This is a genomic window from Mesorhizobium sp. P3_A8, assembly GCF_056402995.1.
Map to the genome: position 1 here is coordinate 55,898 of NZ_JBFUGI010000015.1, position 57,252 is coordinate 113,149.

51 protein-coding genes and 1 pseudogene (2 of these 52 only partly in view) are annotated in these 57,252 nt (G+C 62.3%); 33 read left to right on the forward strand and 19 right to left on the reverse strand.

Annotated elements, in window-relative coordinates:
• Together AC1DX4_RS29335 and AC1DX4_RS29340 are read left to right on the forward strand one after the other, a co-directional pair.
• Nucleotides 1–83 carry the final stretch of an amidohydrolase family protein gene (locus AC1DX4_RS29335; RefSeq protein WP_477223631.1) on the forward strand. It extends 742 nt beyond the left edge of the window, so 83 of the gene's 825 nt are visible here — the last part of the coding sequence; its start codon lies off the left edge, out of view; it ends in the stop codon at nt 81–83.
• Nucleotides 83–1,279: a glycosyltransferase family 4 protein gene (locus tag AC1DX4_RS29340; protein ID WP_477223632.1), complete on the forward strand. Its 1,197-nt coding sequence runs from the start codon at nt 83–85 to the stop codon at nt 1,277–1,279. The genes AC1DX4_RS29335 and AC1DX4_RS29340 overlap by 1 nt, the downstream gene beginning before the upstream one ends.
• 27 nt (nt 1,280–1,306) lie before the next feature.
• On the opposite strand, the gene AC1DX4_RS29345 is transcribed toward AC1DX4_RS29340, so the two are convergent.
• From AC1DX4_RS29345 to AC1DX4_RS29355, 3 genes are all read right to left on the reverse strand, one after another.
• Nucleotides 1,307–1,975 (reverse strand): methyltransferase domain-containing protein, encoded by a 669-nt coding sequence (locus AC1DX4_RS29345; protein ID WP_477223633.1) that lies wholly within the window; start codon nt 1,973–1,975, stop codon nt 1,307–1,309.
• Nucleotides 1,976–4,206: 2,231 nt separating this feature from the next.
• Complete coding sequence (locus tag AC1DX4_RS29350; protein ID WP_477223634.1) at nt 4,207–4,515, reverse strand: hypothetical protein; 309 nt, start codon at nt 4,513–4,515, stop codon at nt 4,207–4,209.
• A gap of 65 nt (nt 4,516–4,580) precedes the next feature.
• Nucleotides 4,581–4,814 (reverse strand): hypothetical protein, encoded by a 234-nt coding sequence (locus AC1DX4_RS29355; RefSeq protein WP_477223635.1) that lies wholly within the window; start codon nt 4,812–4,814, stop codon nt 4,581–4,583.
• A gap of 1,022 nt (nt 4,815–5,836) precedes the next feature.
• Here AC1DX4_RS29355 and AC1DX4_RS29360 point away from each other — a divergent pair.
• On the forward strand, nt 5,837–7,066 hold the full coding sequence (locus AC1DX4_RS29360; protein ID WP_477223636.1) for an OmpA family protein: 1,230 nt from the start codon (nt 5,837–5,839) through the stop codon (nt 7,064–7,066).
• Nucleotides 7,067–7,476: 410 nt separating this feature from the next.
• On the opposite strand, the pseudogene AC1DX4_RS29365 reads toward AC1DX4_RS29360, so the two are convergent.
• Nucleotides 7,477–7,701: pseudogene (locus tag AC1DX4_RS29365) on the reverse strand (glycine zipper domain-containing protein).
• A 416-nt stretch (nt 7,702–8,117) separates the two neighbouring features.
• Here AC1DX4_RS29365 and AC1DX4_RS29370 point away from each other — a divergent pair.
• The 8 genes from AC1DX4_RS29370 (at nt 8,118) to AC1DX4_RS29405 (ending at nt 13,432) form a co-directional block, all read left to right on the forward strand.
• Nucleotides 8,118–8,990, forward strand: a complete 873-nt coding sequence (locus AC1DX4_RS29370; protein ID WP_477223637.1) for a PRC-barrel domain-containing protein — start codon at nt 8,118–8,120, stop codon at nt 8,988–8,990.
• Between the two features lie 1,013 nt (nt 8,991–10,003).
• Entirely contained in the window at nt 10,004–10,498 is a 495-nt protein-coding gene (locus AC1DX4_RS29375) for a YidB family protein (RefSeq protein WP_477223638.1), read from the forward strand.
• A 1-nt stretch (nt 10,499) separates the two neighbouring features.
• Complete coding sequence (locus tag AC1DX4_RS29380; protein WP_477223639.1) at nt 10,500–10,937, forward strand: DUF4112 domain-containing protein; 438 nt, start codon at nt 10,500–10,502, stop codon at nt 10,935–10,937.
• 87 nt (nt 10,938–11,024) lie between these two features.
• Nucleotides 11,025–11,276 carry a GlsB/YeaQ/YmgE family stress response membrane protein gene (locus AC1DX4_RS29385; protein ID WP_023784928.1) on the forward strand — a complete coding sequence of 84 codons (252 nt, stop codon included), beginning with the start codon at nt 11,025–11,027 and terminating at the stop codon, nt 11,274–11,276.
• 202 nt (nt 11,277–11,478) lie between these two features.
• On the forward strand, nt 11,479–12,087 hold the full coding sequence (locus AC1DX4_RS29390) for a BA14K family protein (RefSeq protein WP_477223640.1): 609 nt from the start codon (nt 11,479–11,481) through the stop codon (nt 12,085–12,087).
• Nucleotides 12,088–12,500: 413 nt separating this feature from the next.
• Complete coding sequence (locus tag AC1DX4_RS29395; RefSeq protein WP_477223641.1) at nt 12,501–12,749, forward strand: hypothetical protein; 249 nt, start codon at nt 12,501–12,503, stop codon at nt 12,747–12,749.
• 185 nt (nt 12,750–12,934) lie between these two features.
• The gene (locus tag AC1DX4_RS29400; protein WP_477223642.1) at nt 12,935–13,258 is read left to right on the forward strand and encodes a DUF2934 domain-containing protein; all 324 of its coding nucleotides are present in this window, start codon (nt 12,935–12,937) and stop codon (nt 13,256–13,258) included.
• A gap of 24 nt (nt 13,259–13,282) precedes the next feature.
• Entirely contained in the window at nt 13,283–13,432 is a 150-nt protein-coding gene (locus AC1DX4_RS29405; RefSeq protein WP_013894378.1) for a hypothetical protein, read from the forward strand.
• A 74-nt stretch (nt 13,433–13,506) separates the two neighbouring features.
• Here AC1DX4_RS29405 and AC1DX4_RS29410 read toward each other — a convergent pair whose 3' ends face one another.
• On the reverse strand, nt 13,507–14,460 hold the full coding sequence (locus AC1DX4_RS29410; protein ID WP_477223643.1) for a DMT family transporter: 954 nt from the start codon (nt 14,458–14,460) through the stop codon (nt 13,507–13,509).
• A gap of 225 nt (nt 14,461–14,685) precedes the next feature.
• Here AC1DX4_RS29410 and AC1DX4_RS29415 point away from each other — a divergent pair, with 225 nt between their 5' ends.
• A complete protein-coding gene (locus AC1DX4_RS29415) occupies nt 14,686–15,408 on the forward strand; it encodes a phytochelatin synthase family protein (RefSeq protein ID WP_477223644.1) in 723 nt (240 codons plus the stop codon).
• A gap of 25 nt (nt 15,409–15,433) precedes the next feature.
• Here the strand turns inward: AC1DX4_RS29415 and AC1DX4_RS29420 are convergent, their stop codons facing one another.
• The 4 genes from AC1DX4_RS29420 to AC1DX4_RS29435 form a co-directional block, all read right to left on the reverse strand.
• A complete protein-coding gene (locus tag AC1DX4_RS29420; protein ID WP_477223645.1) occupies nt 15,434–16,099 on the reverse strand; it encodes a hypothetical protein in 666 nt (221 codons plus the stop codon).
• A complete protein-coding gene (locus tag AC1DX4_RS29425) occupies nt 16,080–16,493 on the reverse strand; it encodes a phage holin family protein (RefSeq protein ID WP_477223646.1) in 414 nt (137 codons plus the stop codon). The genes AC1DX4_RS29420 and AC1DX4_RS29425 overlap by 20 nt, the downstream gene beginning before the upstream one ends.
• A gap of 14 nt (nt 16,494–16,507) precedes the next feature.
• Nucleotides 16,508–17,032, reverse strand: a complete 525-nt coding sequence (locus tag AC1DX4_RS29430; protein ID WP_477223647.1) for a hypothetical protein — start codon at nt 17,030–17,032, stop codon at nt 16,508–16,510.
• A 266-nt stretch (nt 17,033–17,298) separates the two neighbouring features.
• Nucleotides 17,299–17,739 carry a VOC family protein gene (locus AC1DX4_RS29435; protein WP_477223648.1) on the reverse strand — a complete coding sequence of 147 codons (441 nt, stop codon included), beginning with the start codon at nt 17,737–17,739 and terminating at the stop codon, nt 17,299–17,301.
• A gap of 175 nt (nt 17,740–17,914) precedes the next feature.
• Between AC1DX4_RS29435 and AC1DX4_RS29440 the strand changes: the two genes are divergently transcribed.
• Nucleotides 17,915–18,082, forward strand: a complete 168-nt coding sequence (locus AC1DX4_RS29440) for a hypothetical protein (RefSeq protein WP_477223649.1) — start codon at nt 17,915–17,917, stop codon at nt 18,080–18,082.
• Nucleotides 18,083–18,243: 161 nt separating this feature from the next.
• Complete coding sequence (locus AC1DX4_RS29445; protein ID WP_477223650.1) at nt 18,244–22,341, forward strand: NACHT domain-containing protein; 4,098 nt, start codon at nt 18,244–18,246, stop codon at nt 22,339–22,341.
• A gap of 26 nt (nt 22,342–22,367) precedes the next feature.
• On the opposite strand, the gene AC1DX4_RS29450 is transcribed toward AC1DX4_RS29445, so the two are convergent.
• Nucleotides 22,368–22,760 (reverse strand): hypothetical protein, encoded by a 393-nt coding sequence (locus tag AC1DX4_RS29450; RefSeq protein WP_477223651.1) that lies wholly within the window; start codon nt 22,758–22,760, stop codon nt 22,368–22,370.
• A 644-nt stretch (nt 22,761–23,404) separates the two neighbouring features.
• Between AC1DX4_RS29450 and minC the strand changes: the two genes are divergently transcribed.
• The 4 genes from minC to AC1DX4_RS29470 all read left to right on the forward strand — a co-directional run bounded on the left by minC (nt 23,405) and on the right by AC1DX4_RS29470 (nt 27,228).
• Complete coding sequence (gene minC, locus AC1DX4_RS29455; RefSeq protein ID WP_477223652.1) at nt 23,405–24,235, forward strand: septum site-determining protein MinC; 831 nt, start codon at nt 23,405–23,407, stop codon at nt 24,233–24,235.
• 85 nt (nt 24,236–24,320) lie between these two features.
• On the forward strand, nt 24,321–25,136 hold the full coding sequence (gene minD / locus AC1DX4_RS29460) for a septum site-determining protein MinD (protein ID WP_477223653.1): 816 nt from the start codon (nt 24,321–24,323) through the stop codon (nt 25,134–25,136).
• Nucleotides 25,133–25,405, forward strand: a complete 273-nt coding sequence (gene minE, locus AC1DX4_RS29465; RefSeq protein ID WP_477223654.1) for a cell division topological specificity factor MinE — start codon at nt 25,133–25,135, stop codon at nt 25,403–25,405. The genes minD and minE overlap by 4 nt, the downstream gene beginning before the upstream one ends.
• 377 nt (nt 25,406–25,782) lie before the next feature.
• Nucleotides 25,783–27,228, forward strand: a complete 1,446-nt coding sequence (locus AC1DX4_RS29470; RefSeq protein WP_477223655.1) for a coiled-coil domain-containing protein — start codon at nt 25,783–25,785, stop codon at nt 27,226–27,228.
• A 275-nt stretch (nt 27,229–27,503) separates the two neighbouring features.
• On the opposite strand, the gene AC1DX4_RS29475 is transcribed toward AC1DX4_RS29470, so the two are convergent.
• The 6 genes from AC1DX4_RS29475 to AC1DX4_RS29500 all read right to left on the reverse strand — a co-directional run bounded on the left by AC1DX4_RS29475 (nt 27,504) and on the right by AC1DX4_RS29500 (nt 35,223).
• Entirely contained in the window at nt 27,504–29,288 is a 1,785-nt protein-coding gene (locus tag AC1DX4_RS29475) for an ABC transporter ATP-binding protein (protein WP_477223656.1), read from the reverse strand.
• The gene (locus AC1DX4_RS29480; protein WP_477223657.1) at nt 29,288–30,325 is read right to left on the reverse strand and encodes a glycosyltransferase family 2 protein; all 1,038 of its coding nucleotides are present in this window, start codon (nt 30,323–30,325) and stop codon (nt 29,288–29,290) included. The genes AC1DX4_RS29475 and AC1DX4_RS29480 overlap by 1 nt, the downstream gene beginning before the upstream one ends.
• Nucleotides 30,326–30,329: 4 nt before the next feature.
• Nucleotides 30,330–31,436 (reverse strand): glycosyltransferase family 2 protein, encoded by a 1,107-nt coding sequence (locus tag AC1DX4_RS29485; RefSeq protein ID WP_477223658.1) that lies wholly within the window; start codon nt 31,434–31,436, stop codon nt 30,330–30,332.
• Nucleotides 31,433–32,602, reverse strand: coding sequence for an acyltransferase family protein (locus AC1DX4_RS29490; protein ID WP_477223659.1), 1,170 nt, complete (start codon nt 32,600–32,602; stop codon nt 31,433–31,435). The genes AC1DX4_RS29485 and AC1DX4_RS29490 overlap by 4 nt, the downstream gene beginning before the upstream one ends.
• A gap of 657 nt (nt 32,603–33,259) precedes the next feature.
• Nucleotides 33,260–34,501: an ATP-binding protein gene (locus AC1DX4_RS29495; protein ID WP_477223660.1), complete on the reverse strand. Its 1,242-nt coding sequence runs from the start codon at nt 34,499–34,501 to the stop codon at nt 33,260–33,262.
• The gene (locus AC1DX4_RS29500) at nt 34,498–35,223 is read right to left on the reverse strand and encodes a response regulator (protein ID WP_477223661.1); all 726 of its coding nucleotides are present in this window, start codon (nt 35,221–35,223) and stop codon (nt 34,498–34,500) included. Before AC1DX4_RS29500 ends, AC1DX4_RS29495 begins: the two co-directional genes overlap by 4 nt.
• Before the next feature lie 224 nt (nt 35,224–35,447).
• On the opposite strand from AC1DX4_RS29500, the gene AC1DX4_RS29505 reads away from it, so the two are divergent.
• From AC1DX4_RS29505 to AC1DX4_RS29535, 7 genes are all read left to right on the forward strand, one after another.
• Nucleotides 35,448–36,149 (forward strand): hypothetical protein, encoded by a 702-nt coding sequence (locus tag AC1DX4_RS29505; RefSeq protein WP_477223662.1) that lies wholly within the window; start codon nt 35,448–35,450, stop codon nt 36,147–36,149.
• Nucleotides 36,150–36,275: 126 nt separating this feature from the next.
• Entirely contained in the window at nt 36,276–36,488 is a 213-nt protein-coding gene (locus tag AC1DX4_RS29510; protein ID WP_477223663.1) for a hypothetical protein, read from the forward strand.
• The gene (locus tag AC1DX4_RS29515) at nt 36,469–37,620 is read left to right on the forward strand and encodes an efflux RND transporter periplasmic adaptor subunit (RefSeq protein WP_477223664.1); all 1,152 of its coding nucleotides are present in this window, start codon (nt 36,469–36,471) and stop codon (nt 37,618–37,620) included. Before AC1DX4_RS29510 ends, AC1DX4_RS29515 begins: the two co-directional genes overlap by 20 nt.
• Nucleotides 37,617–40,772, forward strand: coding sequence for an efflux RND transporter permease subunit (locus AC1DX4_RS29520; protein ID WP_477223665.1), 3,156 nt, complete (start codon nt 37,617–37,619; stop codon nt 40,770–40,772). The genes AC1DX4_RS29515 and AC1DX4_RS29520 overlap by 4 nt, the downstream gene beginning before the upstream one ends.
• On the forward strand, nt 40,756–42,030 hold the full coding sequence (locus AC1DX4_RS29525) for an efflux RND transporter periplasmic adaptor subunit (protein WP_477223666.1): 1,275 nt from the start codon (nt 40,756–40,758) through the stop codon (nt 42,028–42,030). Before AC1DX4_RS29520 ends, AC1DX4_RS29525 begins: the two co-directional genes overlap by 17 nt.
• 3 nt (nt 42,031–42,033) lie before the next feature.
• Nucleotides 42,034–45,213, forward strand: coding sequence for an efflux RND transporter permease subunit (locus AC1DX4_RS29530; RefSeq protein ID WP_477223667.1), 3,180 nt, complete (start codon nt 42,034–42,036; stop codon nt 45,211–45,213).
• 10 nt (nt 45,214–45,223) lie between these two features.
• The gene (locus tag AC1DX4_RS29535) at nt 45,224–46,714 is read left to right on the forward strand and encodes an efflux transporter outer membrane subunit (protein WP_477223668.1); all 1,491 of its coding nucleotides are present in this window, start codon (nt 45,224–45,226) and stop codon (nt 46,712–46,714) included.
• 136 nt (nt 46,715–46,850) lie between these two features.
• On the opposite strand, the gene AC1DX4_RS29540 is transcribed toward AC1DX4_RS29535, so the two are convergent.
• Nucleotides 46,851–47,255, reverse strand: a complete 405-nt coding sequence (locus AC1DX4_RS29540) for a host attachment family protein (RefSeq protein ID WP_477223669.1) — start codon at nt 47,253–47,255, stop codon at nt 46,851–46,853.
• Between the two features lie 252 nt (nt 47,256–47,507).
• Here AC1DX4_RS29540 and AC1DX4_RS29545 point away from each other — a divergent pair, with 252 nt between their 5' ends.
• The 8 genes from AC1DX4_RS29545 (at nt 47,508) to AC1DX4_RS29580 (ending at nt 54,384) form a co-directional block, all read left to right on the forward strand.
• Nucleotides 47,508–48,593 (forward strand): sensor histidine kinase, encoded by a 1,086-nt coding sequence (locus AC1DX4_RS29545; protein ID WP_477223670.1) that lies wholly within the window; start codon nt 47,508–47,510, stop codon nt 48,591–48,593.
• A gap of 185 nt (nt 48,594–48,778) precedes the next feature.
• A complete protein-coding gene (locus AC1DX4_RS29550; RefSeq protein ID WP_477223671.1) occupies nt 48,779–49,660 on the forward strand; it encodes an EamA family transporter in 882 nt (293 codons plus the stop codon).
• 274 nt (nt 49,661–49,934) lie between these two features.
• Nucleotides 49,935–50,894 carry an AraC family transcriptional regulator gene (locus tag AC1DX4_RS29555; protein WP_477223672.1) on the forward strand — a complete coding sequence of 320 codons (960 nt, stop codon included), beginning with the start codon at nt 49,935–49,937 and terminating at the stop codon, nt 50,892–50,894.
• Nucleotides 50,895–51,096: 202 nt separating this feature from the next.
• Entirely contained in the window at nt 51,097–51,723 is a 627-nt protein-coding gene (locus AC1DX4_RS29560; protein WP_477223673.1) for an outer membrane protein, read from the forward strand.
• A complete protein-coding gene (locus AC1DX4_RS29565; protein WP_477223745.1) occupies nt 51,669–51,800 on the forward strand; it encodes an outer membrane protein in 132 nt (43 codons plus the stop codon). Before AC1DX4_RS29560 ends, AC1DX4_RS29565 begins: the two co-directional genes overlap by 55 nt.
• A 439-nt stretch (nt 51,801–52,239) precedes the next feature.
• The gene (locus AC1DX4_RS29570) at nt 52,240–53,181 is read left to right on the forward strand and encodes an SH3 domain-containing protein (protein ID WP_477223674.1); all 942 of its coding nucleotides are present in this window, start codon (nt 52,240–52,242) and stop codon (nt 53,179–53,181) included.
• Between the two features lie 10 nt (nt 53,182–53,191).
• Nucleotides 53,192–53,614, forward strand: coding sequence for a hypothetical protein (locus AC1DX4_RS29575; RefSeq protein WP_477223675.1), 423 nt, complete (start codon nt 53,192–53,194; stop codon nt 53,612–53,614).
• 17 nt (nt 53,615–53,631) lie between these two features.
• On the forward strand, nt 53,632–54,384 hold the full coding sequence (locus AC1DX4_RS29580; RefSeq protein WP_477223676.1) for a hypothetical protein: 753 nt from the start codon (nt 53,632–53,634) through the stop codon (nt 54,382–54,384).
• A gap of 66 nt (nt 54,385–54,450) precedes the next feature.
• Here AC1DX4_RS29580 and AC1DX4_RS29585 read toward each other — a convergent pair whose 3' ends face one another.
• A complete protein-coding gene (locus tag AC1DX4_RS29585) occupies nt 54,451–56,748 on the reverse strand; it encodes a xanthine dehydrogenase family protein molybdopterin-binding subunit (RefSeq protein WP_477223677.1) in 2,298 nt (765 codons plus the stop codon).
• A protein-coding gene (locus tag AC1DX4_RS29590; RefSeq protein WP_477223678.1) for an FAD binding domain-containing protein crosses the window boundary here: on the reverse strand, nt 56,745–57,252 show its 3' portion. The gene runs 476 nt beyond the window's last position; the window shows 508 of its 984 coding nt (coding positions 477–984); its start codon lies off the right edge, out of view; it ends in the stop codon at nt 56,745–56,747. The genes AC1DX4_RS29585 and AC1DX4_RS29590 overlap by 4 nt, the downstream gene beginning before the upstream one ends.

A 57,252-nucleotide genomic window follows, 5' to 3' on the forward strand; every position in this document is an offset into this window, starting at 1 on the left:
TCGCAGGCGATGACCGAAAGGCGATCATGTCGGGGACAGCAATGGATTGGCTGAGGCTCCACCGGTCGCAAGGAGGAAAGTGATGGCTCGGACTCCGCGTGTTCTGCCAAGTGGCCAGACCGATGAGCGCACCCATGTCCTAGAGGTCTTGGGCAACGCCATTGTCGGCGGCATGGAAAACTATGTGCGGAACCTGGCTGCGAACCTGCCATCGGAGGAGTTTAAAGTTTCGCTCTTGTGCCCTTTTGAGAGCCCGTATACCGCATTGTTACGGTCCGAAGGGAGAGATGTCTATATTGCGCCCTTGCGTGACGATCCGCCTTGGAAGACAATCGAACTGATCTGCACACTCGTCCGTGAAACCGGGGTCGATCTGCTCCACGCTCACCTGATGAACGCGCATACCGTGGCGGCAATGGCCGGCCGATTGAGCGGGACGCCGACCGTCGCCACGTTGCATGGCATGAGCCTGCATCCGCAGGAAATCAGCGTGACGCGCACAACCGGGAACTACACCATAGTGGTGTGCCGCGAAGCCTGGTCACAGGCACTTGCCGTGGGGTTGGCGCCTGAGCTTGTAAGCCTCGTTCCCAATGGGGTCGATATCGCAGTGTATCACCCGAAGTCGGCTGAGAGTTCGGAGTTCCGCCAAACGATCAACGTCGGCCCTGCCGATATGTTGGTGGGGTTCGTTGGTAGGCTGGCTTGGGAAAAAGGGCCTGACAAGTTCATCAAGGCAGCCGAATTTATATTGCAAAGGCGGCCTGAGGTGCACTTCGCAATGGTTGGCACCGGGTCAATGGAAAAGGATCTCACCGCCACGGTTCGGCGTGCGGGACTGGAGTCGCGCATCCATATCGTGGGGCTTGCGCGCGAACCATATCGGATTTATCCGGCGCTGGACTTGTTGTTGCATACGTCGCGCGCGGACGCGATGCCGCTCACTATCCTGGAGGCCATGGCATCTGGCGTGCCAGTCGTGGCGATCGGCGTCGGCGGCGTACCGGAAATCGTCGCGACGGGCGAGACGGGAATTCTTATAGGGACCACGGAGTGGCCCGGTATCGTGTCGGAATATCCCGGTGACTGGGAGGGCGTCGCGCTGGCGGCACTCTCGCTGTTATCCAATCCTGCCAGGTTAAAATCGATGGCTGGTGCGAGCGTGAGGCGGGCGCAAGCCAACTTCGATATCCGCCAGTCGGCGACCCTGACGAGTCATATTTTCCGGCAGTTGCTAGGATCGCGTGCCGACAAAGCGCGCCTTCACTCGGTTCCCTGAATTTAAGGAAGCACGACCACAGAAGGTTCAGAATTTGGTGGCCCTGATCCCGGTAATGACAGGGTATAGGGGATCAACAACGTCGAGGCTTGCGCGGTCGATCTCCTCGAAAGCGAGGCCCTGCAGAAAGGCTGTGGCGGCCAGAACATTGCCGAATTGCTGCACCTCCACTGCGGCGGAGCCAAACCTTTCCTCGAACAGGCGTCGTGCAGCACTCTGAGTCATGGCCCAGAACCACTTTTCTGGCCCGTCTTGAGCATCAATGGAGGTGATGCCTGGAACCGTCCCCAGCACAACGCCTCCTGGCGCCAAGGCGCGATGGATCGTGGCAAGTGCACCCCGCACGTCGTAGATCATGTGCAGCGTCTGGGTCACGATGATGCAGTCAAGGCGCCCGCCCTCCACGGCATTCTCGTTCTGAAGATCGATGCGCATTGTGGCGTTAGGATTGGCACTCTCCGGCGAATCGATAATGTCGGAAGACACAACCCGCTCCAGTCCGAAACGGAACGTGTAGGCATTGTCGCCAATTTCCGCGACACGCCCTTGAATATCCTGCGCATGGCGCCGCAGAAAACTCTCGATGTAGTATCGGTCAAGCGGCATGCCGCGATCGCCGCCGAATTTCCGGCTTATGGGCTCGACCTCGCCGAGGTCTCCAAAGACGACCGAACCAGGTGCCGGGACGGCTCTCATCTTGGATTCAACCCTGAGGACCTATGGAGCGGTGAAAATCTTGCTTGGGCCGTCATGACTTCGCTGTGAAGGCTTGGTTGGAGTGGATGCGTCATGATCGATGACCGCTCGTTCCACAGCAGATCGCTGGCACAAGGGAGTGGTTCTGGCTCAGCCATCAGCTTTCTTCCTCGCTGCGTTCGCATTTTGACCGCTGGGGGCAGTAGTCTTTGCGTCCTTTGAGTGAGCTGCCAACGCAGGGCCCGCCCCGGTCGCCTTACGCATGTCCCCGCTGCGCTTTTCTGGCTGCTCTTTTTTCCTCAAGAGCCCTGAAAAATACTTGCCGAAGAATCCCATCATTTCCTCCTCGATTAAGCGATTCAGCCAGGCCTAATACGAATTTGCCGCGAGATGATTTGTTCCCTCCGGGAGCAACGTCCCTACTATTTCCTCCTGTTTCGTGGTGACAGCCAAGGGATCACGGGGCACATACCAGTTCAGGCTTCTCGGTTCAGCGCAGGACCGTTACGTCATTTGATGTCGTCGTTTTTGACCTCGGCGGTGGAACGTCCTTACGAGATTGACGTTGGCGCTGATCTCTACTCGAGGTCATTTCGGTATGGTGATGTTCGCCGAGAGCCAGGCTCAGCAGATAGCCGAAAACGGATTGCTTTCGACCGAAGAGAAGATTGCGCAGTTGCGAGCATTGGAAGTACATCCGGACGCGTCAGGATCGAACCCTCGTTGGCTGATGAGGTCAGTCTGTAAGAAAGCTCGTCGATGCGAGCTTTTTGTCTTCGGGGCACTGCGGAAAGCATTTCGGCGGTCTGACCCGCCCGATATACGAAAGGGCCAGATTGGTGCATATAATGGTCGGATAACCCGCCTTCTCCAATAGAGGGCGAGTCGATTGACGTTAGTCGATTACCGCTACAGCAAGCCGGCCCGACTACGGTCTTGACGTTGGTCGCGATGCGGGCGAATTTTGTGAGCGTCGATCCACCCTCGCTATCGAGGACGCGCAATGCAGGGCAGGAGGTCCCAGGAGCGGACGGGCCAGTACCCTTTAGATGATCTCCCAACGAAGCACGGCCTGTCCGGGACAGTCTGCGACGGTCATTCTCAATCTTCATGCACCACCCCGGCCGCGCTGCAATGCTGCCTCCGTGGCTGTCAAAGAAGCGATCATGCAGCGCCAAGCTGGCCGGCTGACAAACCTTCTCATCGACTAGGGCACGATCTACAGGACGCGCGGAGGCCTCCCGCTATCGCATTGACCTCCGTGACTACGGCGCGCCTTCTTGAAGGTCCGACAATTTCACGCCCATACCTGCTGTGGGGACGAGAACGTGTCGCCGTGAATGTTTCTCGGTTTTGGCCATCGCGCAGTCAAAGCCTCTCTGTGTGCGGCTGGGCCGGGGCCGGACCCGGAAGGATCAGGGTGACACAGCCGCGTGTGCTCGAAATGGGGTGGAACGAAAGGCGTGACCGACGGGAGGGACGGTTGCCAGTAGGTGTTTTACTTTCGGCTGGGTGAAGTCATAGGGCTATTTTGCCCAGGTTTTTGAAGATTGTGAGGAGTGAGGCCGTTGAGGGTCTTCAGCACCCGCATGTTTGCTTCCAGCCTCGGCAATTGACTGAAGATCCCGCCTGTAAGCTCAGATTGCGGCGCAAATTCAACCATTTTCGCGCCCATGCCCTTCAGGCGGTCAATAGGGCCGCAAGGTCCGTCGCCCGCTGGCTCCCGGCCAGCGGGCGCCTTTGCACAATAGACCGCGCATTTGACCCGCCGAAACACGGGGCCTTACGAACTCGTTTGTGCACCAAAGGAGCATGCTGGGCGGAGATCGCGGTGAAGGCCGTCGAGGGCGAAGACGGGATATGCCGACGCGAACTCGGGATGTCATCCCACCCAACGGTACATTTACGCTCAAGGAGTGCCCCACTGTACGCAGCAGAGGTGCAACTCGGTGTCGTGCTGATCCATGGCTATCGCGACACCGTCGCCATCGCACCAACCTGAGTGAGCTAATTATCGCGCTGCCGGAAACGCGAAACGACGTGATGGGGACTGGAGCATAAACCCGCATTGAATCAAATCAAATCACGTTGCTCGACCAAAATGCGGTTGCCGATATCACCAAGGAACGTTACTTCGCCGGTAAGCCCGCCTCCCGCATAAGTGGCGAGGAAGCCGCGGGCGAAACTCGCAACTTAGGGCCACGGGACGCGATGCGCTAGAGACAGGACCTCTAACGCTTTGCCACCGTTTCACGCAGCGGCCCGTTGCGGGTCGGCGGCCGATATCTTGTGACCAACTTGACCGTGCTAATACCGACCGTGACGCGCCCCAGCACCTGCACTGTGACCCTTTCTAGATCCTCATCAACGTGAACAACTTCCCCTTCGAATCTCATCTTGTCGCCAGGCTTCGCTGCGGGATCGATGGTCGAGTAAGGGTGCAGAGCGGTCGGAATATGCAGCGCCACGCGATCCTTGATGCGCTCGCCAACCGTGGCGACAATCGCCACCTTGTCCCCGATGTTGATCTGCCGAGCCATCCATAGAATCCTGGAGCAGCATATCTATTCGTCAAGGGTTGCTAATATATGAGGCGTGAACTGACTTAACGCCCGGCGTCTCTGGCCGCCGCCGTGCCGCTGTCAGCTTTTGGAGCGTCGCGAAAATCGCCGTCGATATCAGACTGTGCCCAGCGTTCATGAAATCTGACCTGGCGACGGTCGCGCATGACTACCGACTTGTCGCAGGTCTGGAAGCGGTAGAAATGCCTCCGCTCGTCGGCTAGGTCGCTGTCGTGCTTCCGTTCAATTGGAGGCCCGATATTTGCAACGTCATTCATCGGCTGCGGGCCTTTGCCTCGCGCCAGAGTCTCACGCTCATTGGCCGCTCATTGGCATGCGCCGACGCGGGCCGATATTTATGGACGGTAAGCCGCGTGATCTCAGCGAGCTCGATCACGATCAGGCAGCGACGAGCTTCAAAGTCGCCTAGGCGCATTTGCAGACCACTGGCTCCCAGCCGCGCATGCCTAGGATGCGAGATTGCTGTTTATTATGCCAAGGATTAGTGCGGCAAGCGGGATTGCACCTGTAGGATTCAGATGGGCTTACCTGGATATTGTGAGGCGGCCGGGCCGGTATCGCTGACACCAGATAGAAATAGCAGCAATTAGTACCAATCAGAGGGAGTAGCGATTGATCCGCCTGTCGTGTCTGCTGGCAAGCGCGCCATTCGATCTTGACGGGGAACCAATGTGCCAGTGCCCAGTTTGGATAGCGACGGGACACGCCACGGAGAATGAATATGACACGCCGACCAATGATTTTGGCCAGCACCGCACTCGGGTTGCTCTTCTCAGCGCCGTTCGGGTCCCCGCTCGACAGTTCAGCACTCGGCGCGGCACGGTTCGTCGCATCCGCACCGCCGATTTTTATCAAGTTGAAATGTAAGGAGGGCGAGTCCGCCGAAGCCTGCGCGCTAAGGCAGCAGGCTCCGTCCGAAAACGCTGCTCCACCTCCAGCGACCGAAGCACAGCCTGCTTCTAAACCGCAGGAGCAGCCAAAACAGGCAGCCCCGGCGTCTGAGGCACCTCCCGTTCCAGCACCCACCGCACCGGCTGAACCGTCCGCGAAGCAACAGCCTGCTCAACCGGCCGAGCCGGCGCCGCAAGCCGAGCCTGCCCCCAATAAGGCTCCAGACGAACCGGCAGGCAAGCAAGCCCAGCCACCTGCGGATCAGGCGCCTTTGCCCAGCCCGGCTCCCCAGGCGCCTGCTGCGACCGCTAAGCCTGCCCCTGCGCAGGGCGAACAGCCGGCGGAACCTAAGAAAAAACCTGCCGCCGAGCAGCCTGCAAACCAACCCGTGACAAAAGCCCCACCTTCAACCGAGCAGCCCCCCGCCAGCGGAAAACCAGCCGTTGGTGAGCCGGCCGCGCCCGCCCAAAGCGAAAAGCCAGTCCAGGGCGAGGCGCCAGCCGATCCGAACGCTGCCCCCATCCTGGACAGCCAGAAGGACGCGAAGCGTCCGGGCAAGGATGGCAAGGTCGCCCCGCAGAGCGGCAGCGATGAGGTCACCGCGCCTGCGACCGCCCCCGCAGATGCCGCACCACCGCCTGCCGACGACAAGTCAGCGCAGCAGGAGATCAAGCCGGAGAAGATCGTTCCGGTGACGAACGAAAAGGGCACTCGCCGTGAAAAGGCGCCCGACACCCAAGCGCCGGAGCGTCCAAAAGGCGCCGATGTCCTCACGGAAATTGGCGGCCGGGTCATCATCCAGTTCAACCACCAGACGATCGTCGAGAGCAACGAAGCGCCGCGCATGAACCGTGGTGCCAAGGACGTGTATTACGAGGATCTGCCGGGCGGCCGCACCCGCGAGACGGTCGTTCGTGACAACGGCAACCAAATCGTCACCATCCGCAACCGCAATGGAGACGTCATCCAGCGCTCCCGCATCACGCCCGACGGGCGCGAGTATGTGTTGAGCTATGTCGACGAGCGGTATTACCAGGACGTGCAGGATTGGCGCGACCCTGGAGATGACTTGCCGCCGATGCGGCTAACCATCCCGCGCAAGCAATACATCCTGGAGTCGGATTTGGTAGAGGATCCTGGCGACTACTACACCTTCCTTGAGCAACCGCCCGTGGAAAAGGTCCAGCGCCTCTACTCGGTCGATGAGGTCAAACGCTCGGCGCGTGTGCGCGACATCGCCCGGCGCGTTGATCTCGACACGTTGAATTTCGACTCCGGCTCGGCGACTATCTCGGACAGCGAAGTCAAAAAGCTGCAAGGCGTTGCGGACGCAATGGAGCGGCTGCTGAAGCAGAACCCGGCGGAAACCTTCTTGATCGAGGGCCACACCGACGCCGTCGGTAGCGACAATGCAAACCTGGCCTTGTCCGACCAGCGAGCCGAGGCAGTTGCCGAGGCCCTCACCAATGCCTTTGGCATCGCGCCGGAGAACCTGACGACCCAAGGCTACGGTGAACGCTATCTCAAGGTGAACACGACAGGGCCCGAACGACAGAACCGCCGTGTCGCTATCCGCCGCATCACGCCCCTTGTGGCGCCTGTCGCCAGTTCCAACTGACCGACAAACTCGCAAGTCGGTAAAGCTCGCCGACTTGCGAGACCCTTGCCAGACCATGGTGCTATCTGCTACCCCGACGGGGGCTTTTTAAGAGTTCATTTACCGTCCGTCTTTAGCATCCCGCTTGCGGCTAAAGTAGCAGTTCCGCATCTTCAGGCAACACCGCCCGTCGCTTTTAGTCCAACTAGGAGCGACGGGTACTTCACCCGCGAGCCTACGGCTCTTTCTGCGGCGATCGAGCGGCCACCGGCTTTAAGTACGCTATCGATGCGACTGGAGATATCGAGCGCTCATGAATGGGTGATCGTCTGCGCTGGGATTGGTGCGGCCGAAAGTGCGCACATAAGTCCGACGTTGATCGATCCAATTGCTCTTACCTTTGTGATCGCAACAGAACACGCGCCTTAAGATCAGTAACCGTCCTGGCATCGGGCAATGTAAACCTGGCCATGACCATCTCGATATCGGCGTTGGCCCGCCGTGTCCGATCACCGCACCGGGATCGCGCCGACTGCGCCACCAACGACAGCACTTGTACCGGATCGCCGGCCACCGCGGCTCCTCCCAAGCCACCGACGGCGGCGCCTTGTTCGGTACGGGAGCACGCGCGGAATCAGCAGGCTCAAAATGAGCAGTGTCTATTCATGGGTCCTCATCTCAAGCCTTAATCGGCCGGAGAAAAAATGCGGCAAGTGATTTTTCGAACCATGGCCTTGCCGCCTACGTGGAACGTCTCCGCTCCAAGGGCGGACTCCGCAAACTGTTCGGCAGGGGAACGTTCAGGTCCAACAAATTTCCCGCGATACAGCCCCGTCTACGCACAGAAAAATGCGAGTCGCAGAAGCGAATCTGATGTGGGGTTTCGGATGCCCACAACTCCGCTGCGGTTATCGGTAGTCATCCCAGCTCTCTCGCGCAACGTCCGAATTCCAAAGGGAACTTCGCATCGTGCGGGCCGTTGTGACGTCGCAAACTGTGCCGCGTTCAGCCTCCGTGCAATGGTTCGGCCGAACGCGGCGTGCATCAACACTAACGCACAAGGAAACGTACCATGATTGGCAAACTTTTGGCTACTACAGCAATAGCAACCCTGCTGTCGTCTGGCCTGTGGGTATCGGGGGCAGCCGCTGAAGATGCCACCAGACCTGCCGCTTCTACGACCACTGCGGCAACGGCGCCGGCGGTTAGTGCAGACGGCAGCCTCGTCACCAAGATCATAGGCGCCAACGTCTACGATAGCGCCGCCGACAATGCCGAGAAGATCGGCGACGTCAAAGACATCGTCCTCTCCAAGGACGGCAAAGCCAAGTACATTATCATCGGCGTAGGCGGATTCTTGGGCCTGGGTGAAAAGAACGTCGCCTACGATTTCAACAAGGCCGAGTGGGTCGAGAAGAAGGGTGATCGCTGGCTGGTCGCCAAGACCACCAAGGAAGACCTTCAGGCGCAAAAGGATTTTGACCTGAAGGTTTACGACACGGCAGCGGCGTCGAACACCAATGATGTCGCAGCGACCCCGGCTAACAATGAAGCGGCTCCAGCCACCACCACGGACAAGACGGCCACAGCGGCAATCGACAAGTCTTCGCTGACCGAGATGCCAATGGATAAAATCAGCACCAAGGATTTCATCGGCACCAACGTCTACGGCGCCGACGACGCAAAAGTCGGTGAGATCGGCGACGTGGTTATGACCGGCGACAAGAAGGTCGATGCCGTCATCGTCGACGTGGGGGGGTTCCTTGGCATGGGGGAAAAACAGGTGGCCATTGGCCTGGAGAAACTGAAGTTCATGTCGGACAAGGACGGCAACCGGTATCTCTACACCAACTTCACCAAGGCTCAGCTTGAGGCGCAGACCGCCTATGACAAGGGCACCTACGCGCAGAATCGCGACAAGCAGCGGATCATTGTTGGCCAGTAGAATCCAACGTGGCCCGCGCTCCTTAGGCGCGGGCCACGTCTTTTCGTTTTTCGATCGTCTGTTCGCGGGATCTGCCCATCAGGGTAGGTGCGCGCAAGACGAGACGCTCTCGATCCTCCGATCGCCTGAATAATGTAACACGTTGAGGGCCTTGTCGGGTGTACGTATTGGCACTCACAAGACGTTCGTCCACCGGTCCTCAGAGCGGTGTGTAGGCCTGTAGGCGCGCCACTCCCCATGGGTCAGCGAGGGGCTGTGGTTGCCGATAGTCTTGGCAACGTTGCTCAGTAACCACCAAATCTGAATCGCCACGCCCTGCCGAGAGCGCATCGCCAAGATCAGCAGAACCTCATATCGTCCGGCAGCTGTTTTGGCATGAGGAAGCGCGGTTCGAGAAGCCTACTGGCGTACGGTGCTGACAACGAAGAAGCCCGAGGCCTAAGGCCTTCGCCATGGCAAGAAGATCGGCGCCCACGTCTCTTGAGTGAGCTGGCCATCGGACTGTAATCCGACCGCCGTCTGGAAGCACTGACCGCCTTGCTGAAGCTCTCGGCAAGGGGCCGTCGATAAGGCCCGGCGAAAAGCGCGCGCGGTCAAACAGAATTTGTACCTTCAGTACGGCTGGGATGAAGCCCTTTGGGGGCCGGATGCGAATTGCGCCTGGTTGACGGCATCTGCTAGGTCCTGCTTAGCCGCTTCGGCGCCGCCAAAAGCGACGAGGAACACTGCGGCGACAACAAGGAGCCTGATCATCGAGGTCACTCCGGGCGCAAACGGCCTAATGACGCGGCACGACCTATTTGGTTCCGTGGACCCAAGGCATTGGGTTCAGGGCTTTAGCCAAGCGGGACCTCGGAACGGCCCTCACATCTCTGTCTGGTAGATTAATCGACCCTCCGGACAGCGCCGCAGGATACCCAACATTGCATCGTCGCTCACGGAACTTTTGTTGAGCTGAGTGCTTCCTCAGGTGGAGCTGTGCCTCCTCCATTTGAACCGTGACGGAGACGAGAATGGCAAATCTGGGAAGATTGGCAATCGCGATGCTTGGCGTCCTGGCATACCAAAACCGCGACAAAATCGGCGAATTGATCCGTGGGGCCGGAGATCACAATCCAAACGACCCGCAGGGCGGAATTATGGATCAGATTTCCAAAGGCGTCTCGGGTACGGCGCTTGGTGATATCCTAGATCGATTCAGAGGTGCGGGGGCAGGATCGAAAGTCGATTCTTGGGTCGGCACCGGGCCGAACCAACCGATCGAACGAAATGATGTGGAAGCGGCGATAGACGAACACACGCTGACGTCCCTCTCGATGCAGACCGGCCTCTCGCGCGAGGAGCTCATCACCAGGATCACCCGGGATTTGCCCGAGGCGGTCGACAAGATGACGCCAAATGGTGCACTGCCGCCCGAGCCAACGAAGCTCTCGGGTGAGGCCACCCTGCTCGACGACGTGCCGCCACATAGGCCGCAAGCCAAATCAACCGGGCAAAACGATGTCTAGAATGACTGCCATATCTCAGAAAGACCTGCCGGGGCGTACAGGCTCGGCCGTCAGGATGACTGGACTGGGCTTTCAGGGCACCAGGGCAGCAAGCGTAGTGGCCGAATTGGATTTGTTGGCGGCGCTGCTTGATTCCCGTTGGCGCATTCCGGGAACCTCAATTCGTTTTGGACTGGATGCCCTCGTGGGCTTGGTGCCCGTCCTCGGAGATGTGGCGACAGGTATCGTTTCGGCTTACATCGTGTTGCGAGCCCGAAGCTGCGGCGCTGGAAAGATCTTGGTCGCCAGAATGTTGGGGAACGTATTGCTTGATACGGTTGTAGGAAGCATCCCTGTTCTGGGCTCGATCTTCGACGTGTATTTCAAGTCCAACAATCGCAACATTACGCTGCTTCGCCGCCACCTTGGTAAAGTCGAAGTTGGCCGCCGACGAGCCTGATTGCCGCTCAGCATTCGCCCGAGGAACTTTATTGGTTTATCGCACGTTTTGCCGCCGAACCAATTTCGGTTCAGGAAAGGGGAAAATATGGAAAATCCAGGTGTCGGTTGGATAGCTGCTATCGTGATCGGCGGTATCGCCGGCTGGCTCGCAGAGATGTTCATGAAAAGCAATATGGGCGTGCTCATGAACATCATTCTGGGGATCGTGGGCGCGATCGTCGCCAACTTCCTCCTCAGCCTGTTAGGCGTATCGATGGCCGGCTGGCTTGGGTATTTAGTCGCAGGCTTCATCGGTGCCTGTATTTTGATTGCAGTCGCGCGAATGATTAGGCGCTGAACCGACAATCTATTTGTGCACATTATAACTCAGATTGAGGCGCATGATCCCCGCGATCAGGCGCCTCTTCGGTCTTGCGAAGCTATACGTTGGGGTTCAGGTCGATCTCTCACTCAACACAGGTGACCCTTGCCATATGCTCGCTTGCTGGAACCAGTCTTGACGCTCCGCATTCTATTAGCAGGGGCTCAAGGAGTGTGGGATGAAAGCGGTTTTGGCACTGGTCGGCGGCTTCGTGCTGACCCTTGCGGTTTTCGCCAGCGGGCTGGCTTTCGCTGCCTGGCTGATTGTCGCCAAGCCCGTGCATCAGGCAAGGCCCGCCGACAGTGTCTCGCAGCTTTGGACCAAGGACGCACAGCCTGTCGACAAGGCCGCGCAGCGCTTGGAGCGCGTGGCCGCCGCGCAGCCCGTGGCGCCCGACGCCGCCGCCAGGGTGCAGGCGCCCAACCCGACCAATACGGGCGCGGTGGCGCCGGACGAGGGCGAGCAGCAAGCCAGGCTGCAACCTGCCCATGTCGCTTGGTGCGCCGACCGCTACCGCTCCTACAATGCCGACGACAACAGCTACAGGTCCTATAGCGGACAGCAGCGGCCCTGCGTGTCGCCCTATCTCGACACCGTTGCGACCGACCCGGCCGCGCAGCAGCCCGCCGAAGTCAGCTATGTCGAAGGCGGCGCCGCGCCCCTGGTTGCGGCAGCGGASCTTTCGGACGACCACGTCCAATCCTGCTTCAACCGCTATCGCTCCTACCGTCCCGAGGACAACAGCTACCAGCCCTATTCCGGCGGGCCGAGGCGCCAGTGCGAATAGGCTGCTGCTTGCCATCTCCGCCTCTCTGAAATAGCGGCGGTGCGACATCAGGAGATGGCGCTGCCTGCGGTAGAGACCAATTGCCGGTGAGGCCGCCGGTTTGAGGGCCGCTGCAGGCCCTCCCGACCGGCTTTCGCCGCGTCTCCCGGCCGCATTCCACGCAAAATCCCACTCCTCGGGCGGTTCTTACCACGCCCATTCCCACGTTGGCACAAACACCAGCCCCTTATTGAAGCCGCCAACAGCGCAACAACGAACCGAGAGACGGTCGTGCGCTGAAACCTGCAGCCGCAAAGATCCAGTGAGGGTCGCGGTTGGCCGGTTTCGCCCGAGAGCATGAACAGACAGCCTCACGAATGCGATGCGGGCGGCGCGTCGAGGTCGATGTCACTTTTGAAAGATGGAGACTTGAAATGAAGAAGATCATTTTGGCTACTGCTGCGTTCCTGTTTGCCTCCGGCATGGCCTTTGCCGGCAGCGACCATTTCGGCTCGGACTTCGTCCCCGCCGCCAGCAGCTACCCGACCACCACCCATTGGATGATGTCCGGCGGCGCGGTCGACCACAGCGTCACCAAGAGCATCACCGACAGCGCGGCCGAGGCAAATGCGACCTCCGGCATGCCTGCACCGGGTTATGGCCAGGGCATCTGGGGCCACTAACATCGGCCACCACGGTCGGCATCCAGGCGGCGGGCAGATCCCGCCGCCTGGATCATTTTGCGCCCGGCTGGCGCCTCGCGTCCTCCCGGCCATCCAGCAATTCCACCTGGACCAGCGATCACGTAAATTTTTTGGATCATTCGCGGCGGCGCGGCGTTCATCTCCCACACCAAGGGAGAACCACCATGACCGACGACCGCAACGACAAAATCCGTGACCGCGCCTACGCCATCTGGCAGCGAGAAGGCGGCGCTCATGGCGACCATGATCGCCACTGGCACCAGGCCGCGATGGAGATCGACCGGGAAGCCGCTCTGCCGCTGACGGCCGACGACGCGCTGCCGGAAACACGCGAGATCGCCAGCACTGATGTGCTGGAGGTCGAAGCGCTGGCCGTGCGCACCGGCATATCGGGCGACGAGGCGCAAGCGCTGGTCGACCGCCTGGGCGCCGACCGCGCCGCCACCGAACAGGCCGCCCGCAGCCTCAAGGCCAGGCGGAAATCCTGATCGACCCTAGCGAGGGAGAGCGAGATGATCCGCAAACTCAAGGACGGCAAATACCGGCTTTATTCGCGCAAGAAGGATGAGAAGACCGGGAAGAGGCGGAATCTCGGCACGTTTGAGACGCGCGAAGCGGCGGAGAAGCATGAGCGCGAGGTGCAGTATTTCAAGCGGCATTGAGGGGGTGCCTTTGACTGTCGCGATGGTGACGCACCACACGCTACTGCGACCGGGTACCCGCACTCGCAAGATTTCTACACCACGCGTGGTTGAGCTGGTTTGACCACGGTGGCGAGGACGATGCCGGCGACGATGAAGGCAGCACCGACCAGATCGTAATCGTGCAAGCCCTCGCCGAGCAGCAGGTAGGCGAGCACAGCCACGAACACCGTCTGCAAATAGAGCAGCATGCTTGCCCGGCTGGCGCCGAGCGTTTCCACGCTTTTGTTGTAGAGATAGTACATCAAGGCGCCGCCGGGACCCGCCAGATAGGCGAGGGCGAGAAGGCTGTGGACGTTCATGGCGGAGCGTTCGTCGTTGAACAATTCCCACAGATGGAAAGGCAAGGCGACCAGCGCACCGGCGCCGAGCAGCAGCACGACCATCGGCAGGAGTTCGATGCCGAATTTGGCACGGCGCAAAAGCACGGTGTAGAGGCCCCAGCAGAACGCGCTGCCGACGATCCACAACTCGCCGGCGTTGACCTTGAGTTGCAGCAGCGCCGTCAAATTGCCGTGGGCAACGATGAAAATCATCCCGGCAAGCGCAACCAGCGCGCCAAGCGACTTCCACAGCCCGAGCGGCTCGCCGAGCACGAAACGGGCGAGCACCATCGTCATGACAGGCGACAGCGCCATGATGATGCCGGCCGTGGTGGCGTCGGTGTGGTTGAGGCCATGGTAGATCATGCCCTGGCACAGCGTGAGGCCGATCGCCCCCACGGCGACGACCTCCACGGCGCGCGTTCGCAAAAGCCCGATCATCGCCTCGTGATGGCGGTGCACGATCGGCAGCAGGATGGCGCAGGCAAGCGTCAGCCGCCAGAAGCAGAGGCCCCAGGGCGGCATTTCAGGCGCCACCCATTTGGCCGCGATATAAACACCGGCCGAAAGCAGCCAGCACAGGACGGCGGCCGGATAGCCGGCCAGGGAGGATATGGGGCCGGCCACGGGTTGCGCGGCTTGATGCGCTATCGGCATTGCCTGCATGTCATGTCCCCTTCGATGACCTCGGCCAGACGGGGCAACATAGCCTGTGTCGTTGGGTCGTGCATCCGTTTTGAAAGCCGAGAAGGCGCTCGGCCGTTTTCGACGGAGCGAGGACGTTCTTTCCCCTGAGGGGATGCGCGCCGTACCGAGGAAGAGGTCTGGCGCGCGGCCGTTCACTTACTCCCTGTCATGTGCGATAGTCGTGCACCGTTTGGGAGACCTTCCATGGTTGTGCGACATCTCCGGTATGCACTTGCCGCGTGCTGTTTTGCACTTTCGCTGTCATCGGCGCCGGCCGAGACGCTGCGGCTTCCCGACAATTTGACCGGGTTCGACACCGATCAGGGAGAAGCCTATCTCGTCGAGAGTGACGCCCGCGAAGCCTATTTTGCTCTCGCCAGCAATTTCCTGACCCAGAAAACGCAGTCGTTCTGCGGCGTGGCGAGCATCGTGATGGTACTCAACTCGCTTGGCGTGCCGGCGCCCGAGGTGGCGGAATACCAGCCCTACCGCACGTTCACCCAGGACAACGTTTTGGATGAAAAGACCGACACGGTGCTGCCCCGCGCCACGCTGGCGGAGATCGGCATGACGCTCGACCAGATTGGCGGCATCCTCGCAACGAAGGGAGTCTCGGCTTCCGTCCATCACGCCACGGATACGTCGCTGGACGAGTTCCGGAAAATGGCGCGAGCGGCGCTCGGCGACAAGGGGCGCTTCGTCATCGTCAATTATCTGCGTAAGGCGATGGGCCAGGAAAAGGGCGGTCATATATCGCCGCTTGCAGCCTACGATTCCAAGTCGGATCGGTTCCTGATCCTCGACGTCGCGCGCTATAAATATCCACCTGTCTGGGTCTCGGCGAGCGACCTCTTCACGGCCATGAACACCACCGACAGCGACAACGACAACAAGACCCGCGGTTTCGTTGTCGTTGCCGCGCAATAGAGCCTCTCACCTCTTCGCGCCGCAATCACGCGTCGGGCGGATTGCGCACGCCTTCATTGCGGACAAAATAGTCGCTCGCCAACGCCAAGACAGCCAAGAAGGCGGCGCTATACCGGGCAAAGCCAAAGGACTCCGCCGCCGCAAGTTTAGCGCCGCGCTTATGCTCGCTGACGAATCTGGCCGCCACGTCCCGGACTTCGTCGGCGGCCTTGCCGAACAGCGCCTGCTCTTTGGCTGTTGGTTGAAAAGCCCGGCCGATGAGATGGCCGAGAAAGAGCCCTCCTGCGGAGCCGGCTATGACCTTTGCTCGCTCCAGGTTTGACACGGCACTTCGCGGAAGTGCGTGGTAACGGCTTGGTCCAGCATCGGCATGCCCGCCGCTGGTAAGTGTTTCAATGTCCGCGCCCGCACTTCCGGCGGGGACATTGCCGCCAGCGCTTCTCCTGCCGGCATCGAAGACAGCGACGGCGCCCAGGGCGACAGCGGCCGCAGTGCCGCCATTCTCCTTGACGGCATCCGAGACGCCACCAAGGACCCCGATCACCTTCTGTTTGGCGTAGTGCGTGGAGGTTTGCACCAGATGCCTGGGTTGGAGCCTGCGGCTCAACTCGCTGACCGGCCCAAACAGCGCTTGCCGTTCGGCGTGGCTTTGCACCAGGATATCCCGGATCTCATTGCTGGGTTGAGCCATAGCGTATGCCCTGCTTCAAGGCTGCGAGGTCTGTCCGCACCTGGTTGACGGTTTCTACGGGCGTGATGGTCCATCCGATCAGCGCGCGCCTGGCCAAATGAAGAGATAGCATCCCTGCGGCGATCAGAACGGCGCCGACGATCAGGCAGGCGAACATCGCGCCGACCCCAAAATGGATCATCGCAAGGATGAGGAACTGAACCAGGGCGAATGCTGCCAGGACAAAGAACATGCCGGCAGCCACGCCGCATGCGCCCGACGACACGATCGTCGTGGTCTTGGCCCGCATTTCCGCTTCGAGCAGGCGAAGATCGAGGCGCATCAACGAAGCGAATTGACTTACAGCTTCGCTGAGCACGCTCCCGAATGGCCGGTGATCCATTCCGTCATCCATGCGCGTGATCCTTCTCAGGACCGATCGGAGCTTCGCATGATCCGCGTCAGCACGACGCCGGCGAGGATGCCGACGCCGAAAAAGGCGGCCGGCTGGCGTTGCGCGAACTTGGTGACGGAATCGAGCAATTCGCCGACATTGCGGTCCCTGATATCGGTCGAGATCCGCTCGACGCCTTCGGCAGCATTGCGCACCATGCTTGCAACCTGGGGCGATTGCTTCTCGATGCCGTCGGCCGCGTCCTTCACGGAATGGGCGATGTTGGCGATCGCATCGGCGCCTGCGGTCTTGTTGGACTCGACGGCGTCCTTGAAGGCGCCGGCGGCATTGGATGCCACAGACCCGGCATAGTCCTTGGCGTCGCTCGAAACTGAAGCCGCCGCATCTTTCAGATGCGCGGCGGTTTCTGCCGCACTCGTCTTCAACTTGCCGAGCGCTTCCTTGCTGTCGCCGGCACGTTCAGTGCCCGCACTGCCCTGCCAGCCGTTCTCGTTGGCGATTCCTGATCCCGAAAGGTTGTCTGTGTCTAAGGTGTTCACGGCGAGTCACTCCTGTGTTGATAGGAGTTGAACTTCGCCATCAACAAGCGGTTCCGGCAGCTGGCAAAAATCCCTGATGTGATCGGAATCCCGGCACAAAAGCTATGTGTGGCCGGATACCCTGCCACAATACGCAACGAAGTCCGCCCGGCGCTGCAATCTCAGACAGTACGCCTAACGCGGAGGGTCGGCTCTCGGCCCCTGTCAAGACAATCTCCTTGTTGCGGGTGCGAACGCAGCTGGTGTTCAGCCGCACCTCCAATTCTCTAAGACTGCAGGCTACGCCCTTCCTCCGCCTTGTCGCCGGAAGGCATTGCGGAAAAATCCATCCACATCGCGCCCACGGCATGGCCATCGGGATCAGCGAGGTCGCGTGTATACATGAAGCCATGATCTTCGATTGGATTGATGTCGGCGGTGCCACCGTTCGCGGCAGCAGCGGCGGCCATCGCATCGACCGCCTCGCGGCTGTCCAGGGACAGCGCCAGCATGACCTCGCTGGACGTTGATGGCGGGATGGGGCGCGTGGTCATGGTCTGCCATTTTTCACGGCTAAGCAGCATGAAATTGATGTGGTCGCTCCACACCATCCCCGCAGCCGCCTCACTGGTGAAGCTGGGATTGTTCTTGAATCCGAGCGCTTCATAGAACGCCATGGATGCCTTCACGTCGCTCACCGGCAGGCTCACGAAAATCTTCTTGCTCATCGATCGTTCCTTTGGTTGTCGAGATGCCAGTCCAGGCGTCTGCTTTAAGACGGTTGACTGCGCGTAGATCCGACATCGCATCTCAACTTTTTTTAGATCGCCAGCGCAGCGGCACTGAGGCACGCGTTCACTTTGGTATCGGGTGTCCGCTTTTCGCGAGCGCCAATGGGCCGCGATGGAGATCGACAGGGAGGCCGCACTACCGCTGACGGCCCACGACGCGCTGCCGCACGAGATCGCCAGCGTCGACGTGCTTGAGGTCGAAGCGCTAGCCGTGCGCGCCGAGACGCGTGAGGCGGCGGAGAAGCATGAGCGGGAGGTGCAGTATTTCAAGCGGCATTGAGGGGGGCTGCCATAAATAATTGATAAGAAAGGCGCATTTATCGACGAGGCATGGATCGATGGCGGCAGCGGCAACTCCGCTCGGCGCTAGCTATCACGAAAGTGCCCGATGACAACCGTGTAGCGCTGGACGTTTACTTCACGTCAGGGCTAAGCTGAAGAATGGCGTATGTTCCGCGACGTATACTAATCACGCAAGAAAACGGTACGGCTATCGAGCATACTGAGGCGGAATTCGCCAGCATTCGTACTCCACGTATTCTTCTAGGCGAGCCGGGTGCGGGAAAGTCGGACACCGCGACCGAAATTCAAAGGCTTTCGGCAGGGCATTCAATCCATGCCGAGCTATTGGCGTCAAATGCTCCCATCGAGCAACTCAGTTACGAGACTGTCATTGTCGACGGCGTCGATGAGGTACTCGCGAATGGCGCCAAAGATCCCATAACTGCTATTCTAAACCGCTTGCTCGAAGACAAGGTGGAGGACTTCGTGCTCACCTGCCGGGCCATGGATTGGCAGAATGCCACTTCGGAAGTGAAGATCGTCCGTCGTTTCAACACCAAACCGGTCATTGGACAACTGCAGCCGCTGAGCGATGATGAAATGGCCTCGATGGTGGAGGTATTCTCGTCGGGTAAAGAAAATGGCGCGAAGTTCGTGGCGCAAGCTGACGAGCACAAGGCCACAGAACTAGCTCGAAATCCTCAGTCACTTCTTCTGCTGTTGGAGGCCATTGCGGAAATTGGATGGCCGAAAACACGACGTGAACTGTACGAAAGCGCTTGCCTGCGCCTAACGCGCGAAGCCAATCCCCAGCACCAGTCGCTGCGACCGAATCGGCCAAGCAGCGAACGGATCATGAAAGCGGCAGGCTTCGTATTCGCACAGATACTGTTGTCCGGAAAACGGGGGGTCGCAACTGACGGGCAGCTAGATGACCTCTATCCTCGCCCCGCTGATCTGCAGGGCGACCATGTAACCGCAGAAGAAATCGAAGCTGCTATGGGCTCAGCGCTGATGCGGGTTTCATCGGCTCAGACATTGGAACCCTGCCACCGCACGGTGGCTGAGTATTTGGCGGCACGGTGGCTGGCTAGTGCTCTTGCTGACGGTGTCTCACTTCGCCGTCTGGAATCTCTACTCTACGCTGCGGGTTCAAAAACCGTCCCTACATCATTGCGTGGCATCCATGCGTGGCTCGCTGTTCTGGATGCCAGCGACTCTGAGAGGTTCATCGATGCGGACCCATACGGCGTCCTCAGATACGGTGATGCGGGGTCGCTGGCTGACGATCAGATTAAGCGGCTTCTTCGTGCACTGCCAACAATCGCTCGCTCAGATCCACTTTTCCGTAGCGAGGACTGGAATCTGGACATAGGGCGATCCTTGGCTAGGGATTCGTTGAAGGACGAGATTGTTACGCTGATCGCCGACAAGGATGCCTCGTACCAGCTAACTACAGTCATCCTTGAGAGTGTAAAGGGGACAGCGTTAGCCAGCCGGATACGAGACCAACTTCGCGCACTAGCCCTTGACAATAGTGAGACGTATGTCGAGCGACTGCGGGCAGCGGAGGCAGCAGCGGAAGGTAGCGACGATACATTTGTAATCGCACTCGTTGACGACTTGCGTGCTCTCGACGACATCTCGTCTACGCGACTGGCGCTCGAAACGATGGATGATCGGCCATCTGTGTTCTCGGGCACACGAATTGCCCAGGCGATGGTTGCTTATCACAGGTCGCAAGGTAACCACAAAATTGTGGGGGTAGGCTACCGACTCTTGCGGGGTATGACGCCGCCGCAGTTAATTGAGTTCCTAGACGTCGTTGCGCCGATCCTTACTGAAGGTCGGCGTGCACCAAGAGAATTTTCTCGTGAAGTCGAGGACAATATTCTTGAGGCTGTTGAATCATACCTTCGTGCTGGCGCTAAAATTAGCGCAAAAGAACTTTGGAGATGGCTAAAGAATACCGATGGACGCTCCTATCGGCATGAGCAATGGCATATTTATTCAAGCGAATATTTTGGTCAACGGAATGAATTTCGGAGGCAATTGCAGATCATCGCACTAGAAGAGGCTAAGGCCGCCTCTGATATATGGTCTGTAGGTTTTAAGCTGACCCGAATAGCTCGTGGGATAGCGTTTCGGGACGATGACCTCATTGTGCATATGGATGACCTTTTAGTCAGTGAAAGGAGGCCGAAAGATTGGGCCGAGCGTTGGCACTATCTTTTTCAATGGGCACAGACTTCAAGCGCGACGGGAATTGCGGCTGCCCATGCCCGCTCAATCGCTAATGACGTTCCAGAGTTGAAGTCCCTTGTCGAACAGCTGGATAATCAGCCTGAGCCTGAATGGCAGAGAGAACAGCGCGAAGATGAAAAAACGCGAGTAGCTGAGGATGAAAAGGCGACGAAGAGTCGTTGGCGTGCGTTCTCTAAGGCAAGCGACGAAATCGCCTCGGGCCAAGATCTCTACAGCCTAGACGCTATCGCTAACGCCTACTTTGGCTGGTTTCCAGAGCTCGACAAAGCCGCAACCCCTCTGACTCGATTGGCCCAAATGGTCGGCCAATCCAATGTTGACGTTGCGCTGGCGGGACTTCGGGTCGTGCGGAGCCGTAGTGATATTCCCACCGTGCGCGCTGGTGCCGAACTCAATGCGCAAGAAGGCAAGACATATTTTCTCGAACTAATATCTGTTGCTAGCTGCGCCCTGCATCTGGCGGAGGGTGGAGACTTGGCGACACTTCCACGCCCGTTTCTTGAATGTGCTCTTGCTGGCCTGGATTGGGGACTATTTTCAAGTGAATCGGAACACATTCCCGACCTTGAAGCGAAGCTGCGAGCCTTAGTCTTTGATACGCCGCAGAATCTCGAAGGCTTCGTCCGGGATGACCTAGAGCCGTTACTGGAAGCAAAAAAGGATGTGATCTCAGGCATCTACCGTGTCATGCACGAGAACGATTATGCCGAGCTTGCCGGGCGCCTCAGTGTAGATTGGCTTGGGCGCTTTCCCGAGGTCTCCGCCGAAATTCTCGGATACATTTTAGACGCCGCCATTGGGCGAGGTGACAAGGCCATTTTGACGGAATTGATTGCCGAACGCTTGAAGGCCGGAGTGTGGCCGACTGAGGAACACCGTGCACTGTGGTACGGGGCAGCGTTTGCTCTCGATTTTGAGCGCTTTCGCTCAGAGCTTGAGCGATTTGCAATAGAGAAAAGGGAGCACCTCTGGCCATTTCAGCATGTTGATCGGCGGGAACGATATGAGGTTGAGGTCCAACCGATCGGTGACATGGCCCGGCTGACGTTCCTAATCGATCGCTTTGGGCTATTATTTCCTCTTGCAGAAATGCCAAGTGCTAGGTGGGGCAGCCAATCAGACTATGATGGCGGCCAGTACATCGCATCTCTCATCAAGAGGCTGGGATCTATACCTACCAACGAGGCGAATACTACTTTGCTAAACATGATTTCTGAAGGGAGGCTAGGTAATCACAAGGACGAGGCACTGCATGTCGCCGCAATTCAAGATCGTATACTTGCTGAGTTATCTTGGGGGGCGCGAACGCTGGAGGACGTACGGAGCGTTTTGCAGAGTGGTCCGCCTGGTACAATCGACGACCTACAAGCGTTCATTATGGATGAGTTGGAGATGCTTCAGCGAGAGATACAAGACGGAACCACACAAGCTGCAGAGCCATTCTGGAGTGGGTCAAGACCGCAAGAGGAGAACTACTGCCGCGACAGAATTATCGATGGTATCCACCATCGGCTGGAACGTCGTGGGGTAAGGTCGCTTCCGGAATCTACGATGCCCCACAATACGAGGTGCGACGTGCTGTGTATCTCGGGCACCATGGACATACCCATCGAAGTTAAAGGGCAGTGGCATACTCAGGTCTGGACAGCCGCTTGTCAGCAGCTAGAAGACAACTATGTGCGCGAGTATCGCGCAGAGGGTCGCGGCATCTTTTTGGTCGTCTGGTTCGGCAGACTTGCTCACTATAATCCCCCAAGGCTTGCTGGTAAGGCGGTCCCAGAAAGCGCGGCCGATATGTTGCGGCTCCTGGCTGAACTGTCGCCGCGACCAATTGACGGGAGGACAAAACTGTTCGTGCTAGACGTGAGCCGCCCGGTGGCAAAGTCCGTGAAGGTGTATGTGGCAGACGAAAAGAAGTCAGCTAAGCGCCCAAAGGCGAAGAAAGTGCGAGGCCCCGTCGTCGGGGCGCCATCATGGCGGACAAGTACCTAGATTTCGTAGCACGAGCGCCAAGAATATTAACGCCTTGGTGGACCGTTCGGATCGTGCAAGCGATCTTCCGTGTGGCCGCAGCTGCTGCACCTTATGGTTCGCTCCTGCATCCCCGCCGGCCCGAGAAAGGGGTGCGCGTGAGAAGAAATTACTTTCATTCGTCCGGTATCGCATATCGGACATGCTTCGCCTGAGGTGAGCGACGCTATCTTTTCTTCCAGATCTTTGATCTTTTGATCTCGATCATGGATTGTTTCGCGAGCATCGGATAGTGCAATCTTAACATCTGCGAGCGTGCCGTAGAGGTCAGCCATCTGCGACTTCAGGGCGGCCACGTTGAAGCCTTTGTCAATCTCCCTAAGGTCTTTCACTATGCCCGTCGCTTGGGCAAGCAACGCCAATCCAGATGCGATATCCATTATCTCGCTCCCTTCAGGTGGGATCCATGCAACATCAGCGCCTGGCGTGAAGTGTCTGGGTAGCCATTAAGTTCTTGGCGGACCACACCGTCCCTTAAGCACCGCGATCTCGGCCTCATGATCACCTCCCGACATCGACGCCACCGGCACACCAATCAAGAACACTCCTAACGCATCTCCAGTCGCAGCCTTGTTCTGCTGGTTGGATATGACGGCGAGGCGCTCCCTATCAGCCTGTGTGCAGGGGCCGGAATTTGGAATTCCCGAAATCCTCTCCGGCGGTGTGGCGCAGCCTGCTAGGCCGGCCAACACCGATATTGTCAAAACAACGCGTTTCACTAGTCCCCCACTCTTTCAATAAATCCACCCGCCGGCACCATTACGTAGTGCATGAATTTGCACAAGTATTGGGCAGTGCGTTACACACGACTATTTTTGACAACAGGCGCTGGCCATTCGTCGCACTTGCGGTTTTATGCCAGTGGCGTTGAGGCTACCGAATGCGCAGCCGGCTCACTCGCCGCAAAGGTCGGCAGGGCTCTGTCAGCAACCTTAATTTCAACGCTCCTGCACCCACCCTCCCATTAACCATTCGTTAACCATTCCCTCGCTAGCGTTTACCTCTCAGTAAGGATTCGCCAGCCGTGACCTTTGCCGCTCCCCTCGAGGCCAAATCCATTCGCTTTCGTGCCCGCTCTTTCGTCGCTTTCACCTTGACCCCGGAAGCGCCCATGGCGGAGTGGCTGCAGGGGCTGGATCACTGGATCGGCAATTCGCCGGGCTATTTTGCCGGGCGGCCGGTGCTGCTGGATCTGAATGTGCTGAAGCCGCAGCCGAGCGAGATCGCGGCGCTGGTGGCGGAGCTTGGTACGCGCGGCATTCGCATCTATGCCATCGAGCTTGACGGGGCTGTGCTCGGCCCCGAACTGCCGCCTTTGCTGGTCGGCGCCAAGGAGGCGACGACGGATGGGCTGCTGCCTGGCCGCAAGGGTGGGCAAGAGGTTTCCGGCACATCGGAGGGCAAGACCGAGGGCAGGGCGCCGGACCACCGCATGGACGGCCGTGCGGACGCCGGCATCGCTGCGAAGGGCAAGGCTGGCGCAAGCAAGACCGGGGAAAGCGAGCCGCAGGTTTCGCACTACGATTCGGGCACGCTGATGATCAAGGCGCCGATCCGTTCCGGCCAGGCGATCATGCATGCGCATGGCGATGTCATCGTGCTGGGCTCGGTCGCGTCCGGTTCGGAGATCGTCGCCGCCGGTTCGATCCATGTCTACGGCACGCTGCGCGGGCGCGCTTCGGCAGGGGCGCTGGGCAACACCAGCGCACGCATCTTCTGCCGCCGCAACGAGGCCGAGCTTTTGTCGGTCGACGGCTGGTACATCACCGCCGAGGAGATGGAAGGGGTGTCGCGCGGCAAGCCGGTGCAGGCCTTCCTCGACGGCGACGGCCTGCGCGTCGAGACACTGAGCTGAAGCGGCTTGGGAGCTGAAGCGGCTGACTGAATAAGGCCGTCAGGGCGGCCGGGACAACAAAACGAACAACAACGGAGGCTTTTCAATGGGCAAGGTAGTGGTGGTCACTTCGGGCAAGGGGGGCGTCGGCAAGACCACCTCGACGGCTGCACTTGGAGCGGCCGTGGCCAAGACCGGCAAGAAGGTGGCGCTGGTCGATTTCGACGTCGGCCTGCGCAATCTCGACCTGATCATGGGCGCCGAGCGGCGCGTCGTGTTCGACCTCGTCAATGTCATCCAGGGCACGGCAAAGCTGTCGCAGGCGCTGATCCGCGACAAGCGGGTCGACACGCTGTTCCTGCTGCCGGCCTCGCAAACGCGCGACAAGGATGCGCTGACCGAGGAGGGCGTCGGCGAAGTCATCGACAAGCTGCGCTCGGTGTTCGACTACGTGTTCTGCGACAGCCCGGCCGGCATCGAGCGCGGCGCGCAGCTCGCCATGCGCTTTGCCGACGAGGCGGTCATCGTCACCAATCCGGAAGTGTCGTCGGTGCGCGATTCCGATCGCATCATTGGCCTGCTCGACGCCCGCACCATGCGCGCCGAACAGGGCGAGCAGATCGCCAAGCATGTGCTGGTCACCCGTTATGACGCGGCGCGTGCGGCGCGCGGCGAAATGCTGTCCATCGACGACGTGCTGGAAATCCTCTCGGTGCCGCTGCTCGGCATCATTCCCGAAAGCCAGGACGTGCTGCGCGCCTCCAACCTCGGCTCGCCGGTGACGCTGTCGGAGCCGCTCAATTCGGCCGCCAAGGCCTACATCGAAGCCGCAAGGCGGCTCGAGGGCGAGGAATTGCCTGTCATCGTGCCCTTCGAGCGCAAGGGCTTCCTCGATCGTCTTTTGGGAAGGAGGGCGGCATGAACCTGCTCGACATCTTCAAGCGGCGCTCCAGCGCGCCGGTGGCACGCGAGCGGCTGCAAGTGCTGCTCGCCTATGAGCGCCGCAACCGCAACCAGCCCGACCTCGTCTCCATCCTGCGCGAGGAGATCATGGCCGTCATCGCCAAGCATGTGCAGATCGACCAGGATTACCTGCAGGTGTCGATGGAACGCGGCGAGACCATGTCGACGCTGGAGATCGATATCCAGATCCCCAACAAGAGCGCGGTGCCGCTGGCCATGGTGGGGTGAGTTAGCAGGACTTGGGTTTCCTCGCCCCCACGGATGTGGGGGAGAGGTGGCCGCGAAGCGGTCGGAGAGGGGGCCTGCCGTGCCGGCGGGTTTCCTCTGAATTTTTTTGAGGCCGAGCCCGCTCCGTCTTGGGCTTTGCCCGAGCCATATTGCCGGGGCGAGCCACGGGTCTCGCCCGCCTCCGGCCCGCCACATCCCCTAGGGATGACTCCAAGTTTTCCCGCGCTCTCGCTATGGTTGCCTGCAGCATTCCAGCTCCCGAATGTCCTGAAAATGCCTTCCGCCAAGGGGGGCTTCCCCTGTGCGGCCAGCGGATGTAAGGTCATATTAGCAATTCGTTAAGTACAGGGTAGAGGGTTGTGAAAGGGAGTTCGGTCATGAACTTCAAGGGCTTGATCAAGCGTGCTGAAGAGATAGACAACACATTCCAGGAGCTGCAGGTCGATCTGGCGGACGCGCTGGCATCGGATTTCGGCACCGAGGACCAGGCGCCAGAGAGCGGCGATGGCCCGAATATGGCGGCAGGAGCTGATGGCTCGCCGCCCGAGGCGGAAGCGGCAAATTCGGACAGTGCGGACGATACGAACAGTCTAGAGGCCGGGCCTCGACAGACATCCCATACCCAGACCCGGCTGGCTGCGTTGAGTGCCTTCGAAGGTCTCTTCCATGACGCCAGGGACTATATGGACGAGATCACCGGAAAGCTGTCGGAGATCGCGACTTCGCACCATTTGACGCGCGAATACCTCCACATCCTGCACAGCGACATTCTTCGCGCCAATGAGCTGGAGCTGGCAAATGCCGACCTGGCCGCGGAACAAAGAACGCTGTCGGAAAAGCTGCACGACGCGGTGAGAAGGCTGCGCGAGCGCGAAGGCGCTTTCGACCTGCAGCAGCAGCGCGAGGCAAGCCTGGTTCAGGACCGGGAGGCGTTGCGTGCAGCGCTTGCCGCGGTAAGGCTGGAACTCGTTGAGACAGCCAATGCGACCGCAAAACGCGACGCGGAGTTCGGCGAAATCGCCAAGCAGGTGACTGCCAAAACGGTCCAGGCCAACAGGCGCCTGCGCGAGAGCAAGATGCTGCGGGAACAGCATGTCAGCCTGTCGCTTGATCTCGACAAGGCGCTGAAGCGGGAATCCCTGGCGCGCCACCGGCTCGACGAGCTCTCGACGATCCATGCCAGCGAGGCAGCACGGCTTGCGAACCTGCAGGCCGCGCTCGGCAAGAGCGAGATAGAGCAGATGCGGCTAGAGAAGTCGCTCGAGGCGGCACAGGCGAAGCTGTCGGAAACAACCGAAGCGTCCCGCATGATGGAAGGTGACAGGGAAGCCGAGCTGGCTCGCAGCGAGGCGGAAATGCGCGGGTTGCGTTCGAAGATCGAGGACCTGCAATCGCGACTGGAGCAGGCGTCGAACGAGAACACCGAGGCCACCGGCGACATCGCCAGGCTCAAGACTGACTTGAACGACACCTTGGCCGAAAAGAAAATCGCCGATGAGAGATTGTCCGCTCTCACCCGTGAGAACGAAAACGACAAGATGAGCCTTTCGAAAGTGAATGCCAATCTCTCGCAGCTAACGCTGCAACAGGCGTCGGAACAGATAGAGTTCGATGTCCAGAGGCAGGAATGCGACGACCTCAAAGCCGAGATTGCGTCACTCAATGCCCGGATCAAGGAATTGCTGCCCTACGAGCGACTCCACAAAGCCACCAACGGCAGACAGCGCGAGGGCGGCGTGGTCGAGATTGCCGGCGTGGTGGCGGAAAAGGCACGTGCAGCGGGCAGGCGGCGTATCCCCAGGAACCTCCGCACGGCGACGTAGCTCACATCGTCATTCCCGGGCCTGCGCGACGTCGCTTCGGCTGGTCCTCCGGGCTCCGCTTTGCTGGGGACGCCGGGAGGTGGGCCGGAACCGCATCTGGAGAGTAAACCAATGGGCACCGGCCCGGGCGGATCGACAGGTCCGCCGCGAGAGAACAGTAGCGCGCCCGTGTACCGCGGCGCATTGGTGCGATCGCGCAGGGTGCCAGCAGCAAGTCCCCGGGCCTCTGATTCGAATGACTGATGCCGCAGCGGGAATCGCTGCCCGAACCCTTGTCAGTCGAGCGGCTCGTGCTGGTAAAGCTCGTCCATCGAGAGCGATGCCAGGGCGCCGAAAGGGGCCTGCTTCTTCACCCGGCCGCCGCTCAGGATCACCACATCGTCGCAGAACGAAATGGTGCTGTGATGGTGGCTGATGACGATGGTCGTGCGACGGCCGGCCCTCGACTTCAGGGTCTCGACGATCGCCGCTTCCGACAATCCATCGACGGCGTTGGTGGCTTCGTCGAGGATGAGCAGATCGGGATCGCGCACCAGCGCCCTGGCCAGTGCGATCCGCTGCCTCTGTCCCGCCGACAGATTGACGCCCCTGTAGCCAACCAGTGTCTCGTAGCCCAGCGGAAGCCGTTCGATGAATTCATGGGCTTCGGCCAGTCTTGCGGCGCGCTCGGCGTCACTTGGCGTCGCCGCGTCCTGGCCGTAGACTATGTTTTCGAAAATGGTGCCATCGACCAGTTCCAACTCCTGGCTGGCGAGCGCGATGTGCCGCCGCCACTGGCTGGCGTCGATCGCGTCGAGCCGGGATCCATCGACGAGGATCCTGCCGCTGTCCGGTTCCACGAAGCGGCACAGAAGATTGACGATCGTCGTCTTGCCGGCGCCCGAGCGGCCGATCAGGGCGGTCGAGCGGCCGCCGCGGATGTCGAATGTCGCCGCATGCAGCACGACCTCGCGCTGGTCCGTGCCGGAATAGGTGAACGTCACCTCATCGAAACTGATGCCCTTGCCCAAACCGTGGAACGGCCCGTCGCCTTGCGGCGGCCTGGGCTTGCCCGTGGGGTCCAGCATCCATGTCACCTCTTCCAGCGATCCGCTGAGGCCTTGCAGCTGGCTCCACGACCCTTGCAGGGCCCGCATATGCGGCTGCAGCCTGTAGAGCAGGATGACGAAGGCGATGATCAGCGGGAAACTCACTTGCGCCAGCCAGGCGCCAATCACCACCGCCAGGAACAGCATGGCGTGCAGAAATTCCGTCAGCGGCGGCAATACGCCCTGGCGGACCTGCAGGACGAAAGAAGCGCGGCGAACCGCATCGGACGCGGTATCGAATGTCGCCTTCTCCCGGCTCTCCTGGCCGAAGATGCGGATCAGGCGTCCGGCGTGCACCAGATGCAGCATCTGCGAGGCGAGGTGGCCGTTGCGCGAAGCGACGCTGCGGCTCGGCTCTTTCAGATTGGCCGAGAGGATGGCGTGCGCGATCTGGACGAGTGCCAGTCCGAGCGTAACCAGCAGCGTCATGCGCCACGAAAGCAGGAGCAGGAAAGCCAAGAGGATGATGGCGGCCGACGCGCTGATGATCGCCGACAGCATGATCTGGATCGCGTCGGCCGCCCGCCAGGATTCGTTGGAGATGATGTTGAGCAGGCGTCCCGGACTCTGCCTGAGGAAGAAGGGGTAGCCGACCCGCAAAAGCTGCTCCGACAGTGCGCTGCGGATCGAATGGCTGGCCTTGCCGGAGATGAAGGTCGTCAGCAGCGTGTTGGCGAAGCCGAAGATATTCTTCAGGAGGATCGAGCCGAGGATGGCGGCCGAAATGGCGACAAGCCGGTCGCGCTCGCTCAGGTCTGCTCCGACGTGCTGGAGAATTGCCGAAAAACCGGCCATTCCCGCTGCATCGCCATGTCCCATGATGATGCCCAGCAGCGGGATGATCAGGCCGATGCCGAACCCTTCAAGCGCGGCGCCGACCAGACCGAGAGCCACCACGGCCGGAAGCAGGCGCAGTTGCCGCTTTCCGAACGCGCGGAACAGCATCGGCAGGCTAGGCGGGAGCAATGGCATTAGAGCGGTGCCTCGGCATTGGCTTGTTGATCCTGCCGCACCGGCTCGGCCTGCGGCCGTCTCGCCAGCAGGAGGAGCGCGAATCTGGCCGCGCCGAGGACATTCATGCCGACGATCGGCCAGTGCGACAGGTCGAGTTCAGGGTCGAACGCAGGTCCCCCCGCCAATTCCCGGAAAGCTGCTCTCGCGGCCCAATAGAAATGGCGAAGCAGCCAGGGTGCATGCCGAATATGTTTCAGGCAGAGCCCGCCATTGCCCAGGCTGTAGTCGCGGTGGAGCTTTTCGATGGCTTTGCGATCGCGCCGGCCATGATGATGGAAGATCGTCATGTCAGGCACATACTCGACCGGAATGCCGAGCAACACCGCCCGAACCAGGTAATCGGTATCCTCCGCCGACCGCAATGGCCCGCCGGCGCCGAAGCGCTCGTCGAAATAGCCGATACGGGCGGCGACATCGCGGTGCATCGTCATGTTGCAGCCCAACACGAAACCGCCGGGATGAACATCCGGCGTCAGCCGCTCGCGCACCCGCGAGCGCTTGATCGTGAACGGCAAATCCTTGGGATCGCCCAGCTCGACACGGCCTCCCCGGATGAGCCATTGCTCTCCGGACGCATAGTGTCGCTCCAGATCTCGCAAATAGTCGCTATGGACCGCGCAATCATCATCGACGAAGACCAGTACCCGGCCACGCGCGCGCCGCAACCCGGCGTTACGGGCGGCCGCCAATCCGGGGCGTGGCTCGCTGACGGGCGTGAATGGGATGTCCGACATAGCGGCGATGCCGGCCAGGCGTTCCGCCGTGCGGTCGCTCGAGCCATTGTCGACGACCACGAGCTCGGCCGCGAAGCCGGCATGGGCACGGCACGCGGCCTGCACCGACTTGATGCAGGGCTCGAGCACGGCGACGCGGTTGCGCGTGCAGATGATGAAGCTGACTTCCGGGCCTGATCGCTCCGCTCGCGGACTTACCGGGACGGCGCCAAGCGCCGTCGAACGATCGCGTTGCAGAGGTTGGTGGGCTTTGACGGTCATTCCTCTAGCCCACCTGATGAGATGCCAGAACCGCCGCGGCGGGGGCGGATTTGAAGAAGTATTCCACGGCGTCCGCTTGCTTGCCGGCCGACAGCGAGGCGCGGCTGAGCCAGGGAGCCCAGGCGCCCGGCCGCAGCGCATATTTCTCGCGCCGCCGGATGGCGTTCCACTTCGCGGTCCGCGTCAGCAGTTCATGCGTCAGTGGGGGCTGCTTTTCGTCGGCGACGAGCTGGTAAAGGAAATAGAACAGGTTGAGCGCGCCGGCCTCGAAGCTCGGCCGTGTCTCGGCCGGCAGCGAGCAGATCCGTTCCTCCAGCGCGACGATGAAATCCGCCGCACGGGTGACGGTATCGAGGCTGACCGCATTGCCGATGTCACGCAGATCCCGCGTGCCTTGCGCGAGGTCCTCGCGCTCGAGGTTCTCGGCCACGATCCGCAAATGCGTCCTGCGCATCTCGTTACTGTGCCGGCTGGTCACGCTTGCCTGATGGACGCGGTAGACGAGCAGGTTTTCGGGCATCATGGCTGCCGGGTAACGGCCGGCCAGCCGCCCGAAAAGATCGAAATCCTCGGCGTGCCTGTAGGTTGGGTCGTAGTTGAGAGCGTCATCCTCGATGACCTTCCTGTTGTAGACGACCGTCGGATGCATGAAGATCGTGAAGAACATCGCCAAAACAGGGATGCGGCCGAACTGGAACACCGGATCGGGCTTGCCCCTGGCGATGCGGCCGCGGATCAACATGTCGACGCCGGCGCCGCAGAAGCCGAGCTCGGGCCGCCGCTCGAACAGCGCCACCTGGCGCGACAGGCGCCAGGGATAGGCGATGTCGTCCGCATCCATCCGTGCGACCAGCTCGCCCCGGGCGACCGCCAGCCCTTCGTTGAGCGTTGCGACGAGGCCGCGGTTTTCACGCGAGATGATCGAAATGCGGCTGTCGGTCTCCCGGTACCGCTCGAGGATCTCGAGCGAATCGTCGCTCGACCCGTCATCGATGGCGATGACCTCCAGCCGGCGGTAGTCCTGCCGCAGGATGCTCCCAAGTGCTGCGGCGAGGTAGGGCCCGGCATTGTAGACCGGCAGCAGGACGGAGACGAGCGGCGCCGCACTCATCGTCTCGCATCCGTTTGCTGGAGGTCGAGCGACTCGCGGCCATCGGGCGATCCACCGGGATAGGCTTCCGCCGGCCTCGCAAACCAGCCGGCATGACCGGCCGGGGCTCGCCGGACATAGGGGAAGTGGCGTTTGAGGCTGTTGAGCGGCCTTTCGAAAACCATCCAGGAAATCGAAGCCACGACAATCGTGGCGGCGCCCGCCACCAGGAATCGCCCTGGCCCTTGTTCCGAGACATTGAGCGGAATCCAGGGCTGCGACTTGACGGCGAGCGACAGCAATATCGGATGATAGAGATAAACGCCGTAGCTGATGCGGCCGAGACCAAGCAGCGGCGGCTGGTCAAGAAGCTTGCCGATTGTGCCGCCAAGGCCGCTCGAACAGGCGGCGACGATGGCCATCAGCGGCACCAGGGGCAGGACTTGCCGCACCAGCCAATGGGCCCATTCCAGCGTCGGATCGGCAGGCGCCGGGACAAACCACTCGATGACAAGGAATACGGCCGCGAAGGCAGGCCAGCCCAGCCGCATCCATTGCGGGAGGCCCGCACCTCTCGACCGCCAGCAGGCAAGCAGCGCGCCCGTCGCCAGCGCATCCATGGATGCCGGTGGCAGCAGGTCGCGCGCCAGTGCCGGGGTGGCGGTGACCGGCCAGTAGAAGCGATAGGCCAGCGACAGCGCGATGATGCCGATGCAGATCTGTTCGAAGCGCCGGCTTGGGGCGAGCAGCACGACCAGCGGCCAGGCAAGATAGAACTGCTCCTCGATGCTCAGGCTCCAGAAATGGCACAGCACCCAGGGGTTCCAGTTGTTGTGCAGCGCATACCAGAAATTCGACAGGTAAAGCGCATGCCAGACCAGCGATCCCCTGGACTGCTCCAGATCGAACAGCCAGACGAAACCCAGCACGGCAAAATAGGGAGGGAATATCCGCAGCGCCCGTCTGACGTAGAAGGATCGCAGCGCCGGGCCGGTTTCAAACGCGGCGGCCGCGCGCGCTTCCAGCAGCAGGCGGGTGATCAGGAAGCCGCTCAGTACGAAGAACAGCCGCACGCCGATATGGCCCCAGAACGAAGATCCTCCGGCGGCGAAGAAATGGGAATACATCACCATCGTTACGGCGATGGCCCTCAGTGCATCCAGCTGGATGTCGCGGGCGTTGCCCATCAGCGGCTTCCAGCGGCGGTGTGATGTCCGCGATGAGGCTGGCAGCCGGCCATTTCGATCGGCAGGCCAAGGCACACGGGACCCGCCGGTACGCCAACACCATCAAACCCGCGCTGTGCGAGCCTGCTTGGGTCGGGCTCGCAATCGACGGACCGACGGCTCAAGTCGGTCAACCCGGCGGAATCCTTCACGGCGTATGTCCAGTCGCAAAACGAGTCCCCCGGGAAATGGTTCGGTCACCGCATTGTGCAGCGCAACACAAAAAATCTACCCAGTTGAAATACTGTGTGAGTAAGCGCTAAAAAGTAACAAAACCACCAGGTTTTCACCATTGAGGAGAATTTCCCCAGCACCTCGGCCCTGTCGTTCAGGTTGTACGGGCCTACTCGCTTTGGTTGTTTGGCAGATTCCTGCCTTATGCGCGGGGAATAGACATAATTCCTTGTTAAATCACGCTAAATCCAACTTCCTATACTTTGACTACGGGGGTTCTATCCTGGCTCTGCGCTGAGCGACGTGGAGCCAATGGGTTGTGCCGTGCAGCATGGTCACTCCTCATCAAGGCCAATGCCGCGGCACTGGATGCCGGTAGCCCGTAATTTCAGCGGCGGCGCGCTTGCCCGGTAAAAGGGCCATAGGGGAGCGCCAACTCGTCCCTCACACCGCCGCAAACACCACCGTCTGCGCCAGCCCGCCACCCCTGCGGTTCTCCAGCGTCACCGTGCCGCCATAACGCTCGATGATTTCCTTGGCGATCGCCAGCCCCAGCCCCGCGCCGGGAATGAATTGCTGGCGGCCGGGGTCGACGCGGAAGAAGGGCTCGAAGGCCTTGTTGATCAGGTCGGGCGGGATGCCCGGGCCGTTGTCGGAAATGGTCAGCACGGCGCGCCTGTCGGTAACAGTGAGGTCGATGCTGCAGGCCTTGCCGTGGGTGGCGGCGTTGACGATCAGGTTGCGCAGCGCGCGGCGCAGGCCGAGCGCGCCGGCGCGCACCGAAACCTTGTCGAGATGGCCGATCGAGACGGCATGGCCGAGCGCGACCATCTCGGCTTCGATATCGCCTACCATCTTGCGCAGGTCGAGCGGTTCGACGGCGTCCTGGTTGACCTCCTCGCGCACCAGGCGGATGGCGCTGTCGGCGATGCGGTCGAGTTCGTCGAGGTCGTGAAGCCATTTGTCGCGGTCTTCGTCGAGGAATTCGGCGCGCAGGCGCATGCGCGTCATCGGCGTGCGCAAATCATGGCCGGCGGCGGCGACCAGCCGCATGCGGCTTTCCATGGCCGTGCGCAGCCGCGACGACAGCTGGTTCAGCGCATGCGCCGTCGCCTTGACCTCGGCCGAGCCCACTTCCGGCACTGCGGCCAGCACACCATCGCTGCCGATCTTGGAGACGGCGGCTTCCAGCATTTCCAGCGGCCGGATCAGCACCGAGGTGAAATAGACCGAGACGGCGGTGGCGCCGGCGACGATCAGCGAGATCCAGCCGGCCAGGACCAGCCACTCGCGCCCGGGCGGCTTGAGGTGCGGCACCTCGATGATCGCCCAGCGCCGGTCGGGCATCTGCACCGAGGCGATCTGGCCGGCTTCGTCGGGCTTCTCGCTGATGATGGCCAAAAGGTCGAGGCCGCGGCGTTGCAGGATGTCGTTGAGCATTTCCGTTTCCGCACGGGCGACCTTGCCGGCGGCCGGATGATCGCTGAATTGCACCCGCAGCACATCCGGTATCGGCCCCGGCAGCAGCCGCACCACGAGCTCCATCTGCTGGGCAATCCAGGGCACGGTCAGCTCCGGCGGCGGCCCGCCGCCGCGCACGCTGATGACGGCGGCGGTCGCCAGGCAGACGACGCCGACGATCGAAAGGACCAGCAGCAGAATGAGGCGGCGGCGCAGCGAGTTCACGCCTGCGCCTCCACCGCTTCGACACGCGCGGTCAGCTGGTAGCCGCCATTGCGCACGGTCTTGAACAGTGGCCCGTCGCCGGTGTCGGAGAATTTGCGGCGCAGCCGGCTCATCAGCACGTCGACAGAACGTTCAAGCGGGTCGCGCTCGCGGCCTTGCGTGAGATCAAGCAGCTGGTCGCGCGACAGCAGCCGGCCGGGGCGGTCGAGGAACACCTGCAACAGGTCGAACTCGGCGCCGGTGAGGTCGACAAGCTCGCCCCGCCCATCCATCACCTTGCGGGTGTCCGGCTCCAGCCGGTAGTTGGCGAAGCGGTAGATGCGGGCGCGCGGCGCCGGCGCCTCTTCCGGTGCGGCGCGCCGCAGCACGGCGCGGATGCGGGCGGTGAGTTCGCGCGGGTTGAAGGGCTTGCCGAGATAATCGTCGGCGCCGAGCTCCAGGCCGATGATGCGGTCGACATCTTCCTTCAGCGCCGTCAGCAGAATGACGGGGACATGCGGCTTGCGATCGCGCATGGCACGGCAGATGTCGAGCCCCGAACCGTCGGGCAGCATGACGTCGAGCACGACGAGGTCGAACTGGCCCGAGGCCAGCTTCTGCTCGCATTCGCGCCGGTCCGCCGCCACCGAGACGCGAAAACCCTGGCCGTCGAGGTAGCGGCCGAGCAGCGTCCTGATCTCGCGATCATCGTCAACGACGAGGATATGGGGTTGTGATTGCATGATCATGCCCTTGCCCATGAAAATTTGGGCTTAGCCGTGATTATAGGGAGAGCGCGCGCCGGCGGCATGGAAAATTGCAACGCAATGTTTCCGACGGGCTGTCAGAAACGTTCGGAAACAAATTGCCGCTTTGCGGAAACCTTCGGCAACATGCCGACGCGAAGCAGACAAACAGGCTTCCTATCCTCACGGCTGTCCGATGCATGAGAGAAAGGAACACCGTCATGCGAAGCAGACTTCTTGCGCTCGGCCTGTTTTCCGTCGCCGCAATCCATCCCGTGCTGGCGGCACAGCCCGATGCCGGCGCCGGCGAGCCCCCGGTCATCGCTCAGGATGGACCGGACCATGGCCCGATGCCCTGGTTCGGCCAGAATGGGCCGCATGGGCCGATGCGGCCTGGTCCGCACGGTTTTGGTCCGCAGAGCCCCGAAGGCTTCGGCCCGCACCGCATGGGACCACCGCCGGAATTCATGCTGGCCGCCCGGCTGGCGGCGCTGGAGACGCGCGTCGGCATCCGCAGCGAGCAGCTCGATGCCTGGCGCGACTATACCAGCGCATTGCAGGCGGTGCTTTCGCCGCCACGGCATGATCGTGGTCCCGGTGGCACTGGTGGCCCCGGCCCTGGTGAGCCCGAGGCCAAGGGTCCGGATACGGCACCGGGCGGCAAGCCTGATCCCTTTGCCTTCCAGCAGCGGCTCGCCGACGAGGTTACAGCTCGCGCGGCTTCGGCCGCCAAGCTGAAGGACGCGATCGCCGAGCTGCGCACCAAGCTCACGTCCGAACAGCTCGAAATCCTGGCTTCGGCGGAACGCCCCCACGGACCACCCCCCGGTCCCTGGGGCGGCCCGCCGGAAGATGCAGCCGGACCTGGAGGTCCGCCCGACCAGGGCGGGCAGCTTCCGCCTCCCCAGCCCGGGAATGGCTGACAACTCCGTCCGGCTGCGCCGGCCGGCCCGGTGTCCAACCCGTTCTCGGGCCGGCCGGTTTTTTCAGGGATGGCGGGCCATGTCCGCCATCCCACCGTTCAAATCACCCAAAATGGAAGCACGGCAATGTGGGAAGCCATGATGATGCTGCGGCTGATCGCATCGATGAGCCCAAAACTCTCGCTCGGCCAGCGCGCCAGCCATGCCGCCGTTCCGGCGGCGTTGCCCGCCGACACGCTGAAGGGCGCGGTGCGCTTGCACTTTGCCGCCTGGCGCTTGTCGCTGCCGGTTTCGCAGCAGCCCAACCGCCACGGACATCATGACCGCAAGATCGCGTAAGACCTATCTTGTCGTGTCGGGCGTGCTGATCGTCCTGGCAGCCATGGCGGCGCTGAGCGCCTATGGCCGCTCGACGGTCGAGCCCGCCGCGCAGGCTCTTGCCGCGCCGCGCGTCAGCCTGACGGTTGCGGTCGAAAAGGTGCGCTCCGAGGCGGTCGCCTCGTCGATCAGCGCTACCGGCACCGTCGCCGCCCGGCAGGAAGCGACTGTCGGCGCCGAGACGTCCAGCCTCAAATTGACCGAAGTGCTTGTAAGCGAAGGCGATCATGTGCGGGCCGGCGATGTCGTCGCCCGGCTCGACGCCTCGGTGCTCAAGGCACAACTGGCCGAGCAGAAGGCAGCGGTCGACCAGGCCCAGGCGACGCTGGACAGCGCCGTATCCGCTGCCGGCCGTGCCGACAGGCTGCTGGCCAGCAAGGCGATCAGCGCCGAGACGGCGGAAGACAAGGCGACCGCCGTCAAGACCGGCCGGGCCTCGGTCGAGCAGGCCAGAGCCGCCGCTGACAGGCTGCAGGCCGAGCTCGACCAGGCGACCATCCGAGCGCCCTTCGATGGCGTCGTCTCCAGCCGGCCGGCGGTTGCCGGCTCGATCGTCCAGGCCGGCACCGAGCTGATGAAGATCATCCGCGACGGCAGGCTGGAGGTCGGCGTGCTTGTCCCCGAAAAGGACCTGCCTGCGATTTCGGTCGGGCAGGCGGCCAGCGTCGTCGACGCTTCGGGCCGGACCTTTGCCGGCAGCGTCTCTTCGATCGCGCAGACGGTCAGTTCGACGACGCGGCTCGCCACCGTTTATGTCGCGCTCGGCGAAGGCTCGGGCCTGAAGCCCGGCATGTTCGCCCGCGTCTCGATCGCAGGCGCCGCCTCGCAAAGGCTTGATGTCGCCGAGGCCGCTCTTGTTTGGCAGGACGGCAAGCCCAGGGTTTTCGTGGTCGACGCTGCCGGCAAGGCCGCCGCTCGCGCCGTCACCACCGGCGCGCACCAGAACGGCCGCGTCGCGATAGAAAGCGGGTTGTCGGAGGGCGACAGTGTCGTTGTCGCCGGTGCCGGTTTCCTCAGCGACGGCAATCTGGTGCGCATCGCCGATGCGCAAGCGGGCGCTGACGCCGGCAAGGTGACGGAGGCGGCGCGATGAACGCCATTTCCTCCTGGTCGATCCGCAACCCGGTGCCGACCATCGTTTTGTTCCTGTCGCTGACCATTGCCGGCCTCTATGGCTTCATGCAGCTGCGCACCAACAACATGCCCGACATCGACCTGCCGACGGTCACCGTCACCGTCTCGCAGCCGGGCGCGGCGCCCAGCGAAATGGAAGTGCAGGTGGCGCGGGTGATCGAGAACGCCGTGGCGACGCTGGAAGGCGTCGACGATGTGTCGACCTCGATCAGCGAGGGGTCGTCCGTCACCACGGTCGAGTTCACATTGGGCATCGACCCCGAGACCGCCACCAACGATGTCCGCAACGCCGTGTCCGAAGTGCAGTCGAGCCTGCCGGCAGCCGCGCAGACGCCAGTAGTGGCCAAGATGAACGCGACCGGAAACTCAGTGTTGACCTATGTCGTCGAGGCGCCCTCGATGTCGCCGGACGCGCTGAGCTGGTATATCGACAATGATGTCGCCAAGGCGCTGCTCGGCGTCGACGGCGTCTCCAAGATCACCCGTTCGGGTGGCGTCGATCGGGTCATCCGCGTCGAGCTCGATCCGGACCGACTGGCCGCACTCGGCATCAGCGCCGGCGATGTCAGCCAGACGCTCGCCTCCAACAACGTCAACCAGCCCGGCGGCCGCACCAGCGTCGGTGGCCAGGAGCAGTCGGTGCGCACGCTGGCCAGCGCCGGCACCGTCGACGCGCTGGCCGACACCCGCATCGCGCTGTCGGGCGCCGGCGGCGTCAAGCTTTCCGACCTGGGCAGGGTGGTCGACAGCTGGGAAAAGCCGCGCCAGGCCGCCTATCTCGATGGCCGCCAGGTCGTTGCCTTCAACGTCTACAGGTCGGTCGGGTCGAGCGAGATCGACGTGGTCAAAGCCGCGCGGACCGCAATCGCGGAGATAGCGGCGAAGACAGACACCGCGAAATTCACCGAAGTCACCTCGTCGTCCGGCTTCGTCCAGGAAAGTTATGATGCCGCATTCGAGGCGCTGTGGATTGGCGCGCTGCTCGCCATCGGCGTCGTCTGGCTGTTCCTGCGCGACATCAGGGCGACGCTGGTTTCGGCGGTCGCCATGCCGCTGTCGCTGATCCCGACCTTCGCGGTCATGGCGGCGTTCGACCTCTCGCTCAACAACATCACCTTGCTGGCGCTGTCGCTGGTGGTCGGCATCCTCGTCGACGACGCCATCGTCGAGATCGAGAACATCGTGCGCCACATGCGCCAGACCGGCGCCAGCGCCTACCAGGCGGCAATCGAGGCCGCCGACGAGATCGGGCTTGCCGTGGTGGCCACCACGGCGACCATTGTCGCGGTGTTCCTGCCGGTCGGCTTCATGCCCGGCATTCCGGGAAAATTCTTCTTCTCCTTTGCCGTCGCCGTCTGCGTGTCGGTGCTGTTTTCTCTGCTGGTGGCGCGCATGCTCACCCCGCTGATGGGTGCCTATCTGGTGCGCGCCGGCGGCCATAGCGAGGACGACCTGCCGGCCTGGGTGCCGACCTATCTCTGGCTGCTGCGCAAGGCGCTCGACCATCGCTGGATCACGCTTGTCGCCGGCATCGCCTTCTTCGCCGGTTCGCTCGCGCTGGCAACCAAGCTGCCGACCGAATTCATGGCGGCGACCGATCGCGGCCGCTCGATGATCTCGGTCGAGCTGCAGCCGGGGTCGACGATCGAACAGACGACAGCCGTCGTCCAGGACATCACCAGGCGCTTGAAGGACGAGCCGGCCGTCGACAGCATCTTTGCCACGATCGGCACCGCGGCCTCATCCGGTGGTGGCCCGAACCGTGGCTCGACCTCCGCCGAGGTGCGCAGCGCCAATGTCACCGTCAATTTGAAACCGCGGGGCGAGCGCAGCGTCAGCCAGCAGCAGTTCGAGGCCGAGGCGTCGCCGAAGCTCAACGATATTCCGGGCGCCCGCATCCAGTTCGGCGCCGACGGCTTTGCCGGCGCCAAAGTGGCGATTACGCTGGTCGGCGACGATGGCGAGGCGCTGCAGAAGGCCAGCGATGCGCTGATCGATGGCATGAAGTCGGTGCCCGGGCTCATCAACCCGACCTCGACGGCGGCGACGACCAAGCCGGAGTTGATCGTGCGTCCCGACAGCGCCAGGGCGGCCGAGCTTGGCGTGACACCGACCGAGATCGCGGCGACGGTCAAGATCGCCACCATCGGCGACACCGACACCAGCCTGGCGAAGTTCAATCTCGGCGACCGCCAGGTGTCCGTTGTCGTCACCTTGCCCGACGGCGCCATCGACGATCCGGCGAAACTGGCCGTCCTGCCGCTGGTCGGCAGCAAGGGTATCGTGCCGCTCGGCGCCGTCGCCGATATCGGCTTCAATGCCGGGCCAAACAGCATCACAAGGGTGGGGCGCAGCCGCAGCGCCACTGTCGAGGCGGATCTCTCCGGCCTGACGCTCGGCCAGGCGACCGCTTCCATCCATGCCTTGCCGGCGATGCGCGACCTGCCCGCCGGCGTGCATGAGCTGGCGCGCGGCGATGCGGCGCGCATGCAGGAGCTCTTCTCGGGCTTCACTACTGCGATCGCCGCCGGCATTCTGCTGATGTACCTGACGCTGGTCTTGCTGTTTCGCGGTTTCGTGCAGCCGGTGACCATCCTGGTCGCGCTGCCGTTGTCGGTCGGCGGCGCGCTCGGCTTCATGCTGATTACCGGCAAGGCGCTTGGCATATCGCCGCTGATCGGGATATTGATGCTGATGGGCATTGCGGCCAAGAACTCGATCTTGCTTGTCGAGTACGCTCTGGTCGCCGAGAAGGAGCGTGGCATGAGCCGCTTCGACGCACTGCTCGACGCCGCGCGCAAACGGGCACGGCCCATCGTCATGACATCGATCGCCATGGGCGCCGGCATGTTGCCGATCGCACTCGGCATCGGCATCGGCGCCGACGCCGAGACACGGGCGCCGATGGCGATTGCCGTGATCGGCGGGCTCATCTCCTCGACCGTGCTCAGCCTCGTCTACGTTCCTGTCGTCTACACCTTCATGGACGACATCCAGCGCTTCCTTGGCCGGTATCTCGCCCGGCTTCTGGTGGAACGATCCGATCCCGACAGCCAGACGGCGACCGCAACTCCAGCGAAAGATCATCCAGGCCATGCCTATCCAGTCTAGCCCGTCTTCCCTGCCGGTCCGCCGGCTCGCGGCGATACTCGTCACTACGGTTCTTCTGGCGGCCTGTTCGCAGGAGGGGAGCAAGGCGCCCGCCGGCATGGCCGGTGCAAGCAAGCCGGAGGTTGGCGTCGTCACGCTGCATCCGCAATCGGTGGCGATCACGGCCGAGCTGCCGGGACGCACGTCAGCCTCGCTCACCGCCGATGTGCGTCCGCAGGTCAACGGCATCATCCAGGCGCGCCTCTTCAAGGAGGGCAGCGAGGTCGTGGTCGGGCAGCCGCTCTACCTCATCGATCCGGCGAGCTACCAGGCATCCTATGACAGTGCGCAGGCTGCCCAGCAGAAGGCCGAAGCGGCGGTGCCGACGGCGCAAGCCAAGTTCGACCGCTATGCCGGTTTGTTGAAGCAGAACGTTGTTTCCAAACAGGATTATGACGATGCCGCGGCAACGTTGGCGCAGGCCAATGCGGATGTGGCGTCGGCCAAGGCCAGTGTCGAGACCGCGCGCATCAATCTCAACTACACCAGCATCACCGCGCCGATCGCCGGCCGCATCGACAAGTCCTCGCTTACGCCGGGCGCCCTGGTCACCGCCAATCAGGACACTCTGCTCACCACCATCCGCTCGCTCGATCCGATCAATGTCGACGTCACGCAGTCGAGCACCAATCTGCTCAATCTGCGCCAGGCGATCAATGAGGGCCGGCTGAAGTTCAGCGGCCCCAATGTCAGCGTCAAGCTGAAGCTCGAGAACGGCACCATCTACACGCAAACCGGCAAGCTGGAATTCGCCGGCGCCAATGTCGACCAGACGACCGGCACTTTCGCGCTCCGGGCGGAGTTCCCCAATCCCGATCGGCTGCTTTTGCCGGGCATGTATGTGCGGGCGCTGGTCGAGGAGGGCGTCGCGCAGAACAGTTTCCTGGTGCCGCAGCGCGGCGTCAGCCGCAACACCAAGGGTGAGGCGACCGCCATGGTCATCAACGCGCAAGGGAAAGTCGAGACGCGCGTGCTCGCTGTGCGCAACAGCGTTGGCAACAACTGGCTGGTGGATTCCGGCGTCGGCGACGGCGACCGCGTCATCGTCGAGGGCCTGCAACTGGTGCGCCCCGGCGGCGATGCGACGGGTGTCGAAGTGACGATCGACGAGACGACCGGCGAGGTCAAGGACCGCGCGCAGACGTCTTCGTCCGCATCTTCCACAGCGGTGGCTGATAGTGGGCAGAAACCGGCGCAAGGCGCCTCGGCCGGGAACTGAGCGATGTCAGCATTCTTCATCAACCGGCCGATCTTCGCCTGGGTGATCGCCATCGTGATCATGCTGGGCGGTCTGCTCGCGCTGACCACGCTGCCGATCTCGCAATATCCGCAGATCGCGCCGACCACGGTCAACATCAGCGCCACCTATCCGGGCGCTGATGCATCGACCGTCGAGAATTCGGTGACCAAGGTCATCGAGCAAGGCATGACCGGTATCGACAATCTCGACTACATGACGGCGACCTCGACCTCGACCGGCCAGGCCTCGATCACGCTGACCTTCACCACGGCTGCCGATCCGGACACCGCCCAGGTGCAGACGCAAAACAAGCTGCAGCTGGTGCAGTCGCAGCTGCCGCAGGTGGTGCAGAGCAACGGAATCACCGTCTCCAAATCCTCGACCGGCTTCCTGATGGTCATCGGCTTCGTCTCCAGCGACGGCAAGATGAACTCGACCGATCTTGCCGACTATGTCGACTCGACCATCAACGACACGCTGAAGCGCGTCGAAGGCGTCGGCTCGACGCAGCTGTTCGGCTCCAGCTATGCCATGCGCATCTGGCTCGATCCGGACAAGCTCGCCAAGTACACGCTGATGCCGAGCGACGTGGCTTCGGCGATCGAGGCGCAGAACACGCAGGTTTCGGCCGGCCAGCTCGGCGGCATGCCGCAACGCAAGGGCCAGCAGCTCAATGCCACGGTGACGGCCAAGAGCCGGCTGCAGACCGCCGAACAGTTCCGCAACATCATCCTGAAGAGCACGGTCGACGGCTCGCTGGTTCGCCTCAACGACGTCGCCACCGTCGAACTCGGCGCCGAAAGCTATACGACGGCCGCCAGATACAATGGCCAGCCGGCGGCCGGCGTCGCCGTCAACCTGGCGACCGGCGCCAACGCCATCAGCACGGCGGAAGCGGTGCGCACGACGATCAACCGGCTGAGTTCGACCTTCCCGCAAGGCGTCGAGGTCGTCTACCCCTACGACACCTCGCCCTTCGTGCGGCTGTCGATCGAGGAGGTGGTCAAGACGCTGGCCGAGGCGATCGTGCTGGTGTTCCTGGTGATGTTCATCTTCCTGCAGAATCTGCGGGCGACGATCATCCCGACCATCGCGGTACCGGTGGTGCTGCTCGGCACGTTCGGCGTGCTGTCGCTGTTCGGCTATTCGGTCAACACGCTGACCATGTTCGCCATGGTGCTGGCCATCGGCCTGCTGGTCGACGACGCCATCGTCGTGGTCGAGAATGTCGAACGCGTGATGCAGGAGGAAGATCTGTCGCCGAAAGAGGCGACGCGAAAATCGATGGGCGAGATCACCGGCGCGCTGGTCGGCATCGCCACCGTGCTGTCGGCGGTGTTCGTGCCGATGGCCTTTTTCGGCGGCTCGACCGGCATCATCTACCGGCAGTTTTCGGTGACCATCGTCTCGGCCATGGTGCTGTCGGTGCTGGTAGCACTTGTGCTGACGCCGGCGCTGTGCGCCACCATCCTGCGGCGACCCAAGGACCATGCCACGCAGACCGGCCCGTTCGGCTGGTTCAACCGCGTCTTCGATCGCGGCACATCAGCCTATCGCGACGGCTCGCATGGCATCATCAACCGATCCTGGCGCTTCCTCGCCGTGTTCCTCGCAATCGTCATTGCCATGGGCTGGATGTTTGCCCGGCTGCCGAGCTCGTTCCTGCCGGAAGAGGACCAGGGCATCCTGATCACCAGCGTGTCGCTGCCGGTCGGTGCGACGCAGGACCGGACCGAGCGTGTGCTGAAGCAAGTCACCGACCACTATCTCAACGACGAAAAGGACGCTGTCCAGGGCGTCTTCACCGCTTCCGGCTTCGGCTTCGGCGGCGCCGGGCAGAATGTCGGCATTGCCTTCGTGCCGCTGAAGGAATTCAGCAAGCGCTCATCGCCGGCCCTGGCGGCGCAAGCGGTCGCCCGCCGCGCCATGGGGGCCTTCTCCAAGATCAGGGATGCGCAGGTCTTCGCGCTTGCCCCGCCCGCCATCCAGGGTTTCGGCAACACCAACGGCTTCGACTTCTACCTGCAGGACGTCAATGGCGCCGGCCATGATGCGCTGATCCAGACGCGCAACCAGCTTCTCGGTCTTGCCGCACAGAGCAAGCTGCTGACCGCCACAAGGCCCAACGGCCAGGAGGACCAGCCGCAATTCTCCATCGATATCGACCAGGAGAAAGCCAGCGCGCTGGGCGTCAGCCTCGCCGACATCAACAACACGCTGTCGAGCGCCTGGGGCAGCGACTACGTCAACGATTTCATCGATCGCGGGCGGGTGAAGCCGGTCTATATGCAGTCGGACGCGAACTTCCGCATGCAACCGGAAGATCTGGACAAATGGCAGGTGCGCAATGCCAGCGGCGCCATGGTGCCGTTCTCGGCCTTCGCCTCTAGCCACTGGACATTCGGTTCGCCGCGGCTGGAACGCTACAATGGTTCGGCGGCGGTCGAGATCCAGGGCGCGGCGGCCGCGGGCGTAAGCTCCGGTGCTGCGATGGACGAGATCGACAGGCTGGTGGCGCAATTGCCGCCCGGCTATTCGCATGAATGGACCGGGCTGTCGCACCAGGAACGGCTTTCCGGCAACCAGGCGCTGTCGCTCTATGCGATTTCGGCGCTGGTCGTCTTCCTGTGCCTGGCCGCACTTTATGAGAGCTGGTCGATCCCGTTCGCGGTCATGCTGTCGGTGCCGATCGGCATTTTTGGCGCGCTCGCGGCGGCAACCCTCTTCGGCCAGACCAACGACGTCTATTTCAAGGTCGGCCTGCTGACCACGATCGGCCTTGCGGCCAAGAACGCCATCCTGATCGTCGAGTTCGCCATCGAGCGGCAGGCGGCCGGCATGGGGCTGGTCGAGGCGACGCTCGAGGCGGCGCGACAACGGTTGCGGCCGATCCTGATGACGTCGCTGGCCTTCATCCTCGGCGTCACGCCGCTTGCTATCGCCAGCGGCGCCGGTTCAGGCGCGCAGAACTCGGTCGGCATTGGCGTGATGGGCGGCATGATCGCGGCGACGGTGATCGGCGTCTTTTTGGTGCCGCTATTGTTCGTCACGGTGCGGCGCATCTTCAAGGGCAGGGCGGCCAAGCAGGATATCGGGCCAGATACTGGGCCGGATACCGGGCAAGGAACAGGCGAGAAGCCAGCGACAGCCAACCAGCAATAAGGGACTTTCCATGACAGGTTTTGAACGTGGCCCGGTGGCCGCGGGGCGGCTCATTGTGCCCATGATTACGGCTGTTTTGCTCAGCGGATGCGTTGTCGGTCCGGATTATCAGACGCCCATCTTGCCGATGCCGGCAAACTGGAGCAGCGAGAAGCCGACGAAATCCGTCCAGCCGGCGCAGCTGTCGCAATGGTGGCAGCGCCTGCGCGATCCGCAGCTAGACACGCTTGTCGAGGAAGCGGTCGCCGGCAATCTCGACGTCGCCACCGCCAAGGCCAAGATCCGCGAGGCGCGCGCCAGCTATCGCCAGAGCGCCGGCACATTGCTGCCGTCCGTGGACGGCTCCGGTTCGGTGACGCGCAACAAGTCGGCCGAGACCACAGCGGGGACCAATTCCATCTACGCGGAATACCAGTCCGGCTTCGACGCCAGCTGGGAACTTGACCTGTTCGGCGCCAACCGCAGGGGCGTCGAGGCCGCTCGCTACGGCGTCGATGCGGCGCAAGAGGAACTGCGTTCGACACTGCTGACCCTGGTCGGCGATGTCGCGTCCTATTACACCCAGGCGCGCGGCTACCAGGCTCGCATCGCGCTCGCCCGGCGTTCGGCCGTGTCGCAGCGGCAGACCGCCGAACTCACCCGCACCATGGCGCTGGCAGGTTCGGCAACGGCGGCCGATGTCGCCAAGGCGATGGGGCAGGCGGCCAGCACCGAAGCCGCGGTGCCGACGCTGGAGGCAAGCTATGCCGAGGCGGTGCATCGCCTGTCGGTGCTCACCGGCCGGCCGCCGGCCACACTCGCCGAGCGGTTGAAGCGCAGCAAGCCGATCCCGTCACCGCGCCTGCCGATGCCGACCGGGATTCCCGCCGATATCCTGCTGTCACGCCCGGATGTGCGCATGGCCGAGCGGCAATACGCGCAATACACCGCCAAGGTCGGCCAGGCCGAGGCGGCGCGCTATCCCTCGGTCAGCCTGACGGGAAACATCAGCACGGCGGCGCTCAATCTCGGTGATCTCGGCAAGAATTCGTCGATAGGCTGGTCGTTTGGGCCGTCGCTCAGCGTGCCGCTGTTCAATGCCGGGCAGTTGCAGGCGGCGGCCGATGTCGCCCGCGCCCAGCGCGACCAGTATTTCATCGCCTACCGCGCCTCGGTGCTGACCGCGCTCGAGGATGTGGAGAATGCGCTGGTGCTGATGGCGCAGGAGCGTATCCGGATCAGCAAGCTTGCCTCGTCGGCGAAATCCTATGGCGAAGCGGCGAACCTCGAAGGCACGCTCTACAAGGCCGGCGAGACCAGCCTGCTCGACGTGCTCGACGCCCAGCGCTCGCTCTACTCGGCCGAGGATTCACTGCTGCAAAGCCGTGTCCTTTTGGCGACCAACTACATCGCCCTCAACAAGGCGCTCGGCGGCGGCTGGAACGGCACGGTCGACAGCAGCAAGCCCGAGATCGTCGACGTCAAGACCGGACCACGGCTGGCGAAGATGGCGGCGCAGTGATGAGTTGCCGTCGAGCGTGTTCGCCGCCGACGATATCGTGCTGAGGGCAATCAAGTGGAGTGCTCTCGCCAACTGCTTGCGGCGAGAGACTTCAGGCGGTGAACATGCAGGGATTGTCTAAGGCCAGATTGACCATCTAGGCAGCGGCAACGACTTTTTCTATCTCCTGCGCCGAATGCCCGGTGAGATCTTTTGCGATCTCGCCAACAAGCACCGCCGACAGTTTCTGATGGTAATGCTTGCGCAGTTCCCCAAGCGTTCGGGGAGCGGCAATGACGATCAGGTTGGCGATTTGACCGCCGAGCACTTGTCGGTTGAGAAGCTCGGCTGTTCCTGCCGCGAAGCTATCTTCGTCGATCTGACTGTTGTCTGGATTGGCAGAGCTGCTTTGATGACGCGCGCCGGACCCCTTGTTGTCATTTGTCACGTCTTCGACGGCCGAGGCCGTCAGCTTTGGATTGGCTTCGTCTCCTGAGTTGCGAAACAGGTTCAGCTTTTCGCCGTCGGCCACTGCAACGGTCGCGCCTTTGGGAATATCCATTGTCGATCTCCAATTGCGCCAGTCGCTGACCAAATCCAATTGATGGCCTGCTGACGTCAGCCTAAACGCCCCAACTTGGCATGGCGTTCCATGAACTTGCCTCCAACGTGTTGAGTTCGACGCGCTGTCGCGGCCGCATAGTCTGCAGGACGTGAGCTGGTAGACGGGCAGCGACGGCGGCACGCTTTGGCGATAGCGACCTGATCGCATCGCTGATACTGATGGTGCCCACGCACAGCACAGGCGCCGCAGATGACATCCGATACACACAAGTCCGAAGCGGTCGAGCAGTTGCTCGATACGCCGGACCTTGCCAGCGCGCTTGAAAGCGAACAGTTCAAGAAGTTCCTCGATCAGGTGCCGATCGCCATTGCCGTTTCGGACCTCGGCGCCAAGGAGCGTGTCGTCTATGCCAATCCGGAATTCGAGAAACTGTCGGGCCTGAAGGCGGCGAGGCTCGCCCAGAAGCACTGGGCGGCACTTGCCGGCACCGGCCTGCACCAGCAGAAGGAGCGCATGCTGTCCGAGGCGGTGGTCGAGGAGACCGATTTCGTCGGCACGTTCCGGCTGGAGAGGGCGCAGGATACACCGGCGATCGTCGACGCCTATTCCAACGTCATCGAGGACGACAATGGCAAGGTCTGCTTCCGGCTGGTGGCGCTGGTCGACGTCTCGGCCCATGGCGAGACCGAGGATGCAGGCTCCGTCGAGGAACGCGTGCGCGAGAAAGACACGCTGCTGCGCGAACTGCAGCACCGGGTGAAAAACAATCTGCAGATGATCACCGCGCTGATCCGGCTGGAGACGCGCAACGCGACCGAGCCGGACCAGAAGCGTTTCGAGAGGCTGGCCGGCCGCGTTGACGCGCTGGCGATCCTTTACCAGACGCTGTCGGGCGACGATCACAAGGACGAGGTCGACCTCGGCGTCTATCTCAGCCAGATCGCGTCGGCGGTGATGAACTCGCATGCGGTCGAGGGCATTCGCCTCGACATGAAGGTCGATACCTATCCGGTGTCGGTGAACGTCGCCATGCCGACCGGGCTGGTGGTGAACGAGCTTTTGACCAATGCGCTCAAGCATGCCTTCAAAGGGCGCGACGGCGGCACGATCACGCTGCATAGCATCGTCAACGGCGATGGCTGCCGTATTGTCATCGCAGACGACGGCATCGGCCTGCCGGAAGGCGAGACCTGGCCCAAGCCCGGCAAGCTCGGCGCGCTGATCGCGCGTTCGCTGACCGAGAACGCCAAGGCGGAATTCGACGTGAATTCGAGCGCCAGCGAGGGCACGCGGGTCACCATCGTCTTCAAGCGCTCTGTTGCCGCCGCCGCTTAGGCAGGCAGCCCCAACCAATGCCGTGAATGGCGGAAGGGGTTCCCCGACTTCCGGGCCTATGCCCGCGCTTGCCCCAGCCGACTGTCTTCCCGTGCCTCACGACAGGCCTGCCCGGGGAGGCCATAGCTGCCAGCCATGCCACCGGTCGCGCGGATGCCCGGCACGGCAGGGAAGGGTGACAAGAAGTGACATCGATGCCGGTTGCCAATCGCGAAGCGGCGCCTCTGCCCGTCGCGGCGCTAATGGGGGCCATGGTGTCGATCCAGATCGGCGCCACTTTCGCCAAGACGCTGTTCCCACAGATCGGTGCGCAAGGCACGACGACGCTGCGGCTGGTCATCGGCGCGCTGATGCTGATCGCGGTGCTGCGGCCCTGGCAGATGCGGCCGTCGCGCGCCACCTTGCCGTGGCTGGTCGCTTATGGCGTGACGCTCGCGGCGCTCAACCTTTTGTTCTACGCCGCGCTCGCCAGGATTCCGCTCGGCGTTGCGGTTGCGCTGGAGTTTTCCGGGCCGCTGCTGGTGGCGACGCTGGCCTCGCGGCGCGCCAGCGACTTTGCCTGGATCGCGCTGGCGGTCGCCGGCATCGTGCTGCTCTCGCCCTTCATCCATTCGTTGCAGCCGCTCGACCCCGTGGGCGTGATGCTGGCGCTCGCGGCCGGCGGCTTCTGGGCGCTCTACATCGTGCTCGCGCAGAAGGCCGGCGCGGAGCTTGGCACCCGCACCACCGCCTATGGCATGGCGATCGCCGCCGTGCTGGCGCTGCCCTTCGGCGTGGCGCAAGCGGGCATGGGTCTGCTGGCGCCCTCGATCCTGGTCAGCGCGCTGCTCGTCGGCCTGTTTTCGAGCGCGCTGCCGTTCTTCCTGGAGATGGTGGCGCTGACCCGCATGCCGGCCCGCATCTACGGCACGCTGACCTGCCTGGAACCGGGGCTCGGCGCACTGGCCGGCTTCCTGTTCCTGCACGAGAGCCTGACCCCACCACAACTGGCCGGCATTGCCGCCGTCATCGTCGCGGCCGCCGGCACGGCGCTGACCTCGAAGCCGCCGGTGCCTTCGCCGGAGTAGGGGCGTGGCTTCCTCGTCGCTGCCATCGCCGTCTCGGCGGTAAATGCTGCGTAGAGACCGCATGAGGCCGGGCGTCGCCGGTTCTGCTGGCTTGTGCGTGTATTTCCGAAAATCCCCACGCCGGATCAATCGAAGCTGGAAGATCCTTGTCCAGAACGGCAATGAAATTGTCGCCTGGCGCACAAGTATTTCCAGCTCTGGACAGAGCGTTATCTGGTCCAATACGGTGCACAACAAAGTGAATATGCGCGCGTGAAAAAGGTCTGGTTGTTCCTTGCAAAACAATGTCTTTTCATCGGTCGACCTGCCGTCGCATCTGGACCAGCACGCACGGTTCGCGCTCTGGCAGGACATCCACGTCGCCGAAATATGGTCGGTCGAATATACGATCTCCGAGAAGCTGTCGTTTAAGGCCGCGATCGAGGCCACGGCCGTCGGGCCGCTGGTGCTCGGGCAGATGGCCGGGACCATCAGGCATGCCAGCCGCAAGGCGAGCAACATCGCCGCCGACGGCCGTGACGGCTATCTGCTGCTGGTCAACAATGGCGATACGGTGCTCAGCGGCACCCAGATCGGCCGCGATTATCGTGTGGGCAAGGGCGAGGCCGCACTTGTCTCGGCTTCGGAGGCGTTGCAGATGACGGGCGGCGACAACAATGTCTGGGCCAATGTGGTGCTGCCGCGCGTCGTGCTGGAGAATGCCTTCACGCATGTCGAGGACCGGTTGGCGTTGACCATCGGTGCCGACAATGAGGCGCTCGACATGCTCAAGCGTTATTGCAGCTTCCTGGAAGCTGGCCCCGCTCTGGTTTCACCCGATCTTGTCGGCCATGCCACCGAAACGATCGTCGACCTGATCGGCCTGGCGACCGGCGCCAAGGGCGAGGCCGCCGAACTCGCGGGCCTGCGTGGCCTGCGCGCGGCAAGGCTGCAGGCCATCCTGCAAAAGATGCGGGACAATTTCGCCGATCCCGCCATTTCGGCCCAGAGCGTTGCCTCGCAATTGCGGCTCTCGGTGCGCTATGTCCATGACCTGCTGCAGGAAACCGGGGTGAGCTTTGCCGAGCGCATTCACGAATTGCGCCTGCAGAGGGCGCACCGGATGCTTTGCGACAGGCGCAACGACCGGATGCGCATCAGCGAGATCGCGCTGCTCAGCGGCTTCTCCGACGTTTCCTATTTCAATCGCTGCTTCCGCCGCCGCTTCGGCTCGACGCCGAGCGGCGCCAGGTAGGTTCGCGCCGCCAGTCCTGTCGAGCGCCAAATCGACTGCGGCTGAATCGCCACACCGACCGGGAAAGCGCCGCCCCACTATCCCAGACAATTCCAGTGCGGCCCAGCCCAAGACGTGACCCGCGGACAATGCAACACCGGGTGCTCGATCGCCGCGGAGCATTTTCGCGGCGGGGACCACAACCCTTGGGGCGGCAGACAAAATGAAAACGATCCTACTCGCTACGGCCTTCATCCTCGCGCCGATCGGCATGGCATGCGCGGCAGACATCACTGAGGCATCGCCCGTTTCCGGCTACGACTGGTCCGGCCTCTATGCCGGCGTCGACATCGGATACGTGGCCGGAAGGTCCGATCTCTTCATCGCCGGCGGCGGCATCGGTGGGGCCACGGACCTTAACCTTCCCCTCGATCCAGACGGTTTTATTGGCGGTATTCATATCGGCGCCAACTACCAGATGGCGAACCGCTTCGTCATCGGCGCCGAGGCTGACATCGCCTACAGCAATGCCGACGGACTGACGCCCCTCGATGCTAGTGGCGGTGGTTTCAGCACATTGCTCAAGAGCGAACTTAAGTGGTCGGGTGCGGCGCGGCTGCGGGCGGGCTACGCTTTCGATCGGACTTTGCCCTACATCGCTGCCGGCGTGGCCGCGGCAAAGTATGAAGTGACTGCGATCGGCGGTAGCGGCGCCGTTCAAATACCATTCCACGATGAGACCCATGTCGGCTGGACCGTTGCGCCGGCATCGAGCATGCCTTCACCGACCGGTGGATCGCGCGGGCCGAATATCGCTACTCCGACTTCGGCAGCAAGGACCTCTCGATAGCAGCCGGTCTGCTCACGGAGACGCATGTCGATCTGCAGACGCACGATGTCCGGGTCGGGCTCAGCTACAAGTTCTGATCGGCTGAAGCGGCCATCTTTCCCTAGGGGGAGATGGCCAGCAGATCAGAGGAGGCCGGCTTCCCAGCCAGGATTCTCAAGAAAAAATTACCAGAACGGCCGGAATGAGGACTCGATTCTACTTGAACAGAGTAGTAGCGTGACAACCGGGTGAGAAAAAAGATAAAACGATTGGGGAGCATCAGCACATAGTTCGTTGATGACTTTTCGAATGCCTGCCATCTCGGCTGGCCGCAGATGATGATTACAGAATCCAAGCCCAGCAGACATGACTGATCGCGGAAGCGTCGACGCCTGATTGAATCGAGGCGATAGCTTGTTGTTCGCGGCTGTATTCGATGGTCCCTCGGATAAATCCGATACGGACGCACCGACCCTTCGGACGAAATTACTTTGGAGTTTCACAGCATAGACTGAATTCAGATTGGTGGGTGGGGAAATGACCAACATGCTGGATGACGCGATGGCGGACGAAGTCTCTCCCGCTATCGATGGCGCGGTCGGCGACGAGGAGCCAGTCCCGATGGAGGCTGCGCCGCCGCCGCCAAACGTGGTGCCGGCGACGACTGCAACCGGCGATGTCTATGTGACGATCGCGCGCGATGGCCTCAACCTGCGAGCAGGCCCTGGCACGGAGTTCGCGGTTGTCGGCGTTCTTCAACTGGGTACACGTGTCCACCTTCTGAAGCGGGAAGGGACGTGGGGACAGGTGGACCGGAACGGCGACGGCGCCGCGGATGGCCACGTGCTGCTGTCCTATCTTCGGCCCGAGCAGGCGGATGGCAGCCCACCGCAACCGGCGCAGCCATCATCGCCGTCAGGCAGCTTCGTCACGCTGGACAAAGTTCTCCTGCAGACCATCATGGACCGCTGTGGCGGCGTTCATATCCGGTCGCAGCTCAATCTGGATGTCGTCGCCGACGCACTCAATCGCGCGATGTTGCTCGCCGATGCCGGTACGCGACTGAGGGAAGTCGCGTTCCTGTCGCAGGCGGTCATCGAGACGGATTATTTCCGGACATTCGAAGAGTATGGCAGGGGGCACGGCATGCCGTACGGACGGTATTACGGTCGCGGCATGCATCAGCTTACCTGGGAAGCAACCTACAATTCGTGCAGCCGTGCGATTTTCGGGGACAACCGCCTCGTGGCCGATCCGGACCTGATCATCAAGGACATAGGCACCAACATACAGGGGACTGCTTGGTACTGGAGGGACTACAAGCCGTTCAATGCCCTGGCCGATGCCGGGAATATCGATGAGATCATCAGGCGCCTCTATGGCGGAACGATCACCAGCAGCAAGCCGAAGGTGAGGAAGTCCGTCATTCTGCGGCGCAGTTTCTACACGACGATCAAGTCGACCCTCGACAGCCAGTAGCCCGAGGAAAATGATGCATTTTCTGTGGCGGCAATCGATCTTGACGAGCCTGTCATTGGCATTCCTGGCCGTCGTTCACGGCCGGGCGTTGGCTGACGATACGGCTGATGCCTCGAGGGCGTTTGCCGACGTCAACTGGGCCTGGTCGGATCGCGGACCGTGCAGCGACGTTCTGCTTTGCGCGACCTATCTTGGTGACTTTTCCATCAAACTTCACCTCGATGGCACGATTACCCCGGTCTTGCACGTACAGAGACTGACCACATCAGCTCACGACTGCATTCAGCGCGCCTTGGAAGCCTTGGCGCACGGAGATAAGGCGCTGGCGGTCTCATGGGTCGTCGCTACGCAGTTACATAACCAGGACGAAATGGATTGGCTGGGAACGCACTCAAACCTTGTTGTGTCGACCTTGGATCATTTTGATCACTAGAAAATCAAGGAGGGGCCGTGGCAGAGCCGACACCGGATAATGGGGCCTCAGTGGTGGACCTAAACGTATTGACCGCGGACAAGCAGATTGCCGGGCGGATTCTTGCCGCATACCAGAGGATGCTGCTTTGGCTGTTCCTGACGACGATCGCCGTGATCGCCGCGATCGTCGTCGCGGCGATCCTGACCATGAAGGCTCAGGGGGACAGCGATATCGCACCTGGAATTTTCCCGGTCGTGGTGCTGTCCGGCTGCCTGGGCTCTTTCTTCAGCGCGCTGATCCGCCTCTACCAGTTCGACGATCTGCCAAAGGCATTGGTCAGCCCTGTGTTGCAGGACCTGCCCAAATTCTATCTGTTTATCTATTCGCTCGTTCCGGCTGTTGTCGGAGCCATCGCCGCTGCGGTTCTCTATCTGGTCTTCGCCAGCAAGCTGCTGACCGTCGCTCAACTGATACCCGAATTCACGTGTAAGATCGGGGCTTGCAAGAACTTCACGGACCTGACGAGCAATTTCGGGCCGACGACCATGGAAGATTATGCCAAGGTCTTGATCTGGGGTTTTATAGCCGGGTTTGCCGAACGCCTTGTGCCGGACACGCTCCAGCGCTTTGCCAATGCGCTGGAGACTGGCGATGCCGTCAAGACGTCAAACGCGGATAACGCCGACAGCGACCCGGCGGTCGTGAACGAGAATGTCGCGCCGCCTGATCCGGCTGTCGGAAACGGTGCCGCACCCGCCGACAAGGCCAAGGGACAGCCTGTCGGCTGAGTGCGGTCCGGCCCCGCTATGGGGTGCCGGACCGAAACCGCTCTGCCCAATTTCCCGGCGCAGCCATCAGATCAGCTTCTCCAGCGTGATCGGCAAGTCGCGCACGCGCTTGCCCGTCGCATGGAACACCGCGTTGGCGATCGCCGGCGCGACACCGACAATAGCCAGTTCGCCGACACCCTTGCCACCGAGCACCGAGGAGTGCAGGTCGGGAATGCCGACCGAGATCACCTCGATGTCGGGAATGTCGGCATTGGTCGGCACCAGATAATCGGCGAGGTTGTTGTTGACGATGCGGCCGTGGCGGCGGTCCATGATGCCTTCTTCCAGCAGCGCCTGGCCGATGCCCATGATGATGCCGCCCTTCCACTGGCTTTCGGCGAGTTTCGGGTTGTAGAGCCGGCCGGAATCCAGCGCCGACACGACGCGCGACACCCGTACGGTGCCGAAATCCTCGTCGACGCGCACCTCGATGAAATGCGCGCACCAGGAGTGGCGGGAATAGTCGCCCTCGGTGTGCGGCAGCGACATGGCGATGGTGGTGTAGTTTTTGTAGCGGTCCTCGGCCGTCGAGTTGGCCGGCATGGTGTCGCCCGTGGCTTCGATTTGGTCGCGGCCGACGCTCTTGAGCAGTTCGGCGATGGAGACATCGGGGCCATCGCCGCGCGGTGCGGTGATACGGCCATTGGCGACAACCAAAGTATTGGCCTGCAGCGTGTGGAAGGGCGAACGCGGATCGCTGATGGCGAGCCCCACCAACTGGTCGAGCGCCGAGGTTGCGGCCTTGTAGACCGCGCCCGTCATGACGCCGGCAAGGCGCGAGCCGCCGGTGACGCCGGCGCGGGGAAAGCGGGAGTCGCCGAGCTTCACCACCACGTCGTCGGCCGGCACGCCGACCGTTTCGGCGGCGGTCTGCGCCAGGATGGTGTAGGTGCCCTGGCCCATGTCGATCGACGAGCTTTCGACCTCGACCGAGCCGTCGGCCAGGATGCGCACGATCGCCTCGCCATACGCGCGGCGCACCGGGTAGGTGCCGGCGGCGACGCCCCAGCCGATCAGCTGGTTGCCGTCACGCATCGAGCGTGGTGCTGGCGAGCGCCTGGCCCAGCCGAAGCGTTCTGCGCCAGCAGCAAAAGCCTCGCGCAACTGCCTAGTCGACCAGGCTTTTTTGGCGTGCGGGTCCTGCTCTGCATAGTTTCTGAGCCGGATCTCCAGCGGATCGATGCCGACCTCATAGGCAAGCTCGTCGATGGCGCTTTCGATGCCGAAAGCCGAGGGATTTTCGCCCGGCGCGCGCATGGCGCCCGGCACCACCGAGTTCACCCGCACGACATTCTGCTTCGAAGAGAAATTCGGCGTCGCGTACATGATCGAGGTGACCGAGCCGAGCGGCTCGACCCACATGCCGTCGATCGATGTTTCATTGACGCCGCGATGCACGATCGACTGGATCACGCCGTCATGGTCGGCGCCGATCGTCACCGTCTGCCGTGTCGCGGCGCGGCCGCCGTACCCGGTGAAAGTCTGGGGCCGCGTCATGACCAGCCGCACCGGCCGGCCGAGCATCTTGGCTGCACTGGCGGCCACCGCGCCGTGGCTGAGCGCCAGCGCCTTGGAGCCAAAGCCGCCGCCAATATAGGGCGAGACCAGCCGCACATTCTCGAACGGCACTTCGAACCATTCGGCATAGGTGCGGGCCATGCCGTCGAGCCACTGGCTCGGCTCCCACACGGTGAGATGGTCGCCTTCCCAGCGGGCGATCAGGCCGTGCGGCTCCATCGGCGCCTGGTATTCGCGCGGCGTGTTGTAGGCGGCGCAGATCCGCACCGGCGCCGAAGCGAAGGCGGCAGGCGCATCGCCCCATTCCTTGGTCATGGCGTCGATCGGAATGCCATCACCGGCCTTGCTGTCGCTGAGATCAACAATGGCAGGCGTCTCGTCATAGCTGACCTTGACCAGGGCAGCGGCAGCGACCGCCTGTTCGAAGGTTTCGGCGACGACAGCCGCGACATGCTGGCCCGAGAAGGTGATGTCGCGCGCCAGCGGGCAGTAGGGCTTGTCGGGCGGCGGTGTGCCGAACCAGTCCGATGCGGTTCTCAGGCTGATGATGGTGTCCGGCGTCAACACTTGCAGAACGCCGGGTGCTGTCTCGGCGGCTGCGGTGTCGATGGCGCGCACCTTGCCTGACGCAATCGTGCTTTCGACCAGCACGGCGTAGGCTAGCCCTTCGAGCTGCTGCTCGACGGCGTATTTCGCGGCACCGGTGATCTTGGCCGGGCCGTCGACGCGCGACAGCCGGCCGCCGACGGCTTCCGCCAGCGCGCCATCGGAGGCGTCACCATGTCTGATGTTGTGAACGGTCATGCCGTCTCTCCCAATTTGAGGATGGCGCGGGCGATAACGCGCGGCGCGAGCTCGATCTTGTAGTGGTTGGCGCCGTGGTCGACGGCGCCTTCGACGGCGAGCAGGCTGGCGGCGCGGACGGTTTCCGGCTCCAGCACCTTGCCCCTCAACGCGTCTTCCACGGCCCGCGCGCGCCATGGCTTGGTGGCAACGCCGCCGAGCGCGACGCGCAGGTCGCGGATGGTGCGTCCATCGGCTTCCAGTTCGAGGCCGACGGCGGCACTCGCGGCGGCAAATTCATAGGACTGCCGGTCGCGGATCTTCAGATAGGTCGAGCGGCGGGCAGTAGCGGAGGCGGGAATTTCGATGGCGGTGATCATTTCGCCGGGCTCGATCGCATGTTCCTTGTCGGGCGTGCTGCCGGGCAGCAGGAAAAAGTCGTCCACCATAAGCTTGCGCTCGCCGAGATGGACTGTCGCGTCGAAGGCGACCAGCGCGGTGGCGAGGTCGCCGGGGTACATGGCG

What these genes read in the sequence shown, in the direction of transcription:
- AC1DX4_RS29340 (WP_477223632.1), top strand. Translation starts at nt 83, where the DNA reads ATGGCTCGGACTCCGCGTGTTCTGCCAAGTGGCCAGACCGATGAGCGC.
- AC1DX4_RS29345 (WP_477223633.1), bottom strand. Translation starts at nt 1,975, where the DNA reads ATGAGAGCCGTCCCGGCACCTGGTTCGGTCGTCTTTGGAGACCTCGGC.
- AC1DX4_RS29350 (WP_477223634.1), bottom strand. Translation starts at nt 4,515, where the DNA reads ATGGCTCGGCAGATCAACATCGGGGACAAGGTGGCGATTGTCGCCACG.
- AC1DX4_RS29355 (WP_477223635.1), bottom strand. Translation starts at nt 4,814, where the DNA reads ATGAATGACGTTGCAAATATCGGGCCTCCAATTGAACGGAAGCACGAC.
- AC1DX4_RS29370 (WP_477223637.1), top strand. Translation starts at nt 8,118, where the DNA reads ATGATTGGCAAACTTTTGGCTACTACAGCAATAGCAACCCTGCTGTCG.
- AC1DX4_RS29375 (WP_477223638.1), top strand. Translation starts at nt 10,004, where the DNA reads ATGGCAAATCTGGGAAGATTGGCAATCGCGATGCTTGGCGTCCTGGCA.
- AC1DX4_RS29380 (WP_477223639.1), top strand. Translation starts at nt 10,500, where the DNA reads ATGACTGCCATATCTCAGAAAGACCTGCCGGGGCGTACAGGCTCGGCC.
- AC1DX4_RS29385 (WP_023784928.1), top strand. Translation starts at nt 11,025, where the DNA reads ATGGAAAATCCAGGTGTCGGTTGGATAGCTGCTATCGTGATCGGCGGT.
- AC1DX4_RS29395 (WP_477223641.1), top strand. Translation starts at nt 12,501, where the DNA reads ATGAAGAAGATCATTTTGGCTACTGCTGCGTTCCTGTTTGCCTCCGGC.
- AC1DX4_RS29400 (WP_477223642.1), top strand. Translation starts at nt 12,935, where the DNA reads ATGACCGACGACCGCAACGACAAAATCCGTGACCGCGCCTACGCCATC.
- AC1DX4_RS29405 (WP_013894378.1), top strand. Translation starts at nt 13,283, where the DNA reads ATGATCCGCAAACTCAAGGACGGCAAATACCGGCTTTATTCGCGCAAG.
- AC1DX4_RS29410 (WP_477223643.1), bottom strand. Translation starts at nt 14,460, where the DNA reads ATGCAGGCAATGCCGATAGCGCATCAAGCCGCGCAACCCGTGGCCGGC.
- AC1DX4_RS29415 (WP_477223644.1), top strand. Translation starts at nt 14,686, where the DNA reads ATGGTTGTGCGACATCTCCGGTATGCACTTGCCGCGTGCTGTTTTGCA.
- AC1DX4_RS29420 (WP_477223645.1), bottom strand. Translation starts at nt 16,099, where the DNA reads ATGGCTCAACCCAGCAATGAGATCCGGGATATCCTGGTGCAAAGCCAC.
- AC1DX4_RS29425 (WP_477223646.1), bottom strand. Translation starts at nt 16,493, where the DNA reads ATGGATGACGGAATGGATCACCGGCCATTCGGGAGCGTGCTCAGCGAA.
- AC1DX4_RS29435 (WP_477223648.1), bottom strand. Translation starts at nt 17,739, where the DNA reads ATGAGCAAGAAGATTTTCGTGAGCCTGCCGGTGAGCGACGTGAAGGCA.
- AC1DX4_RS29440 (WP_477223649.1), top strand. Translation starts at nt 17,915, where the DNA reads ATGGAGATCGACAGGGAGGCCGCACTACCGCTGACGGCCCACGACGCG.
- AC1DX4_RS29445 (WP_477223650.1), top strand. Translation starts at nt 18,244, where the DNA reads ATGGCGTATGTTCCGCGACGTATACTAATCACGCAAGAAAACGGTACG.
- AC1DX4_RS29450 (WP_477223651.1), bottom strand. Translation starts at nt 22,760, where the DNA reads ATGGATATCGCATCTGGATTGGCGTTGCTTGCCCAAGCGACGGGCATA.
- minD (WP_477223653.1), top strand. Translation starts at nt 24,321, where the DNA reads ATGGGCAAGGTAGTGGTGGTCACTTCGGGCAAGGGGGGCGTCGGCAAG.
- minE (WP_477223654.1), top strand. Translation starts at nt 25,133, where the DNA reads ATGAACCTGCTCGACATCTTCAAGCGGCGCTCCAGCGCGCCGGTGGCA.
- AC1DX4_RS29470 (WP_477223655.1), top strand. Translation starts at nt 25,783, where the DNA reads ATGAACTTCAAGGGCTTGATCAAGCGTGCTGAAGAGATAGACAACACA.
- AC1DX4_RS29475 (WP_477223656.1), bottom strand. Translation starts at nt 29,288, where the DNA reads ATGCCATTGCTCCCGCCTAGCCTGCCGATGCTGTTCCGCGCGTTCGGA.
- AC1DX4_RS29480 (WP_477223657.1), bottom strand. Translation starts at nt 30,325, where the DNA reads ATGACCGTCAAAGCCCACCAACCTCTGCAACGCGATCGTTCGACGGCG.
- AC1DX4_RS29485 (WP_477223658.1), bottom strand. Translation starts at nt 31,436, where the DNA reads ATGAGTGCGGCGCCGCTCGTCTCCGTCCTGCTGCCGGTCTACAATGCC.
- AC1DX4_RS29490 (WP_477223659.1), bottom strand. Translation starts at nt 32,602, where the DNA reads ATGGGCAACGCCCGCGACATCCAGCTGGATGCACTGAGGGCCATCGCC.
- AC1DX4_RS29500 (WP_477223661.1), bottom strand. Translation starts at nt 35,223, where the DNA reads ATGCAATCACAACCCCATATCCTCGTCGTTGACGATGATCGCGAGATC.
- AC1DX4_RS29505 (WP_477223662.1), top strand. Translation starts at nt 35,448, where the DNA reads ATGCGAAGCAGACTTCTTGCGCTCGGCCTGTTTTCCGTCGCCGCAATC.
- AC1DX4_RS29510 (WP_477223663.1), top strand. Translation starts at nt 36,276, where the DNA reads ATGTGGGAAGCCATGATGATGCTGCGGCTGATCGCATCGATGAGCCCA.
- AC1DX4_RS29515 (WP_477223664.1), top strand. Translation starts at nt 36,469, where the DNA reads ATGACCGCAAGATCGCGTAAGACCTATCTTGTCGTGTCGGGCGTGCTG.
- AC1DX4_RS29520 (WP_477223665.1), top strand. Translation starts at nt 37,617, where the DNA reads ATGAACGCCATTTCCTCCTGGTCGATCCGCAACCCGGTGCCGACCATC.
- AC1DX4_RS29525 (WP_477223666.1), top strand. Translation starts at nt 40,756, where the DNA reads ATGCCTATCCAGTCTAGCCCGTCTTCCCTGCCGGTCCGCCGGCTCGCG.
- AC1DX4_RS29530 (WP_477223667.1), top strand. Translation starts at nt 42,034, where the DNA reads ATGTCAGCATTCTTCATCAACCGGCCGATCTTCGCCTGGGTGATCGCC.
- AC1DX4_RS29535 (WP_477223668.1), top strand. Translation starts at nt 45,224, where the DNA reads ATGACAGGTTTTGAACGTGGCCCGGTGGCCGCGGGGCGGCTCATTGTG.
- AC1DX4_RS29540 (WP_477223669.1), bottom strand. Translation starts at nt 47,255, where the DNA reads ATGGATATTCCCAAAGGCGCGACCGTTGCAGTGGCCGACGGCGAAAAG.
- AC1DX4_RS29545 (WP_477223670.1), top strand. Translation starts at nt 47,508, where the DNA reads ATGACATCCGATACACACAAGTCCGAAGCGGTCGAGCAGTTGCTCGAT.
- AC1DX4_RS29560 (WP_477223673.1), top strand. Translation starts at nt 51,097, where the DNA reads ATGAAAACGATCCTACTCGCTACGGCCTTCATCCTCGCGCCGATCGGC.
- AC1DX4_RS29570 (WP_477223674.1), top strand. Translation starts at nt 52,240, where the DNA reads ATGACCAACATGCTGGATGACGCGATGGCGGACGAAGTCTCTCCCGCT.
- AC1DX4_RS29575 (WP_477223675.1), top strand. Translation starts at nt 53,192, where the DNA reads ATGATGCATTTTCTGTGGCGGCAATCGATCTTGACGAGCCTGTCATTG.
- AC1DX4_RS29585 (WP_477223677.1), bottom strand. Translation starts at nt 56,748, where the DNA reads ATGACCGTTCACAACATCAGACATGGTGACGCCTCCGATGGCGCGCTG.